Raw genomic sequence first — 57,671 nt, forward strand, 5'->3', positions numbered from 1 at the left:
CGCTGAAGACCGACGCCGGCCACCACTGGCCGCCGGCGATGTTTGACGTCGTCTCGGGCGGCAAGGCCTTGGCGTAAATGGTGACTCTCCCGCCGCGACGCTGGATCAGGCGGGCGGTGGCCAAGCCGACCGCGCCGCAACCAAGGACCGCGTAATCCCGCTCGGGACCCGCGAAGCCTTCGTCGAGCGCCAGGTGCGAAGTCCCCCAGGACATGGTGATCCCGCCGCCGCCGTGACCGTAGTTGTGCACCAGGGTCTTGTCGCCGAAGCGCTCGGCCCGGACCACAAAGCCACCAGGACGATAAGGCCGCAGACCGGCGACCACCCGGATCACTCGATCTTCCGAGACGTGGACGGGCGCCAGCCGCAGCCGCCCGCGCGGTTGCAGCGGATCGGAGAACGGCGCCGTGGTTCCGGTCGTAGTGCAACCGGCGAGGGCGCCGCCCGCCAGCATCAGCCCGAAGTTTCGCCGCGTCGTCATACGCCCCCCTGCTCTCGGCGCAAATAAGGATCAGCGCGGGCGCCGTGCGCAACCCCAGATCGCGCGGCCAGGCGCAATTGTTGGCGCCGCCTCAGGCGTAGGCGGGCTGGCCGTAGAGGCGATCGAAGACCGGCGGCAGGCTGTCGGGCAGGCCCAGCAATGGGCCTGACGACAGCAGCAGCACCACTTCATCGCCCTTCAGGTTCGAAAGGGCGGTGGTCGCCTGTTCGCGACTGGCCACCGCCTCGACCGGCACGCCGGCGGCGCGGGTCCGGGCCACGATCTCCTCGTGGCTGGACTGGTGGTGACTGTCCGCCCCGTGCACCGGCGGCGGGCAGATCAGCACCCGAGAGGCGCCCGAGAACACGGTGTCGTACCAGGAGAGCGCATCGCGGCTGCGCCAGCTGAAGGTATGGGGCTCGAAGACCACGACCAACGGACGGCTCGGATAGTGCAGCCGCATCGCGCCGATGGCCGAGTGGGCCTTTTCATAAGAGCTGCCAAAGCCCTCGATGACCGGGACCGCCGAGGTGGTGGTCAGGCGATCAAGCCGGCGGCGAATCCCTGCGAAACTGGCCAGGCCGGCGACCAGCGCCGCCTCACTCACCAGTTCCCGTTCCAGAAGGAAGGCGGCGACGCCGACGATGTTCTCGACGTTGTGTGCGCCCAAAAGCTGGGTGGTGAGGGGGATCTTGCGGCCGCCCGGCCCGATCAGGTCAAAGCGGGTGGTTTCGCCATAGACCACGTCGCGGCTGAACCAGCCGTCGCAGGGCGCGGTGTCGTACCAGACCACGCGGGCCCTGGTTTCATGCGCCACGGCGCGGATGGCCGGGTGATCGCGCATCACGGCCACGCCCTGCGCCGGCAAGCCGCGCAGCAGATCGAGGAACGGCGACTCGTACTCGGCGAAGGTCGGGAAGACGTTGACGTGATCGTGGACCAGCGAGGTCAGCAACAGGTGGTCGGGGTGATAGAGCGCGAACTTCGAGCGGCGGTCGGTCGCCGAGACGATGTACTCATCGCCCTCCAGCACCACGTCGCCGCCGCCCCAATGGCCGGTTGCGGGCAAGGACGGCGAAATCGCCCCGACCATCCAGCCTGGATCAGCTCCCGCCTGCAGCAGGATGTGGGCCATCAGGGCGGTGCAGGTCGACTTGCCGAACGATCCGGCGACCACGGTGGTCAGGCGGCCGCTGGTCACCTTGCCGAGCATCTCAGCGAAGGTGGTGACCCGCGCACCGCGCGCCCGGGCCTCGATCACCTCGGGATTCGATTCGGCTCCCAGCTTGGCGCTGGTGCCGAGAATCAGGATGTCGAGGTTCGCGGGGAGATTCGCCGCGTCGAATCGCCGATGGAACGGAAAGCCCAGCCCTTCGACATAGGTCGACATCGGCGGGAACACGTCTTCGTCGGAACCGGAGATTTCATGGCCTGCGTCGCGCAGCATCAAGGCGACAGCGCTCATGCCCGCCCCGGCTATTCCCGTGAAATGGATGCGCATTCCGCCCAGAACCTCTGTTTCCTTGCTGGTATCGAGCCGAGCGCCGCCCGTCGAGAGGCTAAGGCGTCGCGGCCTGCCCATTCAGCGCCAAGCCCATTAACCCCCGACCAACCAAGCGATCAGAGCGTCCAGGCCATCCTCAGGAAAGACAACCACGCCGCAAAACATTCTGAGTGCAGCTCCGGCAGAGCTCCTTTTCGCTCTCTGTGGGCGCTTTTCGATCGCTGCACTTCTGCGCTTGCGCGCCCGACGAACGCTGGGTATATCGCCGCCTCCAACGTGATCCCCGATAGCTCAGCTGGTAGAGCAGTCGGCTGTTAACCGACTTGTCGCAGGTTCGAGTCCTGCTCGGGGAGCCAATTCGGAACGAAACTGCGAACGCCGTGCGCCGCAGTTTCCACTCCATAGTTTCCTCCAGACGCCACAAGCGTCTGGAGGAGCCTTGGCTTCGATCCCCTGATCCGAATTTCGTCGGCTCCGACCTCCACCCGCTGAACTAGCGCCTGGAGATGATGGCGCCGGAAACCGCCCTCTCGATCCCTGATCTTCTTACGAGCCTCGATGCCGAACCGACGCAGCAGCTCCGGCGTCACTCGATTGTCGTCGCCCTCTCCCCTGTTTTCGGCCCGGTCCGCATCGGCCCGCGCCGAATCACGGATCCGCTTCAACTCGACAATCCGTCCCTTGAGGTTGGAATCGTCCATTTCAGCGAGACCATTCTCAATGGCCTCATACAGCCGAGTCAGCTTGGCTTCCGCGTCCGCAGCCTGCTTCCTCAGCTCAGCGATCCGCCCCTTTAGGCGTCCGGCGTGTTCCTCCCTGCGCTTAAGCAGGCCGGCGAGCAGCTCCTCAAGCCGCTCGGGCGCAAGAAGTCGCTCCTCCAGATGCGACACAACAATCGTATCCAGCTCGTCCATCGGGATCGTGCGGCCGCGGCACGCCGTCTTCCCCTGCCGTGCCGTCGTACAGCAGGTGTAGTAGCGGTATTGGTCGCCCTTGCCGGAGGTACGGAGCGTCATCGCTCCCCCGCAGTCGGTACAGAAGCACACGCCACCGAGGAGCGTCCCGGCCGTCACGAACCGTGGGGCCTTCAGTTGCGGGCTGCGAGAGCGCATCACCGCCTGCACCTCAGCGAACTCCTCCTCGTCGATGATCGGCTCGACCGTCACGTCGACGATTTCGTCTTCGGACTTCTGCTCTCCTTTACGCTTCCCCGAGACGTTGAAGCGATGGCGGCCGATGTAGGTCTCCCTGGTCAGGATTTGGTGCACCGCCCCGACGCCCCAGCGCCCGCCGGTCTGCGTCCGGATACCACGCATGTTCAGATAATCGGCGATCTGGCGCGACCCCATTGGACCGTCGTCAGTGCCGATCCGTGCGAGGCGGAACATAAGCTGGACCGTCTCAACCTGTGCCGGATCAGGCTCGATCTTCTTTTTGGTCCTCGCGCCTCGTTGCTCGGCCGCTACGATTTTGTAGCCGAAGGGCGGCCGCGAGCCGTTCCAATAGCCCTGACGGGCGTTCTCCCGCATGGCCCGGAGCGTGTGCTTGGCATTCTCTTTCGACTGGTATTCATCGAACAATGCCATGATCTGACGCATCATCACGCTCATCGGATCATCGCCGAGATCCTGCGTGATGGACGTGAGGCGGATACCGTTCTTCGCCAGTCGCCGGACATAGAATTCGAGCTGAAACTGATCGCGAAAGAAGCGCGAGAAGGAATGCACGATGATGAAGTCGAACGGCGCGGGCTTTTGTGCTCCGGCGTCCATCATCCGCTGAAACTCAGGTCGCCGGTCGTCTGTCGCCGATGCACCCGGCTCGACAAACTCGGCGACGACGGCGATGCCTTTCGCTTGGCAATAGGCTTGAAGTTGACGGCGCTGGTCTGGAATCGAAAGATCGTGTTCGGCCTGCCGGCCGGTCGAAACACGCAGATAGAGAGCGGCACGCCCCGGCGATGCCAAGGCGGGGGTCGCTTTGGCGTTCATGCGGGACCTCCCTTCACAAATTCAGTTTTTCGAGCCCAGCAGCTCGTCGAGGAGCGGACCGAAATGGACTTCGAAAAGGTCCAGCTCTGCCTCAGTGACCGGCACGTGATCGGGCCAGTCATCAGAGATTTTGAGGCTCGCCTGGTGCTCGCCCCCGTTCCGAGCGCGTGACCGCGGCTCCGGCAGCGCCGACCGGATTGGGCGGACGTAGTCGTAAAGGTCGGCGTCGCCCTGCGACGCTGACGCTGGGAATTGAACCACGTTGGCAGACATGCCGTCATTGTTGCATCTAACCACACAACATTGAACAGTTTCAGTTTGTTACGCGAGAAACATGCAGTGAAATATCGGCCACTCCCGGTCGCTATAGGCTCCGCTGGCGAACCCTGGCGCGTCGTGGCGAAGCGCAAATACCTACAATCGGCGGCTGGGTGATGCGGTCGCGTGCGGTGTTCGACGGCATCAGCCATCATCGCTTCCTTCCCGGAACGAGCCCTTGCTCCAGGCCATCTTGCCGTCCGGCCTGTGACTGGATATATTACTGGTAATATCGCGGAGGTCAATCATGAGCGACACGTCTCAGAGGCGCGCCATCAAGAACTACCGGAACCGCTTGGTTGAACGCGGCATGGCGCGCTTCGAGGTTCTCGGGCGCGATTCCGATCGGGAGCTAATTCGCTCGTTTGCGAAGCGCTTGGCCGAGAACGGCCCGGAGGCCGAGCGCTTGCGCGCTGCCGTCAGCCAAGGCATCGCCGGTCAGCCGCCGCGAAAGGGTGGCATCCTCGAAGCCCTCCGACGCTCGCCTCTGGTTGGCGCCGATGCCGTGCCAGCCCGCCCCTTTGAGCCAGGTCGCAAGGTTGACCTGTGAGCCGGTATCTTCTCGACACCAGCATTATCAGCAACGTCACCAAGACCGCCCCCTCGGAATCGCTGCTGGCGTGGATGGCCGAACAGGTCGACGAAGACCTTTTCATCGCCTCGCTCACCATCGCCGAGATTCGGCGCGGCGTGCTGGAGAAGCCTGCCGGCCGCAAGCGCGATCAGCTCGAAGCGTGGTTCGCAGGGCCGGAAGGCCCATCAGCTCTCTTCGCCGGGCGCGTTCTCCCCTTAGATGAGAAGGCAGGTCTCATTTGGGCGAGGCTCATGTCCGAAGGGACAGCCGCTGGCCGCCCGCGCAGCGCGCTCGATACGATTATCGCAGCCGTTGCGGAATCCAACGAGTGCACGATTGTCACCGACAATGAAAAGCATTTTGCGGGGATCGACACGATCAACCCGCTGCGGAGCGGCCCATAGCGACCAAATTCCGGCCACCGATGAACTCCCCGTCAGTTCCGATACTTCCACGCAAGATTCCAGGATTCAGGTGAGCCTATGACGCAGGACATGCCCTCCGAAGTTCTTGACGAGATTCGACGCGCCGCCAAAACAGACTGGCCCGGCGATCATGAAATGCAGCAGCACGTCATCGACAGCGAGAGCGAGGCTTACCACGCCTTGCAGGCGCTCGACTTCGGTGAAGCGCTCTCGTTCAAGCAAGCTATTCTCGACGAGGCCTCGCAATATAACGAGACTTGGGAAGACCGTTTCAACGCCGTCCATGCTGAGGTCGAGGCCTTTGCCGAACTGGCCGCCTTATCCCCCGACGATGTGCCTACCGACCTGGTCGCCGAGATGAAACAAAAGGCAGTCGCCGAGCACGACTGGTATTCCGCGCAGCTGGAGGAGGTGCAGCAGGGGATCGAAGGCTATCGGTATGTTCAACGGACCCGCGCCAAGGTCGGCCCGATCCGTGACATCCTGGTGCGCATGGAGAGCATCATCGGCTCGGAGTGCTATAACGCCAACATCCAGAACTACAGCGCCTGGGGCGTGTGGGAAGGCGAAGGCCGATCCTTCCGCTATCCCGTCACCTACATCCGCGAGGGCAAGGAAGAGAAGCGAAAGGCTCGGGTCGATGACCTGCAGCCGGAGGCGCTGATCACGGGTCATTACAAATTTGGGGCGAATGAACTGAGCATCTACCGTGCTCTGGTCCGCATCGTGGATATGCTGGAGTCCGACTATGGGCTGAAGGTCGCGCGCGCTGGAGACGAATGTTGAGGCTCATTCCCGGGCCGCTGGTCCTTTCGGTGGTCGCATTCGGCGTCGCAATCACGCTGTTGACCGCATCGCCGGCGCGCGCAGACCCATGCGAGGGACGCTTACCATCGCGCGCCGGACAACATTTCAGCGGCCCGGTGCGCTACGTCGGCGACGGCGACGGACTTTGCGTGGGTATCTCTGCGGACCCTAGCACCTGGATAGAGGTCCGGCTGGCGGATTTTGATGCACCAGAACTCCATTCCTCTGACGGCCGCCGCTCGAAGGCGTTTCTCGAACAGGTAGCGTTTGGGCAAACAGTGAACTGCGAAGCGCGACGCGGTCGAAGTGGCCGTGTCATCGTCTATGACCGGGTGATCGCCGTGTGCCGTGTAGGCGGTCGAAGCATCGGCGATCTTCTTCGTAGTCTCCATGCGCCTGAAGGCGGAAACTGAAAGGCACCGACAACGAGAAGGACTTCCCAGCATCGAGATCACCGATCCCCCTGCGACATGGCGGGTGATGGTCGAAACGAGAGTCAGACCCTGCTCTTAACGTCGACAACCTGATTGCTTATGCCGTCTGTGCGAAGTTCGACAGTGCAAGAACTCGACAATACGTAGGAAAGTGGTTCCTTCATTTGGAAAGGAAACACGCTCGGATAAGAATCGAGTGTCGTGATCGAAAGTGGACGCCCCGAATAGCGGACGCACGCCTCCACAAGCCAAGCGATAAGCTTGGGCTCGTTCACCTGTGTTTTCGGCTTTCGTACCAAGCGTTTGCCGTTCAAGGTGCGATCGATCGCTCCCCAGCTTGCCTGGGACTGGAGCACCATGTTCGTCATACGGCGGGTGCCCTCACGCTCCCCATAGATCTCGGCCATGCGCCTGTGGACTTCGGCAGACGCGCAATCTCCCTGCAGCGCCGTTAGGCGCCCGACAATCTCTGCAACCTTCCCAAAGAAGGGATAGGTGGTGATGGCCATGCCCCAGGTCAGCACGGAAATCGGGGTGCCCGGGGAATCTCGGTAGATGCGAACGCCACGATCGGCGAAGTCCGCGAGATCGGGTCTCGGCTCCACCCACAGACGATTCAGCACCGTGCGGGTCTTCTTCTTGGCGGCGGCGCCCGCATGGGTGGCGTCAATTAGCTCGGTCAGTTGCGCAATGTCGGAAACGCCAGCGCGAACCCGAAGCGCAGCGGCCGCCAAATCAAGTTGGATGAAGCGATCAAAGCCAATCTGTGGAGCCGCTGAACTCATTTACTCGTACTCGCGCGGGTTACCTTGATGAACGGAACGACAAGTTCCTCCACGGAGAGGCCGCCGTGCGCGACGATCGGCTCGCCCTTCTGGACAAAGGCGCCGCGGCCGCCGGCGAACAGTGGCAAGAAGTCAGCGGGCAATCCGGCGATATCAAGCCGGAACGCTTGGATATCCCCAGGCGTAGATGCGGCAAGTGCCTCGCTTCGATAGGTTCGGACACGCTCGCCCCGAAGTTCGGTCGCAACGCCCTGATTGAGACGGCCTATACCGACGGCCTCGACGTTGCCGTGGTCTGCCGTCAGATAGACATGAAATCCCTTCTCAAGGAGCATGCCGAACAGACGCTCGACGAATCCCGACTCGCACCAAGAGGCGATCTGACTTGCTATTCCGCGCTTTCCGAGAACGGCACCGTGGACGATCTCGTCTATCGTGTCGACAACGATTCCCGCCGCCTTGACCGTCGGATCGGCGATTGCGACTTCGACCTCAGCCAGCTGCTCCGTCCGTTTGACGCCCTTCCGGTAGAGAACCTCATTCGCGCGAAGTCCATGATCCTGCCAGAACCGAGACCAGAGCGTCGGCTCCTGTGACGTGGTTTCGATGGAGTTGGCGAATTCTCTTGGTTTCAGGCCCGAGAACAATGCCTGGCGGGAGACGGACGTGAGCGTCGGCAACCAAGCGAAACAGGCATTCTCCTCGAACGCGAGCTCGGGCGCCCTTTGTTCCACGTACTCCCGGATCTGGGCCCATTGGTCCATCGCCAAACCGTCGAATACGAGCAGGGCCACACGGATCTCGCCGGCGTCGCGACGCAGCGAGAGGAAGCGCGGCACGTGATGCACCATCACCGGTCCCTTGGCAGCCGGTAGCGATGGCAAATCGGCGTAGTGCACGGCCGCCCATTCACGAAGACGTTCGTCGGCCGCCTTCTGCACGTCGAGAATCTGATCGCCAATCGGTGCGGCTTGAGCGGGCGCCAGACTGTGAAAGCGGAAAATCACCTCTCCCAGACGGCGAGACACCTGCGCCCAATCCCGATGGGAAGCTTCTGTGCCGGGCAATGAGTCGGCAAGACGCGAAGCGCCCTCCGTCACAAGCTTCGCCAAGGCGTCCGGGTCCTCAACGAGACCAACCCTCGCCCACTCCGGTATGCCCGCAGGCCGTCCCTCGATCGTCAGTGGATGAAGCGTGCCGTCGAGGAACATCGAATCGACCAATACCCTGACGTCGGGATGTTCGAACGGGATGATTGGAGCGGCTTCGCGATCAGTCGCAGCGGGGTCGACTGGTCGCGAGCCGGTGACGCCATTCCGGGCGAGAAACTGGTCCCAAGCGTCTTGCACCACCCTCAGGAAATAACCTTTCGACGAGAACAGTTCGTTGAGCCGCAGGTCTTTGAACGGACCGTGCCCATCGAGAACGCTCGCGACGTGACTGGCGAAAACCGGCGGAAGCACCTTGTCGCTAAAATGTAGGCGCAACAGCTCGCGCCAAAGAGCTTCGGGCCGGGATATCAGGTACGGGCTCACGCCGAAGATGTGCGTGAGGATGAAATCCTTCGTCCCGGCTTCACCGAGCGTCTGGGCCGCATGTTTCGACTGAGCGTCGAACAGCGCCTCAAGATGCTCGGATCCGATCTGCCGCACGACGGCATAGCTGAGCTTCGGAAAGAGGTCCGCCAGGCTGAGGCTGACTCGCCGGCCGTCGCGCAGGTAGTCCCACGGCAGATCGTCGACGGCGCCGCTGCGGAGATGAAGCACCAACGCCTCAGCCGGACCGGGTTCGCCTCGATCCCAGGCCGCACGATACCGTTCCTCATAGTCTGTCCGGAACGCCACCGAGTCTTCGAACGGCAGCAGTTCGAAGCCTCGACTGCGCAGGCTCACGAGAATCTGCTCGTCGAGTAGGACATCGTCGGGGTCCGCTGCGATCCAGAACCGCGAAAGGTCCGACGGAAACTCCTTCAGTATGCGCTCGATCCACAGGCTCACGATGCGACCGCCTTGTTCTGGCCGATCCGGAGCATCAGCACCGCGTTCAGGTCGGGCGTGTAAGCCTCGGCGATATCGAGCATCGCCACGCGAGCTTCATGTTCGGCCAGGAGGCGCTTGCGACGATGATCGCGCACCGTGGCTAGGCCGATGCGGCCAATCGCCTGGCGGCGCGCATCATACGCGTAACGCTCCCTCTCCCGCTCTTCTCGTAAACGGGCATGGTGTTCTTCCACCAGTTCCGAAAACTGTCGCTCACCCTGAGTGCGCGCCGCACTGTGCGCCGCCTCGAACCAGCGCGACGCATCGTCCACCAGCGGCGCGGCCGAAAGATCGATGTGCTCGGTCAGTAGCAGGTCCCAGATCCGCTTGGCGGTCGGCATAAAGGTGCGGCCGTCATCGGCGACGAAGACGCTCAAGAATCTGCGGCGACTGAACCCCTCGGCCGACAGGCTGATCTCCCAGAGGGACCAGGCGCCGTTAACCGTATCGGGCAGTCCCCTGATCCGGACTAGCGGGAGCGGCTGCCCCGCCACGCATCTCGGCAATTCGCTGATCACGGCGCGGGCGCGTGGATCTTCCAGCGTTACCCATTCGAGTTCCGGATGCTCCTCGGCGGTGCGAGCATCGAAGCAGACCCCGGCAGACTCGCTTCCATCTACCCAGCGCACTCGCCAGGCATCGCCGTGCTTGACGGCGGTTCCGCCGCGCGCCGGCAGCCCTGTGGTTATCGCGCGTTCGAGCCAGAACTGCGCCGGATGATCGCGCCACTTCCGCGCGTCGTCGGCGTCGAGAACATGGCTGTCGGCAATCAGCTCGCTGCTGCCTTGGCTTTCCGCTAGCGTCGACCGAAGCTGCGAGACGACAGCGTCGCATTCCTTCTCGATGGCATCCGGGTTCTGGAGCCCCTGGACGAAAAGCTCGTCGAACAGCGGCTCCGTTTCGACCGAGTCCATCACGTCCGCCGCCTTGTCGACACCGAATTCCTCGGCGATCACAGCGAGCTTGATTTCCAGAACTTCTCGAACGCGGTGCTCGACCGTGTCCTCGAGCACGAAGTTGAACGCCCGCACGACATGAGGCTGACCGATGCGGTCGACGCGGCCAATGCGCTGTTCGACTCGCATCGGATTCCACGGCATATCGAAGTTGACGATTACGTGGCAGAATTGAAGGTTCAGACCCTCGCCACCGGCGTCCGTCGAGATCAATATGCGCACGTCGCGCGCGAATGCCTGCTGCGCCTTGGTGCGTGCGTCGAGATCCATGCCGCCGTTCAGAGTGGCGACGGAAAAGCCCCGGCTCTCAAAGAATTCCGCCATCATCGCCTGCGTCGGAACGAACTCAGTGAACACAAGCAGCTTCAGCGCCGGCTCGTTCTCCTCTTGCTGCAACTTGTAGATCAGCTCGAGCAGCGCTTCGGCCTTCGCATCCGTACCCTGGCTCTCGGTCGCACGCGCGAGCTCCAGCAGCGTGTCGACCTCGGCTTTTTCCATCTCCCAGCCCTTCGCCTGCACGGCGATATCCACTTGAGCCTGGCCGTCGAGTTCAGCCCATTCCTCGACGTCGACCGCATCAAACAACGAGGGCTGGACTTGCGGCTGATCGAGGAGAGCCTGCCGTTTCTCAAGCGTGGTCCGGATGGCCGCCGTGCTGGATGTCACCAAGCGCTGCATCAGGATCATCAGGAAGCCGATATGGCGCTGCTTCGCCGCCATAGCCTGGTTGTAGCCGTGGCGCACATAATCGGTGACGGCTTCATAGAGCCGTTGCTGAGCGGCATGGCGATCCTGCCATGCAACGGCGTGAAGCCGGGTCACCCGCGGCTTAAAGAGTGGTTGACCTTCCGCATCGATCGCGGCGCGCTTTTCGGTGCGAATTACGAAGGGGCGCACCCGGTCGCGGTTGACGCTGTTTTCATCGGGGAAGGAATCCCGATCAACCAGCTGCATCAGCCGCATGAACTGGTCGGTTTTGCCCTGATGTGGGGTGGCGGAAAGGAGCAGCAGATAGGGCGCGGCCTCTGCCAACGCCGCGCCCAGCTTGTAGCGAGCCACCTGTTCCGTGCTGCCGCCCATGCGGTGCGCCTCGTCGATAATAACGAGGTCCCAGGACGCCGAAACAAGATCCTCGAACCGCTCCCGGTTGTAGGTGCTGAGCTGCTCTATGCTCCAGCCGCGCCGGCCTTCAAGCGGTTTCACAGAATCCAGCGAGCAGATTACCTGGTCATGCAAACGCCAGAGGTTCTCCTCATCGTTCCGCCACTGCCGGAACGCCGACAGCTCCGCCGGCTCGACGAATTGCAGCGTTTCGCCGAAGTGTAGCCGCATTTCGGTCTGCCACTGGCGAACCAGTCCCTTCGGCGCCACGACCAGGACACGACGGGCCATGCCGCGCAGCTTAAGCTCGCGCAGGATCAGCCCGGCCTCGATCGTCTTACCTAGCCCGACCTCATCCGCCAGCAGGTAGCGGATCCGGTCGCGACTCATTGCGCGATTCAGAGCATAAAGCTGGTGCGGCAGCGGAACGACGCTGGACTGGATCGGCGCCAAAAGGAGGTTGTCCTCCAGCGCATCGAGAAGTTTGGCCGCCGCCGCCGTGTGGAGGATGTGCTCTACGGTCGGCTGAATCGAATCCAGCGCGATCAGGTCTCGGGCGCGGGCGCGAACAATGGCGTCCTTTGCTGGAAGCCAGACGCGATACGCGGTCTCGCCCCACACATCCTGTCGTTCGACGACCCGGCATGGCCCCGCATGACGCTCATGCCAGCACCAGTCGCCGACGTTGTGCCCGCCGTCCCCATGCGTCACGCATCAGCCTCCATGCGGGTGAGCGCCTGGTCGTACCAGAGGAGCAGCTTCTCGTCTTCCTGGAGCGCCTCTTCGGGGATCTTCTGGCCGATGCCGATGATGGTCTTGTAGTCCCTGGCCGCCCAAGCGTTCTTGAAGCCCGCGCGCAACACCTCGAGGCGGAACTCCCTGAGCCGCCGGCCTGGAGCGCTCCTGTAGACTTCGAACTCCTTCAGGAGCGATCTCTCGCGCTTCTGCTCCAGGTCCTTCGCTTTGCTCGGGTCTGGAACATACCAGCGGTCCTTACCTTTCGCCTTCAGCCGCGCGTCGTCCTTCTCCAGACCGCGGAGGTCCTTGAAGTTGGTGGACAGATAGCTGTGGATCTGGCTTGGCACATCGCCACTGGCGTCATAGCGAAGGAAGTTGTCCTCAAGGAGCGCAGAAAGCTCAGGCTTCGCCTCATGCTTCTTCCATCCAGCGCCAACCTGCGTGGTGAACTCCGGGTGAACCTCCTGGTAGGTGGAGGGGCGATTTCGCAGGAAGTCGGTCAGCCAATCAATGGCGCTACGCTCGTCAGCGACGAACAGCTCCATCTGTGGCGCTTGAGCCACCTGAGCGCGTTTGCGGTCGTATTCGGTGACCTGCTCCGCCAGAAAGATCATACCGTCACGTTCCGGGTAGCGGCTGCGCAGACCGTCCAGGAATTCCTGGGTTGAAAGTGGCACGGGAATGTCGTGGCGCACAAACCACGCCACCATCCGATCAAAGACGCGGCGCGGATCGCGCTCGACGACGAATTCCAGCCCACCGTCCTTTGATTTTGAGATAGGTAGCTGGCGCAGATGGGTCTGGACAAAATCCCAGGCCGACTCCGGGGCTGCGCCACGTTCAGCGAGCCGCTGCTCCAACCCTCCGTTCGGCTTATAGGCAGAGATTACCAAATCCTGCTTTACTGCGGTCGTTGACGTGACTTGTTTGAAGCTGCCTTGCTTCTTATCAAGCGCAGATACCTCGGCGACTACGAACCCCGCCTGTTGCAAAGCAAGTTGGATGGCATTCCACACGGCCGCGCGGCTATTCGAAAAGACAACCGTCATCCATCTTCCGGGTTTCAAAACACGAAAGTACTCCGAGAACGCCTGCCCTATTAGGCTTTGATATTCGTGTAATCCCTTTTCGCGAACACGATCGATGATCGCCTCGGAACCAACATTAGTGAACACGCCATGCCAAGACTCAATGACTTGGTTTTGACGTGACCCCCTGAAACTCGGCCAGGAATAACTAGAGTCCGCCCCAGGAAAGGGACGGACGAATGAAGCGATCAAGGTTCACGGAAGAGCAGATCATCGGGATCCTGCGTGAGCAGGAGGCGGGCGTGCCGGTGTTGGATCTGTGCAGGAAGCACGGGCTCAGCTCGCCCACCTTCTACAAGTGGAAGGCCAAGTACGGTGGGCTGGACGTGTCGGAGGCCCGGCGTCTCAAGGCGCTGGAGGACGAGAACGCCAAGCTGAAGCGGATGCTGGCGGACGCCATGCTCGACAATGTCGCGCTGAAGGATCTGCTGGGAAAAAAGTGGTGACGCCCGCCGCGCATCGGGAGGCTGCGGCGTATCTGCAGTCGACCTACGGGATGAGTGAGCGGCGGGCGTGCCGGGTGATCGGGACCGATCGGAGCAGCGTGCGCTACGAGGCCACGCGGCCCGACGACGGAGCGCTGCGGGAGCGGCTGAAGGCCCTGGCCCAGGAGCGCCGCCGGTTTGGCTACCGCCGCCTGCACGTTCTGCTGCGGCGCGAGGGCCAGGTGGTGAACAAGAAGCGGGTCCAGCGGATCTACCGCGAGGAGCGGCTGACCGTGCGCCGCCGCGGCGGTCGTAAGCGCGCCATGGGCACGCGTCGGCCGATCGAGACGCCGCTGGCGGCCAACCAGCGCTGGAGCCTGGACTTCGTCTCCGACCAGATGACCGACGGGCGGCGCTTCCGCATCCTGACGGTGATCGACAACTGCACGCGCGAGTGCCTGGCCCTGGTCGCCGACACCTCGCTGTCGGGACACAGGGTGGCGCGCGAGCTGGACGCCATCATCGCTCAGCGCGGGCGCCCGGACATGATCGTCAGCGACAACGGTACGGAACTGACCTCCAACGCCATCCTCGGATGGGCCGATGAAGCCGGCGTCGGCTGGCATTACATCGCGCCCGGCAAGCCGCAGCAGAACGGCTTCAACGAGAGCTTCAACGGCCGGCTGCGCGACGAGCTGCTGAACGAGACGCTCTTCCGCTCCCTGCCGCATGCCCGCGCCATGCTTGAGGCTTGGCGGCGGGATTACAACGAAGTCCGGCCGCACTCGAAGCTCGGCTGGATGACGCCCAGGGACTACGCCAGAGCTCTATCCGGAAAGTCCGGCCGGCACGCTGCGAACCCTGACCTCTCCGCGCGCCGGCCTCTTGCAACACCAGCCGACCAAGGCTCAGATCAACCCAGGACTCTCGTTGTCGCTGGATGAGAAATGGGGGTCACGTCAGTTTAGATCAGCGTAATAGATGTTTTCTCCGAAAGGAGGATCCGTAAAAATATAGTCAATACTTGAGTCTGGCAAATTCAGCTTAGCAGCAGTTCCGGTTGAGACGATACTACTTCCTGCAACTGCATGGTTCTGACTGAATGCCGAAATTAGCCGCTTTAGCTTGTTGTCGTAGGCTTTGAACGGATCAGCCTCCGCAATCTGTGACGGAACATAGAAGACGCCCGTTAGTGGATTGTAGGGAAATGATACTTCTGGCCGATACCGATTAAGAATCGACATGTTGGTGAAATGGCTATCAAGCCAAAACTTCAGCGCGTTGCGGATCCTTGCATCAGGCTCCTTCTGCGCCTCACCCCAGAGAGCCGACAAAACATGCGCCTCCCTTGGGAGGTACATGTGATGAATACTGGTTGTATTTGTTGTTTTCATTCGACCAACGCGCGTCATCTGGCAGTCCGGAAGCGTGTGAGTCGGAAGGTTCTCCGCGAGTCCGAGTTCTTCGACGCGTTTGATCACGTCAATATCATACGAGTCAGGCTTCTTCTCGAACGAGCGCCTGCCGACTGCATACTTAATTAATACGGGAACTCGCCTCGGTCGACGTTCTGTGGTTCCCTTTGGTGTATCAAGGAACGTCTCGAATACGAGATCCATATTCTCTTTTGTTGCACTGGCAGAGCAGTGAGGGCAGTCAATCTCCTTTGAAACCGTTTTCGAATCCGGATCAAATGCCTCATCAAAAAATATGATTTCGCCCGCACAGTTGCTGCACGTAAACACCTCGCTCCACACAGTGAAATCAATACGCCCAGTCGATTTCCCGTCAGTGTGTTTCGTTTCGAACATCCAGCCGAGCTTTTTCTGGACGCTAGTCAACATGCTCTTGGCCCGCGCCTCAAAGTACGAGACGTCAAATGGAAAATTTAAGCCTGCAGCAATCGAGGTTGCAGCAGGTGAGAGCTCATTGATGATGGCCTTTCGTGCTCCCCATTTGGGTGAGCCGAATCCCGCTTTTTTCCATTCGGATTCGATTTGGAGGCGATAGGTTTGTGAGGCTACGCCGCACCATTGCGCTGCGATGCCTGTCATTCCAGAGCCGGCAAACCCGTCAAGGACGATATCGCCAGGCTCCGTAAAATGTAGAATAGACGGCACAATCGCTAGGTGTGGTACTTTCGTGTGATACGAATGTGCTTTATATACGGGGTCTGATTTTCCTATCGAGACATCAATTGCCATAGGCTCGCGCCTATAGTCTTTAGCAGGATCGTACGGTGTACCCGTCTGTGCAACGAAATCAGGCAGCCAAGGATTTGGGCAAGCGGTGTAGTAGGGCGGATCCGACATCGCGAGGATCGCTTCGTCTGTTCCCTGCGGAAATCCGTCTTGCTTCCGGAACGTAGTGTCTTTCAGCTTCTCAGCTAACAGCGTCAGGAAGTGCTCCCTACGAGCTTCTTCGCTTGGGAAGGTCAGGCCGAGGCATTCCACAGAGCCACTGCTCCGTTTTGCATGAGATTGAAGGAGATCATTCATTGGTTTGGTCTCTTTTTGAGCAAGGATCGGTCGGGCGGCTCACTCCACGACGAAGCGAAGCTTGCTGGTGTCCTTGCCCTTGCAGCGGTCGTTCAGGAGTGTTTCGAAGCGTTTGCGCAGATCGTCGGGCGTCGCCGGTGAGCCGCCTTGCAGCAGCGCCTTCTTGATGTCGTCACCCGTTACGCTGATCTTCTCGAGACCCGACAGTGCTTCCTGGACGGCGGTGACGAACTCCGGCGTCACGATGTCCGGGAGCGCCTTCTTCTCTGCGAAGCCCGTCACGATCGTTCGAGACGATGCCTTGAGGAGTTCGAAGTTCGACTGGATGATCGGGTCTTCGAGATTTTCAACCAGCGTCTGAACCCAGTTTTCGAGCAGCTTGTCGAGCTCCTCGTCGAGCTGCTTGAGCACATTGGCGGCGGGCAACAGATCGCCCTGCTCGTTGGAAGGCCGGTACTGGCAGTGGGGACAGACCGGACCGGCGGAAAGCTCGGACTCCACCAGCGCGGCGCAGCTCTTCAGCTTGCCCAGCTTGTCGTCGAAGCTCGTCAGCTGACTGGTGGGCATTAGCGAGATCCCGGCCAGCGCGCGCATCGCCACAAGCCGCGGATCCTTCCTCAGCGACGCCTTCGTCTTGTCCTCCGCGACACCCAAGCGCGCCTTGCTGTGCTGGCCGATATACGCTGTGACGTAATCCTTCTTCAGCCGGGCAAGCGTCTGACGATATTCGCCCCCCTGCTGAGCGGTCCGGTCTTTCGACAGCTTATCGAAGACCTCTTTCCGGGCGGCTTCCGCCTGCTTCACCCACGGGTGATCAGGCGAGAGGACCATCTCGGCCTGCGACAGGTAGCTCGCCGTGCCGCCCAGTTCGGCGACAAGCTCCAGCATCCGCTCGACAGCGGTCAGGGTTTCGAGGTTCTTCTTCTGCGCCTCGATATCTTCCGAGCTGATGCGCAGGTTCTTGAGTTTCCCCACCGTGTTGTAGGGCGACAGGCTTTCGGTGAAGGCCTTCAAGGCGTCCAGCCGGCCGCGCCATTCGCGCACCTCGTCCTCGCGCAGCAGCGGCTGGCCCCAGAAGCTCAGCCTGCTTTGCGTATCGGTAGTGGCGTGGAGCACACGCCGCACGAGCCCGCCGACAGCTTCGATCAGCTGCTTCACGGGCTCCTCGGAACCCTGGGTCGCCAGTTGCGCCAGCCCCGGGGAGAGCCCCAGCAGCTCGAACAGGGAACGCAGGACGGCGACGTTGATCTCCTTGGGGGCCTCGACGTGCTTGAACTGCTTTAGCTCGTCCAGCGACCGCTCGGCCAGCAGCGCTATCTTGCCGGAGTCGACCTTGTCGCCGGTGATGGCCAGAACAACATCGCCGGAATAGACGAGCCCGCCCAACACAGTCACCAGCAGGTCCGGCTCAAGGCGGAACTTGACGGGCGCGAAATATTCGACGTCCGTCGGCCCGCTCAGCAGCTCGCTGCGGTTCAGGACCTGGCCGTGCCCCTTGGCTTTCAGGCGGGACAGAACCTCCTGGGCAAAGCGGGACCGAGTGGGATCGACGCGATCGCCGTCGAGCATCTCCAAAGCATCAAGGATTGCCACAGCGTCCTTGGTCCGCGTGCCGCCAGCCAGCGCCTTCAGCGCGTTGCCCAAGAGCTGCCCGCGGTTGGACTCCGTGACGAGCACCGAGAATGTCGGATATTCGGGCGAAACCTCGGCGAACTGATTGTTGAGCGCCAGGCCGGAGATTACGTTCACGACATCGCGGAAGTTGATCCGCTCCTCCGGTCCGAGACGAGCCTTATCGCGGAGCGAGATGCCCTTGGTCCACTCCTGCAGGGTCTTCGTCTTGCCCTGGTAGGTGACCTCATATGCGGTCATCTGCTTTTCCTGCAGCCACTTGCTCATGTCGCGCAAGGCGTCCTTGGCCTTGTCCAGATAAATGGACTTGGCACCGCCACTGGCGGTCGACGCGAGATCCTGAGCGGCCGCATAGAAGGACAGGTGACGCTTGATGGCGTCATCCAGACCCTTCAACCGGAAAAAGACCTCGTCCGGCTTGGTTTCGTCGCGGAACCGCGGCGGCTCGAACGGCTGGATGAAGTAGATATAGAAATCGCGCTCGGGTTGCGCCGTGGGCCGGTCGTTGGGTGCGCCGAAGAACAGATAGCCGTTGCGGTCGACGCGACGATCCTGCCACTCGATCTGATACTGCCAGATCTGGTGACCGGTGACGTAGGCGGTTTCGTCCGTGCGCTCCATCAGCTGGCGGATCGCGCCGTAATAAGCGCGATCGAGCGCATCGTCCGATAAGGCTTCGGCGCGCTTCTCGATCTGGGCGTCATAGTCGACGTCCTTCTTCAGATCGAGAAAGTACTGCTCGGTATCCTGCGCCTTCGATATGAACTGCCCATTTACTGTCTTGATCGTCTCGCGCAGCACGGTCTGCACGAGCGAGAGGAGATCGGCTGCCGGCTCGCCGCCCATGTCCTCGATCCCCGGTTGATAGAGGCACAGCGTGTCACGCAGCTCCTCGGCGGACGGGCCAATCGGAACGTAGATGTCACCGCCTGTCGTCAGCCGATGCACGGAGAGACCGTTGATGATGCGCAGCGCCATCGGCTTGTACGCGGGACGCGTGAAGGCCTTTTGCACCCGCTCGGCTAAAACCTCCGAGACCTTGAGAACAGGGCCGATGTTCGGATCAGCACGCAAGACCGAGTTCGACGTCACCGTGTCCCAGAACTTGTCATAGCCGATCAGGCCGGGCCGGTCGGTCGGCACCTGATCATTGAGGATGGCCTGGATCTGGTCCCGCAGCGTCACCAGCGCGCCGCGCTTTTCGGTGAAGATGAGGCGCTCGAAGGTGCCTATGTAGTCGGGATGCACAGGGAAGAGCCTGACATACTCGTCCATCCGCTCGTTCATCGAGTCGTAGAATTTGGCGAACGGCGTGAGATAGGTTCGGATCTTGTTTTGCTGGTCAGCCGACTTCTTGAGCAGCCTCTCGGCGACGACGAAGCTGACATCCTGCCGCGCCAGCAACACCTGAGTGAAGCGGTCCTTCACCCTACGCAGGCTGTCCGCCACGTGCTGAAAACGGCTGCTGTCGAAGATCGCTTCCTGAACGCCGGCGACGAAACGGAAGCGCAGATGCTTCGACACCTCGCCGATCTCCCGGAGGAACGAGAGGTCGAGAACCAGGTCGTGGTCCCTGCGGGAGCGGAGATACTCGAGGAACTCGTCAGCGACGAGCAGCACGCCGTGGTTCGGATGAACATCGGCGAAGGCCGCCATCATCTCCTCGAACGCGGCCTTGTTGTTGATCACCTTGTCGGCCGGCGGGAAGCTGTAAGTGACGCCGTGTTTCTCCAGAAAGAGTTCGAGTTGCTGCGTGACAATGTCCCGCAACGACATCTGGCTTGAGATCTCGATACGGTGGACCTTGAACTTGCCGGCGATCACGCTCGCAGCTTTGGCGACCTTGGGATGGTGGAGCATCGATGCATAGGCCGCATCCTCGGCCACCAGCGACAGCACCGACATTAGATGCGATTTACCGGTGCCGTAGTTGCCGACGATCAGAATGCCCTTGTGATCGACCGACTCATCGAAAGATAATTGGGGAATGATCTGTTTGCTGATCCGTTCGGCCATGTCATCGGAGATGACGTAGGTCGTGACGAGCTTCTTGGCCTCATCCGGACGATTGGCGTCCAGAAGCTGGATTACCGACTCGATCGGCTCAAACTGAATAAGATCGCTGTAACGCATCGAAAACTCGCTTTCCCCCATCAATCGGTTCTAAACGGGACCAGGCCCTCGATGCCGTAGTCCTGATACTCTGAATGTCCGGTCGTCGCATAGGTGAGCCGACCGCCGCTGAACTCCCCAGGCCAGGCTGCTACGACCCGGCGCACGTGTGCTTGGCGCTTCAACAGATCGAGCGGATTGAGTTGAAGGGAGCGATCGAACAGCAGTTCGATATTGTCGAGGAGGACGAGTCCATCAGCGGCGTTAGCAGCCGCCAAGTCCTTGAAGAAGCCGCTCGCCTCGGCATGACGTCGAGGGCCCGGAAGTGCCAGCAGCAGGCGTCCGAAAGCCGCGCCAACGTTCACCATACCCACCTGCCGTCCCTTCGCCAGGGCATTCAACAATCGGGTCTTTCCCGATCGGGGCGGCCCGACCAGAAGGATCAGTTTGCTGTTGAGGTTGCCGACTTCGTCAACCAACCGATTCAGTCTCTCAAACATGCGTCGCCCCCGGCCGCTCGATATGTTGCACCAAAGCTACCCCTCCATGACCATTAAGGGGCTCTCGGGCGCACGCGATCCTTGGAGCTCATTGGCGTTCAGAAGGACAATTTGCTGGTCCTGGGGGCGCCTCGCTGCGGGATCAGTGTCGAGACCCAGCCGCTTAAGCGCGTAGTACAGAAGGGCCTTCCGCACGGGGATCTTCGCCTTGCCTCCGTGCATTCCGTAATCGAGAGCGATTACCTTTTTCTGGGTACCCGAAAGTTCGGGATGCGGACCGATCTCGAGAATAATCTGTTCGTGCCAGTCGGCATCGGCATCCGCCGTGGCGCCGCTTGGGCGCGTTCCGCGCGTCTCAAGAATCCGCGAAAGCAGGAAATCCTTGAACGTCTGATCAGTCATACAAAAGGCGCGGACATGCCAACGAAAGCCATCGAATCCGATGGCATGAGGGGCCACCCAGCGCCACCGCGGCTCAGGCCGAGAAAGGGACTGATATTTGACCTCTATCGCTTCTGACCGCCGAACAGCGGCGATCACCGCACGCAGCGTTTCGGCACTCATACCACGGCCGGGGGTGGGCGCAGTGTCATAGGGTGGGAACTGGCCGATCCAGGCATGGGACCTATCAAGTATCCCTTCAGAAACTGATCGTAGTTGGTTGAGATACTCGGCCGGATCCGGCTTGAGAAAACACGGTTGAAACTGATCGCTCGCAATGTAGCGCTTGGCACTCTTGTCATAAATCGCGTTATGGGGCGCCCGCTCCTGATAGAGAGTGAGATCCTTGGATGCCTGCGGCACCGACACATCGAACATGTCGATAATGTCGGCGCGATTGACGCCGCCATCCCAGAACAGCCGGAACTCGATGAATTCGAGCCGCCGCTCCACGCCCCATTTCAGTCCCGCGCCGGCTTGCGCCATAAAGCTCGCTCCCAACACGATACAGATAGAAACTATCTGGACATATCTAATCGACCCATCTATTTACTATTCGCGAAGAGCGCTTGGGTCAAGGCGGAATACATGCCGTCAGAGGGCGCACTGCCTTCTTCCACGGAAGGCGGCGATTCGACGGGATCTAAGGCGGGGCACGATCATGGAAGCAACACGACGGCATACGATCATCGCCCACGGGCGGCTAGCGATGCGCGAACTGCGACTCGCCGCCGCTCGCGAACGCCAGCATGGCCTTCAGATCATGTCGTTCGAACAATTGGCGGTTCGCCTCGCTGGCGGCTTCGCCAGGCCGATCGACGATGAGAGTTTGCGCGCCGCGATCCAAGCGGTCTTGCCGTCCACCCCGCTCGGCGAATTGGAAAACATCAAACTGCTTCCTGGGATGGTCGATGCGTCGGCCGACACCATTCACAAAGCCTGGCGCGCGGGGATCGACCTGGCGGCGCGCGCAGGGGACCATCCCCGCCTCGATTCCATCGCGCGGCTTGAAACCGCGGTGCTGGCGCAACTGCCGCCAGGGATGATGCGCCCGGCCGATCTCGTCGCTGCGGCCAGTCTGCGCCTTGGTCATGCCAAGGCCGTGCTCGGTCCGGTCGAGATCGTCGGGATCACCGAGCTTTCGCCCTGCTGGCGACCGCTTCTTCAGGCGCTGACCACCCATATCCCCGTGATCTGGACGGCGGGTCCGCGTCCCACGCCCGCGTGGCTGGAAGGAACGCGTGTGACCGTCAACCGGACGGGTCCCCAAACGCCCGCCATCAACGCCATCAGCGCGGCCACGGCCTATCATGAGGCCATTGAAGCCGTGCGCTGGGCGCGTAGCCTGTTGGCGTCCGGCGAGGCCGACCCGGCAGACATCGCCATCGCAGGCGCCTCGACGGCCGAATATGACGACCATTTCCTCTCACTTCGCGCCGACGCCAATCTCGATCTGCACTTCGTTCATGGGATCAAAATCACGACAACGCGTGAGGGCCAAGCGGCCGCCGCGCTCGCCGACATCCTCATCCGGGGTCTGTCGCAGACCCGTATGCGCCGTCTGGCTGCGCTTTGCGGATCGGACGCAGGCCCGTTCCAGACCTTGCCTGCGGGTTGGATGCGCGTCCTTCCGTCGGACGCACCGCTGGCCTCTGCCGCGGCCTGGACGCGCTTGCTCGATCGCCTGACACCGGCTGACTGGCCCGACGCGCAGGATCACACCGCGACACTGCGCGGCATCGTCGCCCTCCTCGCCAGGGGCCACACCGCCGCCGAGGAAATCGGCGCTGCGCTTCTCAACGGCCGAGCGCTGGCGATCTGGCGCAAGGCGCTGTTGGCCGGCCCCTCCGGATCGCTCGAAGCGACCCTCGAAACCTTGAAACAGGATGACGGCCTTGAGGCCTGCGTCTCTGTCGCCTGGATGCCGGCCAGCGCATTGGCTGCGTCGCCGCGCCGGTTCGTTCGCCTCGTCGGCCTCAACTCGGCGCGTTGGCCGCGCGGCATTTCGGAAGATCGCCTGATCTCCGACCACATCATTCCGACCGTCAAACTCGATCCGCTCCCGGTCGGCGCGGCCGACCGACGGGATTTCGAGACCATTCTCGCGACCACAGAGCGTCAGATCATTCTGTCGCGGTCCCGCCGCGATAGCGAAGGCAGGCTCCTCGGGCGCAGTTCCCTGCTCGGAGATCACGCCGGCGAAACCTACATCCGTCGCAACGCCGTTCCGACCCATGCTTTCAGCGAGACCGACCGGCTGATGGCGCGTCCGCAAGAGTTTGCGCATGAACCGCAGGCGATCAGCGCGACGACCTGCTGGCGCGACTGGCACCGCAAGGAGATCACGCCGCACGATGGGCTGGTTCGGGCGGACCATCCTCTCCTGCTGGCCATCCTGGCCCGAACTCAGTCGGCCAGTTCGCTCAAGCTCCTTCTGCGAAGCCCGCTCGGCTTCCTCTGGAAATACGGGATGCGCTTGCGGATGCCCGAGAGCGGGACCGACCCCCTGGTTCTCGATGCGCTCGCCATGGGCGACCTCGTCCACATGACGCTCGACCTCGCGCTTCAAAAGCTGGAAGCCGCGGGCGGCCTCGCCAAGGCCGACGAAAACCAGATCGCAGCGGCGGTGCAGAACGCCGCCGTCGAGGTTGCGGGTGTCTGGGAAAGTGAACGCGCCGTCCCGCCCGCTGTCATCTGGCGCCGGACGCTCGATGATGCGCGCCTGCTCACGAGCCGCGCGCTCACCTATGGTGATGAGCATCTGCCGGACGCCCGGTCCTATGGCGAAGTGGCGTTTGGCGGGCTTAGCGTCAAATCGGATGCCGACAGCCCGTGGGATTCGGCCACCGTCGTCGAAATCCCCGACGCCGGGTTTCGCATCGCCGGCTTCATCGATCGTCTCGACATTTCAGGCGATGGCAAGCGCGTCCTGGTCCGCGACTACAAGACCGGCAGGCCACCCAAGGACAACATCCGCCTGGACGGTGGCCGGGAATTGCAACGCTGCCTCTACGCCTTCGCCGTGAAGGCGTTGCTGGGCGCGGATGTTTCGATCAGCGCGTCCCTGCTCTACCCGCGCGACCAGATCGATCTGCAACTCGACGATCCCGAAGCCACACTGGTCGAGATCACCGGATATCTGCAGGCGGCGCGAACCAATCTGACAGCCGGCAACGCGCTCATCGGACCGGATACCGGCGGAACCTACGACGACCTGGCTTTTGCGCTGCCGGCGAACGCGGGCGCCACCTATTGCAAACGCAAGCTTTCGGCCGCGACCGAATTGTTTGGCGACGCCGCGCAAGTCTGGGAGGCGCAGTAATGACCGTTGTAACGAAAGACCTTCGCGATGACGCCGCCCGCTGCAACGCGATCCGCGTGCACGATCGCTCGATCTTGGTCGAGGCTGGCGCCGGGTCCGGCAAGACGGCTGTCATGGCCGGTCGCATCGCGGTCATGCTGGCCGAAGGCATCGCGCCCAAATCCATCGCGGCGGTGACGTTCACAGAACTGGCGGCCAGCGAGCTTCTGATCCGGGTGCGCGACTTCGTCAGCGACCTCTCCGCCGGACAAATTCCGCCCGAACTGCGGATCGCCTTGCTTGGCGGTCTGTCGGACGCCCAGAAAGCCCACCTTGCAACGGCGAGCGCCGCGATCGACGAGATCACCTGTTCGACCATCCACGGCTTCTGCCAGCGCCTGATCAAGCCCTATCCGGTCGAGGCTGATATCGATCCGGGCGCCAGTGTGATGGATCGCAACCAGGCCGACCTCGCCTTCATCGAGATCGTCGAGACCTGGCTGCGGGAGCAACTCTCAGGTGGCGAAGGCGGTATCATCGCCGAAATGGTGCTTCAGAATCCCGGTGAGACCGTCGGGCTGATCCACAAGATCGTCGCGAACCTGCGCCGGCGTCGAACGGTGTCCGCCGCGGCGGTCACCCCGCTGGCGCCGCACCTTCAAGCCTTCCTCGCCGCGGCGGACTCCTTCGCCGAGTTCATCCGCACCGCGCCTGCGGTCGAGGAAGAAACGGCGACGATCGCCGAGCGGTTCGCCGAAATGGCGCAGGCCCTTGATGAGGCTCCCGTTGCCGAAACGCCGGCCGGGCTGGTCCGCCTGCTGGTATCGCAGCCGCACCTCGATCTTTGCACCAAGAGCGGAGCCTTCTCCGCATTCAAGAAGAAGGGCAAATGGGTCGATGCGGCCAAGCGCGAGGGCTTGGCGAAGGCTGATGGCGAGCACCTCAACACGGCGGCCGAAGGCCACTATGTGGCGTGCTGCGAGGCATGGCAGACCATGCTCCAGAATGTCGCCAGCCGCGTGCTCGCGGATCTGATCGCCCAGGTGCAGCCGGTTCTGCACCGCTTCCGCGACCACAAGCGTTCAGCGGCTCTGCTCGATTTCGACGACTTGATCTTCGCGGCGCGCGGCTTGCTGCGCGATCATGATGATGTTCGCCGGGCGCTGGCGGCGCGTTTCGCCCACGTCCTTGTCGATGAATTCCAGGACACCGACCCGCTACAGACCGAGATCTTCTGGCGTCTCTGCGGCGAACCGCCCGCAGACGGTTCGACCGCCGACTGGTCGGCTTTTCAAATCCGTCCCGGCGCATTGTTCCTGGTCGGCGATCCCAAGCAGGCGATCTATCGTTTCCGCGGCGCTGACGTCAGCGCCTATGTGCGGGCGCGTGATGCGTTTCTCGCGCAGAATCCGGACAGTGTCCTGTCGATCTCGACCAACTTTCGCTCCTGCGCGCCCATTCTCACTTATGTGAACGAGCGCTTCGAAACGTTGCTGTCGAGCGAAGGGCAGCCGGGGTTCACCGCGCTCGACCCATTCCACGCTGATCGCGGAGAGGCGCTGTGTGTCGCAGCCCTGGATATCGCGGTCGCCGATGAGAACGGCAAGGCCACCGCCGAACAGCAGCGTGACGCCGAAGCCGAAGCGGTCGCCGAAATGTGCGCCCACTTGATCGGCAGCGAAATGATCCTCGATCGCCGGAGCGGCGCCAGCCGGGTCTGCCGGCCGGGCGACATCGCCTTGCTCGCCCCTACCGGCAGCGATCTGTGGCGCTATGAAGAGGCGCTCGAACGGCACGGCATTCCGGTCGCGACCCAGGCGGGCAAGGGACTGTTTCGCCGCCAGGAAATTCAGGACCTCATCGCCCTGACGCGCGTCCTTGCCGATCGGCGCGACACCCTCGCTTTGGGTGCGCTGCTGCGCGGCCCGCTCGTCGGCCTGACCGAGGAAGAGCTTCTCGACATCATCTGGGCGCTGCCGCGCTCCGAGGACTACCCGGACGCGCTGCCCCGGCTCGATCTCGGTGTCGATGCCAGCAGCATCGAACACGCGCTTGCCCGGGCGACCATCGAGAAGCTGCAGGCGCTTTACCGTCGGACCAACAGCACCACGCCGCACGACCTCCTGTCGCAAGCAGTCGATGTGATGCGGGTACGCCCGATCCTGCTCGAACGGCACCGGGGACAGGCGGAACGCGCACTGGCCAACGTCGATCTCTATCTGAGCCTGACCTCCGCCTTTGCGGTTCGGGGCCTTCGCGCCTTTGCCGAGACCATGACGGCGGCCTGGACTGACGAATCGCGTGCCGTTGAAGGACGACCCGACGCTCAGGAAGAAGCCATCGCCCTCTACACCATGCACGCCGCCAAGGGCCTGGAATGGCCGATCGTCGTGCCCGTCAATACGATGACGGGGATCATGGCGCCGGAAAGCGCCGTGACCGATCGCGACAGCGACATCTTCTATTGCCCGGTCTTTGGCGTCCGGCCGGTCGGGTATGACGACGCCCGCGACGCGGAAAAGGCCGAGCTCGATCGCGAACGTATCCGGCTCTGGTATGTCGCGGCCACTCGGGCGCGCGAGTTGCTTGTCCTGCCTCGGCTTGACGCTGCGCCGTCAAAATCAGCCTGGATCTCCCTTCTCGATCTGTCGCTCGGCGAGCTTCCGGCGCTCGATCTGTCACATCTCCCGCCGGACATGGGGGCAGCACCGACCGGCCAGAGCAATCTGCAGACACGGGAGGCTTTTGCGGCGGAAGCCGCCGCCATCGCAGACCATCATAGTCGCCTGACCTGGCTAGCGCCGAGCCGCGACGAAACCAGCAGCGGGCCTGTTGTGACCCCCGAAGCGGCAGAAATCTGGGCAGCAAGCGACCAAGGTCAGCCTTATGGCGAAGCCGCCCCCGCCAGCATCCAGGGCGGACGCGAACGTGGTCTCATCCTGCACAAGCTTCTCGAGGAGGTTCTGACCGGCGAAACGCCCGACGATCTGGCGTCTCTGACCGAACGCGCGCAGGTGCTCATTGCCGCGATCGACAAGCCGATGGTTGATGATCCCGCCCAAGGGCTTTCGCCGGCCGAGCTCGCGGGCTGTGTGGCGCGCACCCTCGCCTTGCCCGAAATCGCCGAGCTTCGGCCGACCCTTGCGCCGGAGTTTCCGGTCTACGCCGCGGCGTTTGTCGATGATCTTGAACAGGCGACCGCAGGCATCGCCGACGCCCTCAGTTTTGGGCCTGATGGAACTCCGCGGGTCGTCATCGACTGGAAGAGCGATGTTCACCCAAGCCCAGAGATCATCGAGCACTACCGCGCCCAGGTCCGGAATTATCTGGATATGACCGGGACCGAACGGGGGCTGATCGTCCTCGTGACGTCGGGCGAAATCCTCACCGTTATGCCTTCGCCAGTCGCCGCGGTTGCGGCGTAGGCGGGCAACCGCGCCGGTGTCTATTGCATAGCGCCGATCGCAGGCAACGTCGTTCCCATTGCGGTAGCAATTCGGATCTCAGAGCGTCCTGCGCCGCACTTTTCTACGCGGACCTGTACGGCGATCCGTTCGATCATCGGTGCACAAGACAGTCTATGCGCTTGAAATTGCTTCTTTTTTTCCATATAACTTAAGGTGTTAGGACAGCCGATGGACCCGCGGTTCTACGCCATTTTACGACGGATTTCGCCACCTTTCGCCAACTCACTGCACCGGATTCGCACCCCAAAATGGCCTCCATCCGCAAACAGAAATCCGGCGCCTGGCGCGCGCAGGTTCGACGCAAGGGCCAGTCCCTGAGCGAGACGTTTGTCCGCCACGCGGATGCGAAAGGCTGGGCGTTGGACGCCGAGCGGCAGATCGATCGCGGCGAGACGCCTCTCGATGCTCGCATCGCCCGCATCCGCACCTTCGGCGAGCTCATCGACCTCCATATTGACGATATGTCGGAGGTGGGACGCGCGCCTGGGCGCACCAAGCACGCGACGCTCAGGATGCTGAAACGCAGTCTCGGCAAACTAAAGCTCGTGGAGGTTGGGCGCGAACGGCTCATCCAGTTCGGCCGGACGAGGGCCGCAGCAGGCGCCGGCCCAGTGACGGTGGGCATGGACATCGGGGTCGTTCGCCTGGTCCTGACCCACGCCGCCGCGGTTCATGGCCTGCCGGTGGCGGTGGAGCCCGTCGATCTGGCGAGGGTCGCGCTCACGCGCCTCGGGCTGGTGGGCAAGAGCAACGAACGCGATCGGCGGCCCACGGAGGAAGAGCTTGCGGCTCTGATCGCCTACTTCGACGCCAATGACCGCATCACCATGCCGATGAGCCGGATCGTCAAGTTCGCGATCGCCACGGCGATGCGTCAGGAGGAAATCTGCCGCGTCACCTGGAGCGATCTCAATACGCGCACCAAGATGCTGATGATCCGCGACCGCAAGGATCCGCGCCAGAAGAAGGGGAACGACCAGCGCATCCCCCTACTCTCCATCTCGGGCTATGACGCGATGGGCCTGATCGAGGAGCAACGCTCCCTCCGCACGAACGATGATGACCGGATCTTCCCGTTCAATCACCGCTCGATCAGCAGCAGGTTCACGCGCAGTTGCCAGGAACTGGACATCCAGGATCTGCACTTCCACGACCTTCGACACGAAGGCACCAGCCGGCTCTTCGAGGCGGGATTTCAGATTCAACAGGTCGCGCTCGTCACCGGGCACAAGGATTGGAAGATGTTGCGGCGCTACACCCACATCCGTCCCGAAGCGCTGCACGACCTCGTGCCGAGATACGCAGCCCAGGGCTAGGCTCTTCCCGAAATGGGAAATTTGTCTTGCTTCCCAAATTGGGAAGCGCTAGAGGTGATTTGAACATGAATGTGGTCGCCTTGCGGACGCTGCAGGCGTTTTGGAATCGCCACCCCAACGCCAGGGGACCTTTGACGACATGGTACAGGCTCACACGAGCTGCGCAGTGGTCGACGCCCCAGGATGTGAGGGAGAGCTTCGGCTCCGCTGATTTCTTGGCTGATAATCGCGTCGTGTTCGACGTCGGCGGGAATAACTATCGGGTCGTTGTCCGCGTGTCTTACCGCTTCAAGCAAGTGCTCGTGAAGTTTGTGGGCACCCACGCCGAGTACGATCGTATCGACGCCGCGTCGATCTAGTGAACGCATGGCTTAAGGAGGCCAGCATGAGTTTGGACACTACCCTGCGCCCGCTTCGCAGCGAGGCCGATTACGATGCGGCCCTCCGCGAGTTCGAGAGCTATTTCGACCAGGAGCCCGAGCCCGACACGGAAGCTGCCTATCGGTTTGAAGTCCTCGGCCTGCTGTTGGCGAAGTACGAGGAGGATCACTATCCGGTCGAGCCGCAGGATCCTGCGAAGGCCTTGGTCCAGATCATGGAAACCAAGGGGAAGACCCAGTCCGATCTAGCCGCCATCGTCGGCGCGCCGAGAGCCTCAGAAATCCTGAGAGGCAAGCGGTCGCTTTCGCTCGACCATATCCGCCAACTTCGTGCGCATTGGGGCGTCCCGGCGGATGCCCTGATCTAAGCCATCGGGCCTCCTCCCTCCGCCGCGCCTGGGGCGTAAACCGCAACCGGATTTCGACCGTTTTGGCGCTCACCCGTTAGAACGGCGGAGCATCCTTCGGTAGGCGCTAGTCGATGAAGAAGCCTTGCAGAGCCGGACGCAAATAGTCATCGCCAAGCTCGGACGTCTTGATTGACCGGGATGCGTGCCTGGCGAGCGCGGCTACGCTTAGCAGGTAGTGACCGGCCAGATTGGGGTCCACTTGGCGGATTGATCCATCGCGCATTCCCTCCAGGAGGACATCCGACATCGACCGAACCGCCCGCAGCAAGTGCACACGGCGCGAACGGTGTGCAGAAGCGCCCTCCTCTCCCCAGATCGTTCCAGGCGCCAGGAGTGCTTCACCCCCAGTCTTGGCTTGGCGGCTAGCCAAAGTCGTCATGGCCATGGCGACGCGCTCGATGCCGTCGATCAAGTTTGAGGCCTTCAGATTTGCATCCTTCACCTGGTCCAAGGTCCGCTCGGCGCAGGCCGCCATGATTTCGTCCTTGCTGTCCAGGTGATGATAGAGGGACCCCTTGGTCAGGCCGACCCGGGCGGGGATCTTATCGACCGATGCGCCGCGCAGGCCTACTTGGTTGATCAATCCCGTCGCGGCCGCCAGCAGTTGATCGCGCGTATCGCCGGGCGGGTGGTCCGCAAATTGGCCTTCGGGAAACGAGAAGGGTTCGGTCGACAGGCCATTCAGCATCAGATCGGCGAGTCCGGCCGCGGCCCTTGGGTAGTCTTCCGGGTCATATTGCCAAAGCCAAGCATCGCTCCAGGCGAGCAGTCCAATCGTAAGCTCGGACAGCAACGCTCGCCGCGGCGCGGACATCCAAGGCCACTCGGCATCTCCCAGGAGCGCCGCGAGATGGTCGGCCGCGCGCTGTCGCGAAGACTGCGCGACATCAGCCTGCCCCTCTGCGCGCTCAGGAAATTCTGTGAGGTCTAGAAGGGGTGGCAGACCGCGCTCAGCGATCCGCCTGCGCGCAATGAAGAAGGCCTCGATGAACTTGCGCAGACGCTCTGGTGGCGTTGGCGCCCCCTGCGCAATCGACAGGAGTTCCTCGTAGCGCTCCACGGCGTCCAGCAACACCGCCGTCAGCAGGTCCTCCTTCTTGTTGAAGTAATAGGTCAGGCTGACAGGATGCAGCTTCATCTCCCGAGCGACGGCTGCGAGGCTGAAGTCGTCCTGTCCCTTGCGCGCGAACACCTTGCTGGCGGCGGCGAGGATGCTGCCGTACCGCATCTGGTACCGCGCCGTACGGTCTATGCCGGAAGGTTGCCTCATTCTGGCGCGTGGAGCGAGCGGCGAGCGGTCGGTCTCACGCCATCCCGTCGGCCCGCGCGGGCTCAGGTGACTGCTGAGGTTCCAGCAGGTCCTGGAACGGCGAGCGGACGTCGGGATCCCAGCTGTGGCGAGCGCCGATGGTGATGCCGCCATCGACGACAAGGTGAACGCCCGTCACGAACGCCGCAGCGTCAGACGCCAGGTAAAGCGCGGCCTCCGCTATGTCGCTTGGAAGGCCTGGTCGCCCGATCGGCTGCACAGCGCCACCGCTGTGGGCGAGCATGTCGGCCATCTGATCTGCGACCGCCCGTGAAAGGCCGCGAGATGTCCCGAAAATCGAGGTCGCCGTCAGGCCCGGGCAAATGGCGTTCACACGGATGCCTTGCGGAGAAAGCTGAGCAGCGGCGAGCCGGCTCATGTGAATTACGCTGGCCTTCGCACTCGAATAGGCGATCGGACCGAACCCTGCCTGGAGACCGGCAACGGACGCCGTATTGATGATCGAGCCTCCCCCTCGCGCGCGCATGAAGGGGATCGCATGCTTCATGCCGAGAGCAGGCCCCCTCACCAAAAGATCGAAAATCCAACTCCACTGCTCGGCGTCTATCGTCGCCAGCGACCGCATGCCATCGGAAACCCCAGCGTTGTTGAAAAGGATGTCGAGGCCGCCGAAGGCGTCCCGCGCGAGGGTCATGACCCGGGCGAGATCGGCCTCGCTCGTTACATCGCAGTGGGTGTAGAGGAGCTTGTCGCGAAAGCGCTCCTCAAGCTTGGCCGCCTTGTCGTCCTGAATGTCGGCCACGATGACATCTGCGCCCTCCGCCACAAAGAGTTCGACGGCGCCGAGCCCGATCCCGGAGGCTCCGCCCGTGATGACAGCGACCTTACCCGCCAGCCTGTTGCCCATATCCCGCTCCCATTGGGTTTCGGATGAGGGTTAGGGTTGGAACACCGTTCGAATAGGGCGAGCTTTCAAATATGCCGCGATAATCTAGCCACAGGCCTAAGCAGAGACTTTCCGATATCAGGTTCGAACGGAACATCCCCACAGAATGGTGACATTTCCGTTTTCGAACTACGTTCGAACCGCTTGAATTCTACTCGCGCGACCGTTTCCACGCGCTTCTTTCATTGAACAGCGGACAGCACCCATCTGTTCGCGCATTTTATTACTTCTATTTTTCACGGCTAGGGCGCGCTCGTCCTGTTCGCAGGCGAGCGCGTCCACTTTCGGGCTGATCAAGCCAAGGCGGCTCGCAAGCGAGCCGCAGTCTCCTGAGCCGCCGCCTCCACCGCAGGAGAGACGTCGCCAAGCAGATAGAAGTCGTGAATGAGCTCGGGAAAGGCGAGATGCTCTGCAACAACCCCGTCCGCGACCAGGCGCTCGACGTAAGCCTCCCCCTCATCCTTCAGGGGATCATATCCCGCCGTCACGACCAGGGCCTGCGGCGCGCCAATGAGGCGATCCTGAAGATGGAGGTAGGTGCGCGCAGCGTCTGGATGGCTTTTGGCGGCAAGCACCTCCTCGAACCAGGCCAAACCTGCCTTGGTGAGCACCGGGCCGTCCAGGTCTCGCCGCGAGGCCGTCTCCGAGGCCGGCCAGGTCACCGGATAGAGTAGGAGCTGGAAGGCGAGACGCCGATCAGCGTCATCTCTCAGATCTAGGGCGACAGAGGCCGCGAGATTACCGCCTGCCGAACACCCGCCGATCGCGATTTTCGTCGGATCCACGCCGATCTCGTCGGCATGATCAAACGCCCAGACCGTCGCGGCGAGGGCATCGTCATGGGCAGCGGGGAACGGGTGCTCAGGCGCCAGGCGATAGTCCACCGCAAGAACACGAAGCCCCGCATAGCTCGCCAGCCGGCGGCAATGCCCGTCATGGCTTTCGAGATCGCCGACGACGAAACCTCCACCGTGGAAATAGATCAGCGCTGCAGACGGGTCGGCGCATCCTTCGGGGACATAGAGACGCGCCGGGATCAGATCCGCCCCCCCGGCGACCTGCAGGTCGAAAGCTCGCACATCCTTTGGGGCGGAGAGGTTCACGCCCTGGCGCTGGGCGCGATAGCCCGCGCGCATTTGCTCGGGCGGGATTGTCCCGGCCACCGGGCGCGGCTGCGACGCGGCGGCGACGGCCTGACGATCCAACATGTCACGAATGGCGACGTCCATGCAGTTCCTCCGTCGGCTCGACAGGATTGGCGGGTGGTCGAAACCACCCGCCCCAGCCGTCTTCTTATTCCGCGGCGACCTTCGGCGCGTAGCCGAGCACAGCCTTGGTCTCCAGGAACTCGTGGAACGCGTAGTCGCCCCACTCGCGCCCGTTGCCGCTCATCTTGTAGCCGCCAAACGGAGCCATCATGTCGCCGCCGCCGCCGTTGATGGACACCTGGCCCGCGCGCAGCTTGGACGCGATCTTGCGGGCCTCGTTCAGATCCGCGGCCTGCACGTAGGCGGCCAGGCCGTACTCGGTGTCGTTACCGATATCGATGGCCTGCTCGACGCTCTCATAACCGAGGATCGACAGCACTGGGCCGAAGATCTCTTCCTTGGCGATGGTCATCTCGCTGGTGACGTTGGCGAAGACGGTGGGCTTCACATAGTAGCCCTTGTCCAGGCCGTCCGGACGACCCACGCCGCCGATGACCAGGGTGGCGCCTTCGTCGATGCCGGCCTGGATCAGCTTCTGGATCTTGTTGAACTGCACCTCGGAGACCACCGGGCCGAGCTGGCTGTTGCCGTTCGGGTCACCGACCGTGATCTGGCTGGCGGTTTCCTTGGCCACCGCGATCGCCTCGTCCATGCGCTTGGTCGGGACCAGCATGCGGGTGGGGGCGTTACAGGACTGGCCGGAGTTGGTCATCATGCTGGCCACGCCGCGGCCCACGCCCTTGGCGAAGGCCTCGTCGTCGACAACGATGTTCGGGCTCTTGCCGCCCAGTTCCTGGGCCACGCGCTTGACGGTCGCGGCGGCGTTCTTGGCCACCTCGATGCCGGCGCGGGTGGAGCCGGTGAACGACACCATGTCCACGTCCGGGTGGCTGGAGAGCGGCACGCCCACGCCGACGCCGTCGCCGTGCACCAGGTTGAACACGCCCGCCGGCACGCCGGCCGCATGCATGATCTCAGCGAAGATGTGGCCCGAGAACGGCGCCACTTCCGACGGCTTCAGCACCATGGTGCAACCGGTCGCGATGGCCGGCGCCACCTTGCAGACGATCTGGTTCAGCGGCCAGTTCCAGGGGGTGATGAACCCGCAGACGCCGATCGGCTCCTTCACGATCATGGTCGGGCCACGATCTTCCTCGAACTTGAAGTTCTTCAGCACTTCCACGGCGGTGGCCAGGTGGCCCATGCCCACCGGCACCTGAGCCCGCTGGGCCAGGGAAGCCGGAGCGCCCATTTCCTCGGTCACCGCGGTGGCCAGGTCTCCGAAGCGCTTCTGGTACTCGGCGAGGATGCGGTTCAGCACGTCCAGGCGCTCTTCGCGGCTGGTCTGCGACCAGGTGGCGAAGGCCTTGCGAGCGGCCTTCACGGCCTTGTCCACGTCGGTGGCGTTGCCCAGCGAGATCTTGCCGGCGACTTCCTCGGTGGCGGGGTTGATGACGTCGAGCGTCTTGGCTTCGGTGGGGTCGACCCACTTCCCGTCGATATAGAACTGCAGGTACTCGCGCATCTCAGGCGCCTTTCGAGATTGGTTGTCGTTGAGGGCGGAAGGCGGACCGGGATCAGTCGAAGACGATCACCGAGCGGGCAAGTTCGCCCTTTTTCATGTCGGCGAAACCTTCGTTGACCTGGTCTAGCTTGATACGCTGGGAGATCATCTCGTCCAGCTTCAGCCTGCCCGACATGTAGAAGTCGACCAGCCGCGGCATGTCCACCGGGAAGCGGTTGGAGCCCATCATCGAACCCTGAATCCGCTTCTCGCCAAGGAACGCAGCCCCCATCAATGACACCATCTGCCCAGGGGCGATCATGCCGATGATGTTGGCCGTGCCGCCGCGCCGAAGCATGTTGAACGCTTGCTCGGCGGTCTTCGACAAGCCGATGGCCTCGAAGGAGTGATGGACACCGCCCTTGGTCATCTCAAGAACTTCCTTCACGGCGTCGGTCTGCGACGCATCGATGAAGTCGGTCGCTCCGAAAGCCTTCGCCAGATTGCTTTTCGACGCCACCATGTCGATGGCGATGACTCTCCCCGCACCGGCGATGGCCGCGCCGTTCACGGCGGCAAGGCCGACACCGCCGAGCCCGATCACGGCGACTGTCTCGCCTGGCCGAACCTTCGAGGTGTGCATCGCCGCTCCGACACCGGTCATTACCGAGCAACCGATCAGGGCGGCGCGGTCGAGCGGCATATCTTTGCGGATTGCGACGCAGGCATGCTCGTGGATCAGCATCTGCTCGGCGAAGGACGAGAGGTTGAGATACTGCGCCATCGGTCCAGTGGCCGACGACAGCCGCGGCTCTTCATCGGGCCGGCGCTTGGTGTCCGGCGACACGCAAAGCGACAGGTGGCCGGTAAGGCAGGATTCACAGTGACCGCAGTAGGCTGACAGGCATGTGATCACGTGGTCGCCCACCTGGACGGTACGCACTTCCGAGCCGACGGCCTCAACGACGCCGGCGCTCTCATGGCCGAGCACCGCCGGCAAGATGGTGGGATAGGACCCTTCGATGAAGTGCAGGTCGGAGTGGCAAAGGCCCGCCGCGGCGGTTCGGATCAGCACCTCGTGCGGGCCCGGCTTGTTGATCTGAACGTCTTCGACCTGGAGCGGCTTACCCACTTCACGAAATACAGCAGCTTTCATCGCGTATCCTCCGGACGCCCGGCCAACCGGGCTTCGTTTCTAACTGTTTGTGTGAGCTGACCTGGAGCGGGCGGCCGGAACTGCGCGAGGCGAATGGCGGCCCAAGCGCCGAGCTTCAACATGATCCGCCACTCGTCTCTCCCCACCCCGAGCCTTGTCGGCTCCGTCTGACCACTCCACAAAACTCGGCAAGCCGAGTTCGAAGGGCCTATGGCGAAGCGACGCCTTCCCGCCCCCAGATGCGAGGGTCGCGGGACGTCTAGTTTTCGCCTCATCGGCAAGTTCAGGCGTTCGAACGCCATTCTACAATTGGAAAAACACCGGCCGCTTTTCGGCTGCGATTCCACTTCTCAAATCGTGTTCGAAGGATCGGGATTGCTGCGCGCGCCATGGTTGGCGCGGCCTTCCCAAACCGAACTCGGCGGGCAGCTTCTGATCGGGGCTGCCCGCCTTTTTGCCGCTGAGGGCGGGGCGTCCGACAGGGCCTAAAACAACCGCCCTGGGCCAGGATGTCCCTGGATCGGGAAAGAACCACCGACGCGCCTAGCCCTTAAGCGCTCCTCGATCCTCATCTCTCTCGATTAGGAACGCCGCGCCCCTGTTCAAACGCTCTGCGAGCACTGGCGGCAGTCGTCCGCCCGGATAGGAGGCGGACATCGCCGCCATGCCCCGGCCAAGGGCCCAGATGGCATAGGCGGCGTCTTCGTGATGATCTTGCGGTATGCGTACATCCGCGCGAACTGCGGTCTCATAGGCCTGGAAGGCGCGATACTCCGCGTCGCGCAGTTCCTCGTGTCGCGACAGCATCCGATCGCTGAACATGAGCGAGATCAGTTGGGGGTGTCGTTCCACAAACGCCAGGAACGCGCGTCCACCGCCGCGCATGGGGGACTCCAGGTTGGGGGCGCCCTGGCCACGCAACAGCTCGCGGCGCAGGTCTTCGAAGCCGATCAACGACAACGCCAGCAGGATCGCCTCCTTCCCATCGAAGTAATGATAGATGGAGGCGATCCCAATGCCGCCGTGTTCGGCGATCGCCCGGAGGTTCATCTCCTCCACGCCATCGGTCGCGAGAATGTAGGCCGCCGCCGAGAGCGCCCGTGCCTTCACGCCGTGCACCTCGTGGGCGGCGTGCTTGAACCTCGACTTGATGTCGCAGCTTAGGACTGCTGACGCTGCTCTCATTGAATTGTCCTCGGAATGCGCCGGGAGCCGACGGCTTGGAGGTCCGTGAGATTTGGTGAGGCGTTCATCAGGCGCGGCCCGGCTCAGTGCGGACTGCAGCCTCCTGGGTCACGGCCTCGATGATCGGGTGTTCGTCGTAGAGCGCATCGCGCTCGTCCAGTTGGCGGCGGATCTCGGCGTGCCGCTCCGCGCCCAGCTTGTAACCGACCATGCAGAGACCACCGATCATTACGCAGGCCACAGGGCCGATGATGTAGACCAGTTCGAGGTTTCGGATGGCCGCCGGCGTGTTCACGGCTCCTTCTTCGGCTTGGTAACCAACGAGGGCCAAGACCCAGAAGGTGGCCCCGATTGACACCGCCCCGGCGATCTTCGTCGTCATGGTGGTCATCGCATAGAGCAGGCCCGCCCGTTCTCTGCCCTGCTCCAGCCGCACCTCGTCCGCGATGTCGGCGGTCATGGCCCGGGTCAGAAGGTTGAAGCCGGAAGCGAAGACCCCGGCGACGAACAGCGCGGCCATGCCAAACGGCAGGCTGCCGTGTGGAATGAAGGTGAAGGTCACGAGGGTCAGCGAGTAGCCGGTCGTCGTCATCATGACGGTTCGATGTTTCGACAGCCGGATGGCGATGCGTGCGATCGCAGGCGCGCCGATGATCCCGGCAAGGATGTAGGTCGCCAGGAGTATGCTGGCCTGGCCGGTGGTGAAACCGCGGCAGTCGGTGAAGTAGAATAGGTAGATCGCTGACATCCAGCCTGGCCCGAAGGAAAGGAACAGGTCGGCAAGGATCAACCGCAGGAACGTCGGCCGCATGATGAGCGCCCCATAGTCTCGCAGTTTGAATTCATGTCCGGGAACAGAAGGCGCGATGCGTTCAGGCGTCGTCAGCACCACCAGCGTGATCGCGACGGGAGTGAGAGCGAGAATGAACCAGCCCATCATGGAGACGTTGCCCGCGTCGGCGACGCCACGTGCTTCATTGATGATCGGGATCGCGATCACGCTGGCCGAACCGAGCACGCCGACCGCGATCAACACGCCGAACAGGCGCGATCGATCATCGTATCGCGGAGCCAGGGTGGAGGCCCAGGCGCGATGCGAGAGATCGAGCATGGAGTTGCCGCAGTAGAGGACGAGCAGCCACGCGACCAGGTAGACGAGCCCGACGCCGTCGGGTGCGAAGAACAAGGCGTAGGTGCCGGCCATGAGCACGGGGGCGCCCAGGATCGTCCAAAGCCGATAGCGCCCGAGCCGTGTGCGGGTCTTGTCCATCGCCCAGCCGAAGATCCCGTCGACGGGGATATCGATCGTACGGACGATGAAGAAGGCGGTCCCAACGAGGGCGAGACTGATTCCCAGGTGACTCGCGAAATGTCGCGGGAGATAGACCGCCATGGCGATGGTCAACGCCGAGATCGGAAGACTCGTCGCTGAGAAGGTCAGCGCGCGAAGCATCGATAGGGAGGGCTTGGACGGCGTCGACGACATTAGCGCGCGCCTCGGCAGCTGAAGGTCCGCACGGCACAGAGTTCGAACATTTTTACCTCCCACACACAGGCCTCAGCCTGAGGCCGCTCTTTGGCGGCCGGTTTTCTCTATTATTGTCGGCGCCTTACGGCGCTTTCACGGATTTGAGGGCTACAGCTAAGGCCAGCACGCGCCCGCACAGGCTGGGTCATCGAATGCCCATCTTGCATTGATCGTTCGGGCAACCGGTCGTCCGCGCGGTCAGGCTCAAAGGCCCGCACAAAGCGGAATGCGACCTCCTCCGCGATCCCATCGATGTCGGTGGCCGGTGTCTCGGACCCGGCGACTTTCCGCGGGTCGGCAGCCAGGCAGCCCGAGATCATTCCGATGAACAGCCCTGCGGCGAGTTCCGGATCGGAACAATTCAGGCGTCCCGCGTGGGTCTCGCAGGCCAGAAATCTGGAAACGGTCTGGCGCAAATTGCACGGGTCGAGGTCGCTCCCCCTCGACGCTTGGCTTCGCCCATCGGCGCACAAGGCGGTCGCCGCCGGAGTTGATCGATCCCAGACGAAGTGGAGCGGAAACTGCAATAGGCGCTTCGCCAGCGCGGTGAGCGCTAGTGTCGCGGCGGCATCGCCGCACGACCTCGCCAGCAGCACGCCCGCATCGTTTACGTCGTGGCGCAGCAGCGTCTTCAGGAGCTCTGACCGAGAGCCAAACTGGTTATAGATCGTCTGCTTCGACACCCCTGCTTGCCTGGCGATCTCATCGATCGAGCCCATCGCGCCGCACACCCTGATCTGGCGTGCCGCCGCGTCGAGTATGGCCTCGGTCTTCAATGGATCGCATTGCCCCTTAGCACGCGGCATCGCGGTCTCCTGGCGCACGAAAGGCCCGATCCCATGGAGCGGACGGCCCCCTCTCCGGAGAGCCGCCATCGACCACCGAGTTCGTCCGGAGCGTGATGAAGAGCGCCTGAAGCACGACAGCCAGCTCTAGATCTGGCGCGTCCGGCCTTCCCAGTAGGGGGCTCGGACCTTGTTGCGTTGGATTTTTCCCGCCGCGCTTCGTGGGAGTTCGGTGACGAAGTCCAGGCTGCGGGGCACCTTGTAGGCGGCGAGAGTCTTCCGCCCGAAATCGAGGATTTCCTGCGCCAGGGCGTCGGACGGCGTATGGCCGGGCTTCAGCAGGATCACCGCCTTCACCTGTTCGCCCCACTCGTCGTGCGGCACACCGACCGTCGAGGAATCAGCCACGGCCTTATGCTTAATGAGCTCGTTGTCCACTTCCTGTGGATAGATATTCACCCCGCCGGAGATGATCGTCTCGGCGTTGCGGCCAGTGAGGAACAGATAGCCGTCCTCGTCGAAGTAGCCGACATCGCCCATGGTGAAGTAATCGCCGAAGCGGTTGGCGTTGGTCTTGGCCTCGTCCTTGAAGTAGGTGAAGCCGCCGCCGGGGGGAAGTTGGTGGTAGATGCCGCCAGACTGACCGGTCGGAAGCTCGACGCCCTGCTCATCGAGAATTTTCGACCCCAGAAGAGCGGGCCGCTTACCGACGCTTCCCGGCTTCTGCAGCCATTCCTCGGAGGTAATGAAGAAGCCCGCGCCGCCTTCCGAGCCCGCGTAGTACTCGACGAGGACTGGGCCGAACCAGTCGATCATCGCCTGCTTGACTTCGGGAGGGCACGGCGCAGCGCCGTGGATGATGAACTTCACATGGCTGACATCGTACTTGGCCTTGATCTCATCGGGGAGCGCCAGCAAACGCTGGAACATGATCGGGACCAGGTGGAGGTGGGTGACCTTCTGCTCGGCGATGGTGCGCAGCACCAGTTCGGAATCCCACTTGTCGATGAAATGCAGCGGGACGCCCGCGGTCATCGCGGCCCGGACGTCGAAGGACAGCGGCGCGGCGTGATAGGCGGGGCCAGCGCCCAACTGGACATCGGTGCGATAGTCATAGTCGCCCCGCGCGGGTTGGACCTGGGGAGCTGGCGGGTTGGCGCGGTAGACGCCCTTTGGGCGGCCCGTCGTCCCCGACGTGTACATCATCTGCGTGCCCAGGACGGGGTCGTCGATGTCCGTTCCGTCGAGCTTCGCGATCGCCGTCTCATAGTCCTGGAAGCCCGCGACCGATCCACCGACCACGAGCTTCAAGGCCAGGTCTGGACATGCGTCGGCTACGGCCGCCAACCCGCCGACCCGCGCGTCGCCGATCAGGACCTTCGCTTCGCAATCGCGCACGATGTAGGCGATCTCGTCGGTCGTCAGGTGCCAGTTGACCGGGGTGATGCGGGCGCCCGTCCGGTGCGCAGCGGCCAGAACCTCGACGAACTCGTGGCGGTTTGAGCACACCAGCGCGACGGCCTCGCCCGCCTTCAGGCCATGCTGTCGGAAGAGACGCGCCAGCCGGTTCGCATTGGCGTTGATCTGCGCAAAGGTGTGCGAGCGTCCATTGGGGTCGTAAACGGAAACCTTGTCCGGCTGGATCGACGCCCAGACCGCGGGCGTCATCCCGGTGGCGGCGGCGGCTGTCAGACGCTCCAAAAGACCGTCGCGTTCCAGCACAGTAACCATGAGTTCCCTCTTCTCTAGATGCCGGACTCTCGCCGCCGGCTTATGATGTTTTACTAAGGACTGAAGTCCTTCTGGTCGCGACGCTGCGCAGCTACTTTGAAGTCGGATCCGGCAACCCGAGCACTCGCTTGGAGATGATGTTGTTTTGAACTTCAGTCGACCCGCCCGCGATCGTTGACGACTTGATCCGCAGGTACTGCCGCCCTGCGGCGATCTCCTCCGCCGAGAAGCTCTCCCCTTCCCAGCCAAGCCCCTGCGTCCCCATCGCTTCGACGATGAGTTCGGCGGTGTCGGTATGCAGCTTCGAGGCTGCGAGCTTCATGATCGAAACTGCCGCGCTCGGCCCGCGGTCAGATCGCTCCGCCGCCGCCGACCGCTGGAGCGTCAGCGCATAGGCGTGGGCGTCCATTTGGTTTTGCACCATGCGAGTGCGGAAGTCGGAGTTCACCAGACGGCCATCGGCGCCGACGCCGATATAGGCCTTGGCGGCGCGCGTTAGATCGGCAGGATCAACGCGCGGCGGCCCGTCGGTGCCGCCTGACAGGCTGTTGCGTTCGTGCTCAAGCAGGCGCTTGCCCACGGTCCAACCGCCATTCAACGGACCGACGAGGTTCTCCTTGGGGACCTTCACATCGGTGAAGAACGTCTCGCAGAAGGGCGAGGACCCGGCGATTAGCTTGATGGGGCGGGTCTCGACGCCGGGCGTGCGCATGTCGATCAGCACGAAGCTGATGCCCTCGTGCTTCTTCGTCGCGTCGGTGCGCACCAGGCAGAAACACCAGTCCGACCACTGCGCGCCGGAGGTCCAGATCTTCTGTCCATTGATCAGGAAGTGGTCGCCCTTGTCTTCGGCGCGCGTTTGCAGGCTGGCCAGATCGGACCCGGCGCCCGGCTCGGAATAGCCCTGACACCAACGCAGCTCGCCACGGGCGATCGGCGGGATGTGCTGCTGCTTCTGAGCGTCGGTGCCGTACTCAAGCAGGGTCGGTCCGAACATCATGATGCCCATGCCCACGATCGGATTCCATGCGCCGATCGCCGCCATCTCTTCACGAAGAATCTTGAGCTGCGCTGCGCTCAGCCCCCCTCCGCCATAGGCGACAGGCCAGGTCGGCACGCCCCAACCCTTGTCGGCCATGCGGTCCTTCCAGAGCTTGAAGTCACCTTCCACCGGCGCCGAGTTTTCAAGAGCCGCAAGGTCCGACCGCCCCACCAGAGAGGTCGGAAAGTTCTGTTGGAGCCAGCCGCGAGTTTCCAGGCGGAAGCCATCCAGTTCAGTCGAGCCGAAATCGGCCATATTCATTGTCCTCCACGCATGTCCGCTCTGGCGGCGGATTGGGGATAAGTTTCGATGTCCGGCCGCGCCCTCCGACGCGCCGCAGTCAGCTCATGTGATTGGCGATGCGACCGCGTCCTCGCTTGAAGCCGCGTAGGACGGGTAGTCGATGTAACCGGCCGCCCGGCCGCCGTAGTAGGTGGCCGTATCCGGAACCGCCCACTTGGCGCCGATAGCAATGCGCTCGACGAGGTCTGGATTGGCGATGAAGGGCTGACCAAAGGCCGCGAGATCGATCAGGCCGGCCGCCAACAGCCGATCGGCCTTTTCCGCATCGAGGCTGCCCGCCAGCACGACGGCGCCTGAGAAGACCTCGCGGACTCGGCGCAGCAGCGCGTCAGTCATCACTGGCGATCCCGCGCGGGCGCCGGTGTCGCTGAGGTGGAGATAGCCGATCCTCCGCTTCGAGAGTTCCGCAAACAGCTCGAAGTAGGTCGCTTCGTTGTCCGCATAGGCAGGCGCGCCGAGCAGTTGCGCCAAGGGCGAGAGCCGGATGCCGACTCGCTCAGGCCCTACTTCACCGGCGACGGCGTCCACGACCTCCAAGGCAAAGCGTCGGCGCGCTTCGAGCGAGCCCCCGTACTGGTCAGTCCGATCATTGATCGTCGGATTGAGAAACTGTTCGATCAGGTACCCGTGAGCGCCGTGTATCTCAACGCCGTCGAACCCGGCGCGGATCGCTTGTTTGGCAGCGTGCGCGTAGTCGGCGACGACCCGAGCAATCTCCTCGGTGGTGAGGGCCCTCGGCACGCTGGGAGCCACGAAGCCGACGCTGCCGTCGTCCCGCCACGCATAAGCGAACGTGCGCGGCCCCTCTGCAGGCCGATCAGTGGAACTGACAGGAGGCTGCTGGCCATCCTGCAGGGAGACGTGGGAGACGCGACCGACATGCCAGATCTGGGCGTAAATGCGCCCCCCCGCATCGTGGACGGCGGACGTCACCCCTCGCCAGCCTTCGATCTGCCGCTCGGTGTAGAGTCCGGGCAAGAACGCGTATCCGACAGCTTCGCGCGAGATCGGCGCCCCCTCGCTGATGATCAACCCAGCCGTCGCTCGCTGTTGGTAGTAGATCGCCGTCAGATCGTCAGCGACCTCAGTCGGCGCTCGCGACCGGGTCATCGGCGCCATGACGATGCGGTTCGGCAGCTGCAGACCGGCAAGGTCGAAGGTCTCGAACAGGCTCATCATCACCTCAGCGGGTCAGGCGTCGGCACGCTGCTTTGCGAAGCGCGAACCGGGACGCCGACACAGATCCTCGAATCGAGATGCAACCACACGCCACGCAGTTACGATGCCGTGATGCTATCAAACCGAGACGTAAAATCAAGCCGGTGTCGCTGCGATGGCCGATTTGCGCTCGGCGTCGACTATTGAGGTTTGGATCGGTTAGGTCCCCGCCAAGACATAGGCGTGCTTGGCGCTTCCAGGAGGGCCTTGCGGAACCAAGTTTCGCCTAGATGGCGCGAAGTCCCAGCCGGAGGACGTCGGTTGTTTCGGCTGCGACGAGCGCGAAGTCGTCATGGGTTTGCTTTGCGAAGTCCTTCCAGAGCCATGCCGCCGCGCCGGGCGTAATCTGCTTGAAGAGTTCCAAATCGATGTCCCTCATGGAACGCTCGTGCTTCGCCGCACGGTAGAGGGCGGTGTATTCTTGATTGCGCCGCCGAAGGCGCTCCGCCGCGCGCACCTGCTCGCTCGCCGGGAGGGCTCCTACGGCGCTGCCGTAGCGAAGTGGTTGCAATTCCTTGTGCTGCTGCGCCATGGCGTTGCTTCGTAGGAGCCCGACGATCTGTTCCTGTGCGGTCGCCCCCTGCTCCAGGGCGCACGTCATGATGTACCCGTAGATGCGGTCGGCTCGAGCAAAGCATTCGGCGACGAGCGTCTGCTTATCTCCGACATACTTGTAGAGCCGCGCCTTGGTCGTGCCGAGCGTTGTCGCGATCTCATCCAGGGACGTCGAATCGACGCCGCGGCAGGTGAACATCCGAGACGCCATATTGAGGATCGTCTCGCGCTTGACCTTGGCGATGGCGTCCTGATCGAACCCATCGCTTGCACGCACCAGCAGCGGCGACAGGTCCACGGGGGCCGGATCGCAGGCTTGGTCCCGGTCGGCCGCCCAGCCATTGGCGATCAGATCCAGGAGCGCCTTCACCACCCGCGGGCGGTCCTCCGCTGATGTCGCCGTCCAGGCGCTTGGCAACGGAATCCAGTGAACGAGGCTGATGATTGTTCTCGCAACAGTCTGCGCATGGCAGGGGCGCAGCTCACCTGATCGCGCCCTCTCCTCAAGCAATCCTGCAAGCTTGGCGACGGTGTCGTCGTATCGCCTCAGCACCACAGCGTGATGAGCGTCGCTGAGCAGCCCGTACTCGTTCAACGCCGCGAGTTGCGGCTGAGCGGGGTCCAAACATCGTGAAATGAAGCTCTTCACCACGTCCAACCTCCCGCCCCCTTCATCAAAGGCCGCGGCCAACCGAGCCGCCAAAAGCTCGCAGGAGCGCTCATAGGTCTGGAAGATCAGATCTTCGAGATCGACAAAGTAGTAGTAGAGCGCGTTGCGCGTGACCCCCAGCTCACCGGCAAGATCCTGCAAGGTGGATTGAGAAACGCCGTGCGCGTTCAGCAGGCGAGAGGCTTCATCAAGCACCTCTTCGCGTCGCGCTCTGGCTTTAGGGGCCCGTCGAAGAGCTTGCGTATTTTCAGTCATATCTGCGTGGCTAGGCCTCGGTTCGAACCCAGAATTGGCGTCGAACAGGCGTTGCTCTCAATCTAACCGTCATTGCAGCTTGGTGGCTACCCCGCCCGAGGCGAGATCGGCTCGCGCGCGCACGCGCTGCGCAAAATTCACGAACAGGGCGATGACGGCATGCCGATTGATTTTACGAATACGTTGGATATCAGTACCCATTCGTAATTTGAGTCCCACGGCTTGAGTTGAGCCATGCAGGCGTCGTGATCGTGGTTCGAGGCGCAATCCTGCCCCCGAACTGAACGGCGCCTCGATTTGGGTCCGTCTTGGGGGAGTCCTTCATGTCTTTCAGTCCGTCGGCTCGCATCGTCATCCTTGGCGCTGGCCATGCGGGGGGCGCCTGCGCGGCGCTGCTCCGCCAGTACGGACACGAAGGCACGATTTCCCTCGTCGGCGATGAGCCCATCCCGCCCTACCAACGTCCTCCTCTGTCCAAGGCCTGGCTGAAGGGCGAAGCCGATGCAGAGAGCCTGGCCCTCCGGCCCCTGTCTTTCTACGCCGACAACGACATCCAGTTTCATCCGAACACGCGCGCTGTGCGGATCCACCGCGCCGACCAATTGGTCGACTGTGCGGATGGTTGGGTGATCCCCTACGACGTCTTGATCCTGGCGACCGGCGCGCGGGCGTTGCCGCTACCGATCGCGGGGTCGAATCTCGCGGGCGTATTGTCCCTGCGCACCGCGGCTGACGCCGAGGCGCTGAAGGCGGCGCTCGGCCCCGGCAAGACGCTGGCGGTGATCGGCGGCGGTTACATCGGACTGGAAGTCGCCGCCTCCGGCCGCGCCCTGGGGGCAGAGGTCGTCATCATCGAACGCGAGACGCGCGTCTTGGCGCGTGTCGCCTGCCCCGCCCTCTCCGAGTTCTTCTCCGACTATCATGAGGCGAAGGGGGTGCGGTTCGAACTTGGCTGTGGCGTCACCGCATTTCAGGGCGAGCATGGGCACGTTACCGACGTGGTTTTGTCCAACGGCCAAGTCTTGGCTTGCGACGCGGTCGTGGTTGGAATTGGGGCTGCGCCGAATGACGAACTCGCCGTCGAGGCGGGTTTGAACTGCACGCGCGGAATTGTGGTCGACCTCGCCGCTCGGACGTCCGATCCGAATATCTACGCCATCGGCGACGTCACGCATCGGCCGCTGCCGATCTATGACCGCATGTTTCGACTCGAGAGCGTCCCGAATGCGTTGGAGCAAGCCAAGCAAGCGGCCGCGGACATCATCGGACGCCCTACGCCCCAGATGGAAGTCCCGTGGCAGTGGTCGGATCAATACGACCTCAAGCTACAGATCGCTGGCTATCCGTTCGACGTCGACGAGATCCTGATCCGAGGAGATCCGAAGACCGCAAAGTTCGCCGTGTTCCACCTTCACGGAGGACAGGTCCAAGCGGTCGAGGCGATCAACGCGCCGGCGGAGTTCATGATGGGCAAGACCCTGATCGGGAACCGCCGCGCGGTCGACAAGGCGAAACTTGTCGACCTCTCCGTATCGATGAAGGAGGTGGCGATCTAAGGTTGCGGGTCGCCACCGGATTTGCAACGCAATTGATTTTACGACTTGGTATTGCCCTGCCACGTTCTCGTAATTTACATCCTCAAGGCAGCGAACCTGAGGCGGCCACCGGGGCCAAGCTGACCAGGGACTTGCCAGAAACATTAGGGAGCTAAACGGACATGGGTCTTCTTGACGGGAAGGTCGCCATCATCACTGGCGCGGGCAATGGTCTTGGCGAAGCTTATGCGAAGCTGTTCGCGAAAGAAGGCGCAGCGGTCGTCGTCAACGACCTTGGCGGGCCGCGCGACGGCTCGGGCTCTGACACCTCGGCGGCCCAGAAGGTGGTGGATGCAATCACAGCCGCCGGCGGCAAGGCCGTCGCCAACGGGGACGACGTCTCCACTATGGCCGGCGGCGAGAACATCCTGAAGACCGCCCTGGATAATTTCGGCCAGGTGGACATCCTGGTCTGCAACGCCGGCATCCTGCGGGACAAGAGCTTCGCCAACACCAGCGAGCAGGACTGGGACCTGGTGGTGAAGGTCCACCTGAAGGGCACCTATTGCTGCACCATGCCGGTGTGGAAGTGGCTGAAGGACAACGGCAAGCCGGGGACGATCATCATGACGTCCTCGACCTCGGGCCTCTACGGCAACTTCGGCCAGTCGAACTACGGGGCGGCCAAGGCCGGCATCTACGGCTTCATGCGCGTGCTCTCGATCGAAGGGCGCAAGTACGGCATCCGCGTCATGGGCCTGGCGCCCGGCGCCTATACCCGGATGACGTCCGATCTCCCGAGCCAGCGGGATCGCGAGCCCGATCCCATGGCCCTGCCGGAGAACGTCGCGCCCGGCGTGCTCTACATGGCCTCCGACCTCGCGGCCGATCACACCGGCAAGGTGCTGGGCGTCTCGTCCCGCGGCGTGCGCGAGATCCGCATGATGCAGACGGACGGCTTCAACCCTAATCGGCCGTACACCGCGCAGGACGTGGCCGACCACGCTGGCGAAGTCTTCTTCCAAGACCTCGAGGAGCGAACCTCCAAGTCCGCTTAGCCTGACGCTGTCCCGCCACGGAGGCTGCGTGGACCTCCATGGCGGGACTAACTGAACCTCGACGTCGCCCCAACGCGTGTTGGATGCGGCGTCCGCGCCCTTGGTGGACGCGATCCTGATGGACCGCATTTGCAGACTGAGCGCCGCGGCGCTGCAGCCCTTCTCCGGAGATAGCGATGAGCAACCTTTCGACAGCAGACCTAGACGCCTTCCGCGCGGAAGCGCGAAGCTGGCTCGCCGAAAACTTTCCGCCGTCGCTCAAGGGGCGCAACGATGCGGGCAGCGAGGCCCCGGTGGTCTGGGAAGGCGATGCGGCGCTTTGGAAGCAACGCGTCGCCGATCGTGGTTGGGGAGTCCCGACCTGGCCCGTCGCCTATGGCGGCGGCGGACTCTCGTTCAAGCAGTCCCAGGTCCTGCGAGAGGAAATGTCGGCGATCGGCGCTTGGAATCCGATCGGCGGCATGGGCGTGATGATGTTCGGCCCGACCCTGCTTGAGTACGGCACCGAAGCCCAGAAGCTCCAACACATCCCGCCGATCGCCCGCGGTGAGCTGCGTTGGTGTCAGGGCTATTCCGAGCCTGGCGCAGGATCCGATCTGGCCAGCTTGCAGACACGCGCCGAAGACAAGGGTGACCACTTCCTAGTCAATGGACAGAAGATTTGGACTTCGGGCGCCCATTGGTCGGACTGGTGCTTCTGCCTGGTGCGCACCGACGCAACGAAGAAGCACGAGGGCATCAGCTTCGTGTTGATCGATATGCGCACACCTGGCGTCGAGACCCGTCCCATCAAGTTGATTTCGGGTGTGTCACCCTTCTGCGAGACGTTCTTCACAGACGTGCAGGTGCCGAAGGAAAATCTCGTCGGACCCGTCAATGGAGGATGGACCGTCGGCAAGCGGCTCCTCCAGCACGAGCGCAACGGTCTCTCCGGCGGTTCGGGTGGTCCCTCCCGCGTCGATCCAGCCAAGCTTGTCGAAGTCGCCAAGGCGTATTTCGGGCTCGATGCAGACGGACGTCTGGCTGACGCCGATTTCCGAACTCGCTTGATCCACAACAACGTCGACGCTCACGCCTACGCCCTGACCCTTCGGCGGATCGCCGACGAAGGGAAGACCGCGAACGGCCCGAGCACCACCACGTCGATCCTGAAGAATGTCTCTGCGAAGCTCGTGACGGAGTCTGCGGAGATGATGGTCGAAGCCATGGGTCAAGGTGGCGTCGGCTGGGAGGGCGACGCTTTCAGCGAGGCCGAGCTTGCGGCCGGCCGCAACTATCTGGGCGTGAAGGCGCACGCCATCGCGGGCGGCTCCACCGAGGTCCAAAACAACATCATCTCCAAGCGGATTCTCGGTCTCCCCGATAGCAACCGCCACACGTACTGATCACCTGATCGCCGGGTGTCTCGCTTCGGCGGGACGCCCTGGCGCCAGGTTCCTCGGTCGTGCCCGCGGGCGCGTCGAGCCGCAAACGTCGGCCGCAAGGCGCCACATCCTGGCCAGGACATGACACGTTCTCCACCAGTCACCGACGCCTCTACATCGACACGGCATGACCAACTGCTCGATGTCGCGGCCCGTCAGTTGAACGCTCGCGGCATGTCTCAAAGGACGCTGGCGGACCTCGCCGGCAGTCTCGGCTTCACCCGGAACGCCCTCTATCACTATGTGAAGGACTTCGAAGACCTGCTGAGCCAGGTCTATCGCCGCTCCTGCATTCTGCTCGGCGAACGCCTCGACGAAGCGATGTCGCAACGTGACCCGTCAGACATCTTGCGCGCTTTCGTCAGCACCGCGCTCGATGGCAAGCGCGCCGAGATCGCGGCGCTGAACGAGTACGGGCTCTTGCGTCCAGACGCCCGCGCCGAGGTGACGACACTCTATCGAGGGATCGAAGGGCGCCTTGCCGCTGTCATCGCCGACGGTGTCGACGCCCGGACGTTTCGCCCCTGTGACCCCGCGCTTGTCGCCCGCACCATTCTCAGCATCGTCTACTGGGTGCCGCTGGGCACGCGGCGTGGGCTCAGCATGGGCCCCGACGAACGCGCCGACGCGGCTGATCTGCTGAACACCTTGCTCAACACAGGTTGGGCGGCCGACCGCCACGCCGCGATCGATCCCCCCACCATCGATCTCTCGCCCCTGGTCGTCAGCACGACCGATGGATTCGATCAAGCTGCGCTCTACGAAATGAAGCGCGAGTCGATCCTCTCGTGCGCCAGCCGGATGTTCAACGCCCGCGGAGTCGACACCACCTCACTCGACGAACTGGCGCGCGTGCTCGGCACCACCAAACCCAGGCTGTACAGATACGTCGGCGACAAGGCGACCTTGGTTGAAGAGTGCTTCGCACGCGCAGACCGGATCAACCGGTTCCTGCGGCAAGCCGCCCGGGAGTTGCCGTGTACGCCGATGGAGCGTGTGGTCGCCTTGCTTCGCACGTCGACGACCATCCGCCTGGGCGGCATCTTGGAGCCTATGCGCTACGCGTTCACGGACGATGTCCGCGAGCGTATCGCCCCCGACCTCGTCAGGCGGCGGATGAAGCAGATGGTGGAATCGACCAGCCAGCTCTTCGCCGAAGGCCAGGCCGAGCACATCATCCGGCCGTTCGATGTCGAGAGGCTGAGGTTCCTCAACCTGACCGCTGTGGGCGGCATCGCCCGCCCCGACCCCGACGACGCCGCCCAGATCGCGTCGGACGCGGCGGGAATGGTCGAGGTCATGCGGATTGGCCTGGCCGCGCTCTAGGGGGAAGCCCCGGAGATCAGCGCGCGTCGAGGGCGGGCCCGGAGTATCGCGCTCGCGGCCTGATCACCGAATCTCCCTGCGCCTGCTCGATCGCGTGTGCGATCCAGCCGGCGCAGCGGGCGGCCGTGAAGATCTGGAAGGGCGCGTCAGTCGGCAGGTTCATCGATCTGCAGGCGGCGACCAGAGCAAAATCGATGGTTGGTCTCAGGCCCGCGATATCTTCCACCATCTCCGCCAGGTCGAGAAATGACTGGGCGTCTGGGATCCTGTGAAGCACTGCTGCGGCGCGAGGGTCGCCTTCAGGGTAGAGCTTGTGCCCGAAGCCTGGCAGCGAAAGGTCGTCGCGCAAGCGCCGCGAAATCGCCTCAGGTCCGCCGAGCCGCGCCGCCTCCTCGACAAACGCGTCTACCGCGACGAACGCCCCGCCATGACGCGGCCCTGACAGGGTGGTGAGCCCAGCTGTTGCGCAGGCTGCAAGGGACGCCCCCGTGGAGGCGGTGACGCGCGCTGCAAAGGCTGAGGGATTGAGTTCGTGGTCGGCGGTGAGCACGAGCAGACGGCGAGTCAGATCCGCCGCAGGGCCGTCTGGATCCTGCCCCCAGCCGCGGGCGAGGCGCCGATGAATGAGGTCGGTCCCGGGGGCGCCTGCAATGGCGTCCGCAACGCTATGCAGCAGTTGCGCCGCTTCGGTGTCCAGCGCGCGCGATGCGCGCCCTTGAAGCGGGAGATCCATCGCCGCGCGAAGGGCGAGGGTTCTGAGGACCCTCACCCGAGCGTTATCGTCAGCACCCCAAGAAGCCGACAGCACCGGCGGATCGCCTGGGATGTGGTCGTCCGGCTCGCCACGAAGCAACCTCGCCACCGACTCGAGGGTCTCGGTTTCGGCCAATAGAACTGCGTCGCGCCCGCGATAGAAGAGCCGTCCATGCGCCACTGTGGTGATAGCGCTTTCGAGCACCGGTTCGCCCCAAGCGATCGCCAGAGCTGCGACGTCGGCGACCCGCCGGCTGCGGGTCTTGCGCTTCGCTAGCACCGCGATGTCGGCGACATGGTACAGGCTGCGTCGCGGGTCGGACGGGTCGGCGCGGACCTGCACAGGGTTGCGGCTGACATAGGCATAGAGCGTCTGGGGTCTTACCCCCAGACGCTGGCAGGCCGCTTCGGCGCTGATCCACTCGTCATCCGCCATCACCCCAGCCTCCGAGGGTCCCGCGAATGACACCTTGCAGTTTGCATTGGCGCGCCTTGCAGAGGCGCTCAAGCGAGCTTGAACGCCGGGAAGTACTGGCCGTCCTTCGCTGCCTGCAGCGAGACACGGACCGCGCCCCCGATTTGGATGCTGGCTGGATCAGCATCCAGCAGATGGGTCAGCAGAATTGGCCCCTCCTTCACCCGCACATAGGCGATCACGTTCGTGCCAGGCGCTGGCGCCGGGTTGCAGAAGGAATAGATCTCTCCATCGCCGGAGGCCTCGACCCATTCGACGTCGAAGGAGAAGCAGAACGGACAGAAGGCGCGGGGATACCAGTGGGCCCGCGCACAGGCGCGACAGGTTGGCATCGTGAACCGTCCCTCCGCCGCCGCGGCGGAAAACGGAACGATCTCCGGATGGTTTTGGCTCAGCGCCGCATCAATCGACATCGATCTACTCCCGTTCGAGGATCAAGGTTGCACTGCCGTGCCGGCTGCCGAGCCAGCCGCCAGTTCCATGCGCAAGGGCCAGGGCGCAGTCCTTCACCTGAACAGCGGGGTGGGCCTCTCCGCGCAGTTGCCGGACGGCCTCGATCACCTTGGTCATGCCGCCGCGGTTGGCAGGATGGTTGTTGCAGAGGCCACCGCCGTCGGTGTTGACCGGAAGCTTGCCCACACCGGAAATCAGATTCCCGTCCGCGACGAAGCGACCGCCCTGCCCCTTTTCGCAGAAGCCCAGGTCTTCCAATTGCATCAAGACGGTGATCGTGAAGCTGTCGTAGATCGAGGCGTATTGGATGTCGGACGGACGGACCCCTGCCTGGTCGAACGCGATCGGGCCCGACGCGACGCCGCCGGAATAGGTCAGGTCGACATCGCCGCCGTTCTGGCCTTTCATCGCCTCGCCGGCGCCCTTCACCCGCACGAGGGGCCGGCCAAGTTTCTTGGCGATCTCAGGTCGCGTGACGATCACGGCGCCGCCGCCATCGGACACCACGCAGCAGTCGAGCCGGTGTAGTGGGTCGGAGACCATCGGGGATTGGAGCACATCCTCGACGGTGACCAACTGGCGGAGCATGGCGTTGGGGTTGTGCTGCGCGTGGTGGGACGCCGCCACCTTCACCCAAGCCAGCTGTTCGCTGGTCGTGCCGAACTCGTACATGTGCCGCTGCGCGCACATGGCGTAGAGATCCACCAGTCTGGTGTTCACCGGCGGTTCCCACGGCCGCGGCGGCGCCGATGGCGCGCCAAACGGCATGGGTCCCGCCTCGGTGCGCGGTCGCCCGGCAAGGGTGATCAGCGCGATGTCGCATTTGCCCGCCGCGATCGCCTGAGCCGCATGGCTGACAAGCGCGATGTAGCTCGATCCGCCGAAGTCCGTGGAGTCGAGGTGACGGGGTTTCAGTCCAAGATAGTCGACCATCGTCAGCAGGCCGCCCGGCGCGTCGCCGGCGCAGAAGAAGCCGTCGATGTCCTTGTGTTCCAAACCCGCGTCGGCCAACGCCCCGGCGATGCATTCCGCGTAAAGGCGCCCGACCGCAAGGTCGGTCGCCTTGCGCGTCGGGTGCTCGAAAGCGCCCGCGATATAGGCTGATGTGGTCATTGAGATCCTGCTTGCTGGCATTGGTTCGGGCCCATCCGTCCTGGAGGGCCGGCCGACTGAAGACGCGGGCCTTCCGCCCCCAGTGGGCTTCGGCGTTGCAAAGCCCGCCGGATGGGTCCGGAGAGGCGCACGCGTCGCCTAGTGCTGGCTTTCCGGCATGCTCACCACCAGCCCGTCGAGATCGGCGCGCATCTTGATCTGACAGCCGAGGCGCGAGTTCGGATGCACGTTCTCGGCAAACTCCAGCATGCTGCGTTCCATGTCGGACTGCGGCTCGAGCCGGCTCAACCAGGGCTCGTCGACATAGACGTGGCAGGTGGCGCACGCGCAGGCGCCGCCACAGTCGCCGTCGATCCCGGGCACGCTGTTGCGAACAGCGCCTTCCATGACGGTCACGCCCAGATCGGTGTCGACCTGAAACTCGGCGCCATCATGGGCGCGGTAGGTAATCTTCGGCATTGCGCACTCCCCAATTTCTCTACGCTTTCCCTCGTTGAAGGGAGTGAAACGGCGTTCGAAAAGGGCCAATCGCAGAAATTATTCCACTCGCTCGATCCGGCGCCGAGGCGCCGATTCCTCACCTCTGCAATGCATCGTGCGGCCCTAGGCCAGCGGCGCCAACACGCCCACAGCGGTCGGTGTCGGCGTGCTCGCCGCACGCCGACGCCCCGCAGACTCGCTATGTCAACCGCGGTTGACATAGCTCCGATTTGGGCAGAGCGTGGCGGGAAGAAGATCGCCAAGCTAACGCGTCAGCAGCAGTGCTGCGCTGATCGCCGGGCGGCAAAACAAGGGAGCAGACCATGAATATCGCCGTGAAAGTCGATCCTGCGTTGGGATCTGAAGTCGAAGCCGACGCCAATACAGTCCCGCTCGACGAGATCAATCCGGCCCGCGCTGATCGTTTCCAGACCAACAGCTTCTGGCCCTATTTCGAGCGTTTGCGGCGGGAGGATCCCGTTCACTTCACGCCGCGAAGCGAGTTCGGTCCCTACTGGTCGATCACCCGTTGGAACGACATTCTGCAGGTCGACAGCGACAACGAGACCTTCTCGTCGGCGGAAGGTATCTCGTTGCAGAACCTGGAAGCGGTGGCCGAACAGGAGCGTGTGGTCGGCAAGCGCCAGCGCCGCGGCGCTGGATTCATCACCATGGACGAGCCCGAGCACAGCATGCGTCGGAAGGCGGTGAGTCCGACGGTGGCGCCTTCGAACCTGCACAACATGGCGCCGCTCGTCAGAGAGCGCGCTGGACAGATCCTCGACTCCCTACCGATCGGCGAAGAGTTCGACTGGGTGGATCTGGTTTCCAAGGAACTGACCGCCATGACCCTGGCGACCCTGTTCGGCTACCCGTTCGAGCGTCGTCGCGAACTGACCCATTGGTCGGACATGTTCACCAACCTGCCGGGTCACGGTCCCGTTGAGAGTTGGCAGCACAAGGCTGAGGCGGCTGAGGCCTGCTTTGGCGCCTTCACCGAACTCTGGAACGAGCGGGTGAACGGCGAACCGGGGATCGACCTCATCTCCATGCTCGCGCACAACGACTCGACGCGAGGCATCTCCATGGACGAGTATCATGGCACGGTCGTCCTCCTGATTATCGGCGGCAACGACACCACGCGGAACACCATCTCCGGCAGCATTTACGCGCTGAACAAGAATCCGGACCAGTACGCGAAACTTCGCGCCAATCCGGGTCTAGTCACCTCGATGGTCTCGGAGACGATCCGCTGGCAGACCCCGCTTGCGCACATGAGCCGCGTCGCCCTGCGCGACGCCGAAGTCGGCGGAAAACTCATCAAGAAGGGTGAGAAGGTTGTGATGTGGTACGTCTCGGGCAACCGTGACGAGACCGTGGTCGACAATCCCAACGACTATATCATCGATCGCGAGCGTCCCCGCCAACACATGAGCTTCGGCTTCGGCGTTCACCGCTGTGTCGGCAACCGAGTCGCCGAACTGCAATTGACCATCATCTGGGAGGAGATCTTGAAGCGCTTCCCCGAGATTCGAATGGTTGGAGAACCCACTCGGACCTACTCGTCCTTCGTGAAGGGCTATGAAACGATGCACGTCGTCATTCCGCGGCGAGTTTAGGGCCACAACTCCTGATGGGTGAATCGGCGACACTTCGCACTGCTCCCTCGGCGCCGCGCAAACGCGACGCCGAGGCCACGCGTTTGGCGATCCTCGGCGCCGCCAAGATCCATTTCGCCAGGCTTGGCTACGAGTGTGCGGCGTTGCGGGATATCGCCACCGAGGCCGGCGCGGACGTTTCGCTGATCAAACGCTATTTCGGCGGCAAGGAGGCGCTGTTTGCAGCAGCGCTGAACGACTCGTTCAGTGGAAACGCCGCGCGCGACTGGAACAGGGAGACGTTCTCCCGAGACATCGCCACGATGATGGCGGACGACACACACGTCGATGAGGATCGAACACTCCGTTTTAAGTTCCTGCTGCGCGCGGCGACGTCGCCGACGACGGCGCCGCTGCTGAATCTGGCGATGCAGGAGCGCTTTCTGGCTCCGATCCGTGATTGGCTTGGCGGCGAGTGCGCACCGGTCCGCGCCCGCGTCCTGGCCGCCGTTTACATCGGCTTCCTCGTCGAACGACTCATCCGCGACCGTCCGCTGATTGGGGAGGAACGGGAGGTGTTTATCGCCTCGGCCGCGGCCGCCTTGGACGCAGTCTTGCAGCCTGCGCCCTAGACGGGGTGGACAAAGGCGTGCGCCGCCGCCCGCACGCGCGACGCCAGGGGTTTCGTCCGCTCTTCGCCGCACTGCAACAAGTACAATCCTAGGCGCCTACACAGATGTTGAAGCAATCAATCAACCTGTACCCTTTGCTCTTCTGACGATTTTCACGCTGCGGAAAGTGCTTTTCGAACGTCGTTCGAGGTCCCTCCTTCGCTCTCAACGGTCCCACTAAGGGACGAGCGAACTGCTCCTGAGATCCAAGGAGCCAGGGAGGGGACTACGATGAAGATCTACTTGTTCGCCGGCGCCGCGATGTCGCTGGTTTTGACCTCACCGGTCTGGGCGCAGGAGCCCACGCCGCAGGCTCAGGAAAGCTCGATCGTCGACGAGCTGATCGTCACCGCGCAAAAGCGCGAAGAGTCCATGCAGGACGTCCCGATCGCGGTGTCGGCGTTTTCGCAGAACGCCATGAAGGCCCAGGGCATTGATGGCGCGCGCGACTTGGTGCAGTCGGTTCCGAACGTCTCGTTCCAGCGCCGCAATACGCGCACCAACTTCCAGATCCGCGGCATTGGCTCGCAGCTGAGTGCGGTCGGTGGTGACGACGGGGTCGGGATCCACCTGAACAACGCCCCCCTCACCTTCAACTTCATCGCCGAAGCCGACTTCTTCGACGTCGAGCGCGTGGAAGTGCTGCGCGGCCCTCAGGGCACGCTCTACGGCCGCAACGCCACCGGCGGCGTCGTCAACGTCATCACCAACAAGCCGAACGACCAGTTCAGCGCCCAGGTGGGTGTCGATGTCGGGAACTACAGCAGCCGCCGCTACACCGCCTTTGTGAACCTGCCGTTGGGCGACATGTTCAACCTCCGCGTCGCCGGCCTTGGCCTGCAGCGGGACGGCTACACGAAGAACACCCTCACCGGGAACGATATCGACGGGCGGAAGATCTTCGCATCGCGGATCACCTTGGGGTTCGAGCCGAGCGAGAATTTCAACGCCTTCCTGATGTATGACAGCTTCTCGGAAGACGACACCCGCGGCGGGCGCAAGCAGCTTTGCGACAAGGACGTCGGCCTGACCTCGGTGGGCGGCGTGGCCACCGGCGTGGCTCAAGCCTCCTTGACCCAAGGCTGCCTGGGCACCTCGGTCTACGCAAACTCCTCCTATGGCACCACCAACCAACTGTCGGCCTTCTCCGGCATCATTGCGCGGCAAGTCGGCCTCCAGCCTGTGGACTCCTTCCGCGGCAAGACGGTGTCGCGCGACCTGCGCGAGATCGAAGCCGTTGGGTCGCCGATCTATCGGCCGAGATCCGAAACGTGGGAGCTCAACGCCGACTGGAGCTTCGCTGAAGGCCTGAAGGTGACCTCGCTGACCAGCTACACGGAAGTCGAGCTCTTCGCGCGCGGCGACTCGACGGGCGGCTACTCGTCGGTTCCGTTCCCGATTTCGCCGCTTGCCCCGGCCGGCACCGTCAATGACCCGCAGTTCGGGACCGTGGATCGCCTGATCAGCGAGCAAGGTCGGAACGGGCACAACACGCAGTTTAGCCAGGAACTTCGCATCCAGTCGAGCTTCGACGGGCCGTTTAACTTCAACGCCGGCGGCATCTATGTGAAGTACAAGCAGCACGACATCACCTACGTGAACACGACGGCGCTCTCGGCTGCCGCAAGAGTCGTCAACCCCGGCATCTATGTCGATCCGCTGCGCGACCCCGACTACACCGGCCACCAGTACTATATCGCTCTGAC

General features: G+C 63.0%; 45 protein-coding genes, 1 tRNA gene and 1 pseudogene (1 of these 47 running past the window's edge). 19 read left to right on the plus strand and 28 right to left on the minus strand.

Translation table 11 applies throughout. The annotated features are described in order from the left end of the window. Positions 1–481 (minus strand): FAD-dependent oxidoreductase (locus Q8M13_RS13435; protein WP_305300479.1); only part of this gene is annotated, 481 nt, incomplete at its 3' end. Between the two features lie 91 nt (positions 482–572). Beyond that, positions 573–2,063, minus strand: coding sequence for a UDP-N-acetylmuramate--L-alanine ligase (gene murC, locus Q8M13_RS13440; RefSeq protein ID WP_370870054.1), 1,491 nt, complete (start codon positions 2,061–2,063; stop codon positions 573–575). Between the two features lie 202 nt (positions 2,064–2,265). Between murC and Q8M13_RS13445 the strand changes: the two genes are divergently transcribed. Together Q8M13_RS13445 and Q8M13_RS13450 are read left to right on the plus strand one after the other, a co-directional pair. Next, positions 2,266–2,341 (plus strand) — tRNA-Asn (locus tag Q8M13_RS13445). Positions 2,342–2,494: 153 nt separating this feature from the next. Beyond that, positions 2,495–2,782, plus strand: coding sequence for a hypothetical protein (locus tag Q8M13_RS13450; RefSeq protein WP_305300481.1), 288 nt, complete (start codon positions 2,495–2,497; stop codon positions 2,780–2,782). A gap of 141 nt (positions 2,783–2,923) precedes the next feature. Here Q8M13_RS13450 and Q8M13_RS21055 read toward each other — a convergent pair. Then, positions 2,924–3,976 (minus strand): annotated as a pseudogene (locus tag Q8M13_RS21055) (recombinase family protein); the annotation flags it as partial. 565 nt (positions 3,977–4,541) lie between these two features. On the opposite strand from Q8M13_RS21055, the gene Q8M13_RS13460 reads away from it, so the two are divergent. The 4 genes from Q8M13_RS13460 (at position 4,542) to Q8M13_RS13475 (ending at position 6,513) form a co-directional block, all read left to right on the plus strand. Next, positions 4,542–4,844 carry a hypothetical protein gene (locus tag Q8M13_RS13460; protein ID WP_305300483.1) on the plus strand — a complete coding sequence of 101 codons (303 nt, stop codon included), beginning with the start codon at positions 4,542–4,544 and terminating at the stop codon, positions 4,842–4,844. Continuing rightward, a complete protein-coding gene (locus tag Q8M13_RS13465) occupies positions 4,841–5,272 on the plus strand; it encodes a type II toxin-antitoxin system VapC family toxin (RefSeq protein WP_305300484.1) in 432 nt (143 codons plus the stop codon). The genes Q8M13_RS13460 and Q8M13_RS13465 overlap by 4 nt, the downstream gene beginning before the upstream one ends. Before the next feature lie 78 nt (positions 5,273–5,350). Then, positions 5,351–6,079, plus strand: a complete 729-nt coding sequence (locus Q8M13_RS13470; protein ID WP_305300486.1) for a hypothetical protein — start codon at positions 5,351–5,353, stop codon at positions 6,077–6,079. After that, positions 6,073–6,513 carry a thermonuclease family protein gene (locus tag Q8M13_RS13475; protein WP_305300487.1) on the plus strand — a complete coding sequence of 147 codons (441 nt, stop codon included), beginning with the start codon at positions 6,073–6,075 and terminating at the stop codon, positions 6,511–6,513. Before Q8M13_RS13470 ends, Q8M13_RS13475 begins: the two co-directional genes overlap by 7 nt. Before the next feature lie 83 nt (positions 6,514–6,596). Here the strand turns inward: Q8M13_RS13475 and Q8M13_RS13480 are convergent, their stop codons facing one another. From Q8M13_RS13480 to Q8M13_RS13495, 4 genes are read right to left on the minus strand one after another with little or no spacing between them, the layout of a single operon-like run. Continuing rightward, positions 6,597–7,319, minus strand: coding sequence for a hypothetical protein (locus tag Q8M13_RS13480; protein ID WP_305300489.1), 723 nt, complete (start codon positions 7,317–7,319; stop codon positions 6,597–6,599). Continuing rightward, positions 7,316–9,316, minus strand: coding sequence for a BREX-3 system phosphatase PglZ (gene pglZ / locus Q8M13_RS13485; protein WP_305300490.1), 2,001 nt, complete (start codon positions 9,314–9,316; stop codon positions 7,316–7,318). Before pglZ ends, Q8M13_RS13480 begins: the two co-directional genes overlap by 4 nt. Continuing rightward, the gene (locus Q8M13_RS13490; RefSeq protein ID WP_305300491.1) at positions 9,313–12,126 is read right to left on the minus strand and encodes a DEAD/DEAH box helicase; all 2,814 of its coding nucleotides are present in this window, start codon (positions 12,124–12,126) and stop codon (positions 9,313–9,315) included. The genes pglZ and Q8M13_RS13490 overlap by 4 nt, the downstream gene beginning before the upstream one ends. Next, positions 12,123–13,202, minus strand: coding sequence for a hypothetical protein (locus Q8M13_RS13495; protein WP_305300492.1), 1,080 nt, complete (start codon positions 13,200–13,202; stop codon positions 12,123–12,125). The genes Q8M13_RS13490 and Q8M13_RS13495 overlap by 4 nt, the downstream gene beginning before the upstream one ends. A 218-nt stretch (positions 13,203–13,420) precedes the next feature. Between Q8M13_RS13495 and Q8M13_RS13500 the strand changes: the two genes are divergently transcribed. Further along, positions 13,421–14,610 (plus strand): IS3 family transposase gene (locus Q8M13_RS13500; protein ID WP_305300493.1). Its coding sequence is split into 2 segments (ribosomal slippage): positions 13,421–13,673 and positions 13,673–14,610, totalling 1,191 coding nucleotides; the frame shifts between segments, so codons are not numbered across the junction. A gap of 15 nt (positions 14,611–14,625) precedes the next feature. On the opposite strand, the gene Q8M13_RS13505 is transcribed toward Q8M13_RS13500, so the two are convergent. From Q8M13_RS13505 to Q8M13_RS13520, 4 genes are read right to left on the minus strand one after another with little or no spacing between them, the layout of a single operon-like run. Then, entirely contained in the window at positions 14,626–16,164 is a 1,539-nt protein-coding gene (locus tag Q8M13_RS13505) for a DNA methyltransferase (RefSeq protein ID WP_305300494.1), read from the minus strand. A gap of 39 nt (positions 16,165–16,203) precedes the next feature. After that, positions 16,204–19,929, minus strand: coding sequence for a DUF6079 family protein (locus Q8M13_RS13510; RefSeq protein ID WP_305300495.1), 3,726 nt, complete (start codon positions 19,927–19,929; stop codon positions 16,204–16,206). A 20-nt stretch (positions 19,930–19,949) separates the two neighbouring features. Continuing rightward, positions 19,950–20,408: a BREX-3 system P-loop-containing protein BrxF gene (gene brxF, locus Q8M13_RS13515; protein WP_305300497.1), complete on the minus strand. Its 459-nt coding sequence runs from the start codon at positions 20,406–20,408 to the stop codon at positions 19,950–19,952. Positions 20,409–20,444: 36 nt separating this feature from the next. After that, positions 20,445–21,335 carry a WYL domain-containing protein gene (locus Q8M13_RS13520; protein ID WP_305300498.1) on the minus strand — a complete coding sequence of 297 codons (891 nt, stop codon included), beginning with the start codon at positions 21,333–21,335 and terminating at the stop codon, positions 20,445–20,447. Between the two features lie 223 nt (positions 21,336–21,558). On the opposite strand from Q8M13_RS13520, the gene Q8M13_RS13525 reads away from it, so the two are divergent. From Q8M13_RS13525 to Q8M13_RS13545, 5 genes are all read left to right on the plus strand, one after another. Continuing rightward, the gene (locus Q8M13_RS13525) at positions 21,559–24,171 is read left to right on the plus strand and encodes a PD-(D/E)XK nuclease family protein (RefSeq protein ID WP_305300499.1); all 2,613 of its coding nucleotides are present in this window, start codon (positions 21,559–21,561) and stop codon (positions 24,169–24,171) included. Then, a complete protein-coding gene (locus Q8M13_RS13530) occupies positions 24,171–27,575 on the plus strand; it encodes an exodeoxyribonuclease V subunit beta (protein ID WP_305300500.1) in 3,405 nt (1,134 codons plus the stop codon). The genes Q8M13_RS13525 and Q8M13_RS13530 overlap by 1 nt, the downstream gene beginning before the upstream one ends. Before the next feature lie 290 nt (positions 27,576–27,865). Next, complete coding sequence (locus Q8M13_RS13535; RefSeq protein WP_293492710.1) at positions 27,866–28,933, plus strand: site-specific integrase; 1,068 nt, start codon at positions 27,866–27,868, stop codon at positions 28,931–28,933. Positions 28,934–28,998: 65 nt separating this feature from the next. Beyond that, positions 28,999–29,292 carry a type II toxin-antitoxin system HigB family toxin gene (locus Q8M13_RS13540; protein WP_293492711.1) on the plus strand — a complete coding sequence of 98 codons (294 nt, stop codon included), beginning with the start codon at positions 28,999–29,001 and terminating at the stop codon, positions 29,290–29,292. A 26-nt stretch (positions 29,293–29,318) separates the two neighbouring features. Then, positions 29,319–29,681 carry a type II toxin-antitoxin system HigA family antitoxin gene (locus Q8M13_RS13545; protein WP_293492712.1) on the plus strand — a complete coding sequence of 121 codons (363 nt, stop codon included), beginning with the start codon at positions 29,319–29,321 and terminating at the stop codon, positions 29,679–29,681. 106 nt (positions 29,682–29,787) lie between these two features. Here the strand turns inward: Q8M13_RS13545 and Q8M13_RS13550 are convergent, their stop codons facing one another. The 13 genes from Q8M13_RS13550 to Q8M13_RS13610 form a co-directional block, all read right to left on the minus strand. Further along, positions 29,788–31,146 (minus strand): TetR/AcrR family transcriptional regulator, encoded by a 1,359-nt coding sequence (locus tag Q8M13_RS13550; protein WP_305300590.1) that lies wholly within the window; start codon positions 31,144–31,146, stop codon positions 29,788–29,790. Continuing rightward, positions 31,028–31,900 (minus strand): SDR family NAD(P)-dependent oxidoreductase, encoded by an 873-nt coding sequence (locus tag Q8M13_RS13555; RefSeq protein WP_293492714.1) that lies wholly within the window; start codon positions 31,898–31,900, stop codon positions 31,028–31,030. Before Q8M13_RS13555 ends, Q8M13_RS13550 begins: the two co-directional genes overlap by 119 nt. 332 nt (positions 31,901–32,232) lie before the next feature. Beyond that, on the minus strand, positions 32,233–33,168 hold the full coding sequence (locus Q8M13_RS13560) for an alpha/beta hydrolase (protein ID WP_293492715.1): 936 nt from the start codon (positions 33,166–33,168) through the stop codon (positions 32,233–32,235). A gap of 64 nt (positions 33,169–33,232) precedes the next feature. After that, positions 33,233–34,672 carry an aldehyde dehydrogenase family protein gene (locus Q8M13_RS13565; protein ID WP_293492716.1) on the minus strand — a complete coding sequence of 480 codons (1,440 nt, stop codon included), beginning with the start codon at positions 34,670–34,672 and terminating at the stop codon, positions 33,233–33,235. Positions 34,673–34,724: 52 nt separating this feature from the next. Continuing rightward, the gene (locus tag Q8M13_RS13570; protein ID WP_293492717.1) at positions 34,725–35,807 is read right to left on the minus strand and encodes a Zn-dependent alcohol dehydrogenase; all 1,083 of its coding nucleotides are present in this window, start codon (positions 35,805–35,807) and stop codon (positions 34,725–34,727) included. A gap of 543 nt (positions 35,808–36,350) precedes the next feature. Then, entirely contained in the window at positions 36,351–36,992 is a 642-nt protein-coding gene (locus Q8M13_RS13575; protein WP_293492718.1) for a TetR/AcrR family transcriptional regulator, read from the minus strand. 67 nt (positions 36,993–37,059) lie between these two features. Continuing rightward, a complete protein-coding gene (locus Q8M13_RS13580; protein ID WP_293492719.1) occupies positions 37,060–38,478 on the minus strand; it encodes an MFS transporter in 1,419 nt (472 codons plus the stop codon). 110 nt (positions 38,479–38,588) lie between these two features. Then, positions 38,589–39,326: a TetR/AcrR family transcriptional regulator gene (locus tag Q8M13_RS13585; protein ID WP_293492720.1), complete on the minus strand. Its 738-nt coding sequence runs from the start codon at positions 39,324–39,326 to the stop codon at positions 38,589–38,591. Positions 39,327–39,452: 126 nt separating this feature from the next. Further along, positions 39,453–41,036: an AMP-binding protein gene (locus tag Q8M13_RS13590; RefSeq protein WP_293492721.1), complete on the minus strand. Its 1,584-nt coding sequence runs from the start codon at positions 41,034–41,036 to the stop codon at positions 39,453–39,455. A gap of 91 nt (positions 41,037–41,127) precedes the next feature. Next, complete coding sequence (locus Q8M13_RS13595) at positions 41,128–42,333, minus strand: acyl-CoA dehydrogenase family protein (protein WP_293492722.1); 1,206 nt, start codon at positions 42,331–42,333, stop codon at positions 41,128–41,130. Positions 42,334–42,423: 90 nt separating this feature from the next. Then, a complete protein-coding gene (locus tag Q8M13_RS13600; RefSeq protein ID WP_293492723.1) occupies positions 42,424–43,557 on the minus strand; it encodes an alkene reductase in 1,134 nt (377 codons plus the stop codon). Positions 43,558–43,825: 268 nt separating this feature from the next. Further along, positions 43,826–45,019 (minus strand): TetR/AcrR family transcriptional regulator, encoded by a 1,194-nt coding sequence (locus Q8M13_RS13605; protein ID WP_305300502.1) that lies wholly within the window; start codon positions 45,017–45,019, stop codon positions 43,826–43,828. A gap of 129 nt (positions 45,020–45,148) precedes the next feature. Then, positions 45,149–45,280: a hypothetical protein gene (locus Q8M13_RS13610; protein WP_293492725.1), complete on the minus strand. Its 132-nt coding sequence runs from the start codon at positions 45,278–45,280 to the stop codon at positions 45,149–45,151. Positions 45,281–45,402: 122 nt separating this feature from the next. Between Q8M13_RS13610 and Q8M13_RS13615 the strand changes: the two genes are divergently transcribed. From Q8M13_RS13615 to Q8M13_RS13630, 4 genes are all read left to right on the plus strand, one after another. Next, positions 45,403–46,635, plus strand: a complete 1,233-nt coding sequence (locus Q8M13_RS13615; protein ID WP_293492726.1) for an NAD(P)/FAD-dependent oxidoreductase — start codon at positions 45,403–45,405, stop codon at positions 46,633–46,635. A 161-nt stretch (positions 46,636–46,796) separates the two neighbouring features. Beyond that, on the plus strand, positions 46,797–47,672 hold the full coding sequence (locus tag Q8M13_RS13620) for an SDR family oxidoreductase (RefSeq protein ID WP_293492727.1): 876 nt from the start codon (positions 46,797–46,799) through the stop codon (positions 47,670–47,672). Between the two features lie 176 nt (positions 47,673–47,848). Then, positions 47,849–49,057, plus strand: a complete 1,209-nt coding sequence (locus Q8M13_RS13625; protein WP_293492728.1) for an acyl-CoA dehydrogenase family protein — start codon at positions 47,849–47,851, stop codon at positions 49,055–49,057. A 120-nt stretch (positions 49,058–49,177) separates the two neighbouring features. Beyond that, positions 49,178–50,422, plus strand: a complete 1,245-nt coding sequence (locus Q8M13_RS13630) for a TetR/AcrR family transcriptional regulator (RefSeq protein ID WP_305300505.1) — start codon at positions 49,178–49,180, stop codon at positions 50,420–50,422. 16 nt (positions 50,423–50,438) lie between these two features. Here Q8M13_RS13630 and Q8M13_RS13635 read toward each other — a convergent pair whose 3' ends face one another. From Q8M13_RS13635 to Q8M13_RS13650, 4 genes are all read right to left on the minus strand, one after another. After that, entirely contained in the window at positions 50,439–51,611 is a 1,173-nt protein-coding gene (locus tag Q8M13_RS13635; protein ID WP_293492731.1) for a citrate synthase, read from the minus strand. Positions 51,612–51,679: 68 nt separating this feature from the next. Then, positions 51,680–52,063, minus strand: coding sequence for a Zn-ribbon domain-containing OB-fold protein (locus Q8M13_RS13640; RefSeq protein WP_293492733.1), 384 nt, complete (start codon positions 52,061–52,063; stop codon positions 51,680–51,682). 4 nt (positions 52,064–52,067) lie between these two features. Further along, positions 52,068–53,216 carry a thiolase domain-containing protein gene (locus tag Q8M13_RS13645; protein ID WP_293492735.1) on the minus strand — a complete coding sequence of 383 codons (1,149 nt, stop codon included), beginning with the start codon at positions 53,214–53,216 and terminating at the stop codon, positions 52,068–52,070. 138 nt (positions 53,217–53,354) lie between these two features. Further along, on the minus strand, positions 53,355–53,675 hold the full coding sequence (locus Q8M13_RS13650; protein WP_293492737.1) for a 2Fe-2S iron-sulfur cluster-binding protein: 321 nt from the start codon (positions 53,673–53,675) through the stop codon (positions 53,355–53,357). Between the two features lie 344 nt (positions 53,676–54,019). On the opposite strand from Q8M13_RS13650, the gene Q8M13_RS13655 reads away from it, so the two are divergent. The 3 genes from Q8M13_RS13655 to Q8M13_RS13665 form a co-directional block, all read left to right on the plus strand. Beyond that, positions 54,020–55,315, plus strand: a complete 1,296-nt coding sequence (locus Q8M13_RS13655) for a cytochrome P450 (RefSeq protein WP_293492739.1) — start codon at positions 54,020–54,022, stop codon at positions 55,313–55,315. Positions 55,316–55,398: 83 nt separating this feature from the next. Then, positions 55,399–55,926 (plus strand): TetR/AcrR family transcriptional regulator, encoded by a 528-nt coding sequence (locus tag Q8M13_RS13660; protein ID WP_305300507.1) that lies wholly within the window; start codon positions 55,399–55,401, stop codon positions 55,924–55,926. Positions 55,927–56,196: 270 nt separating this feature from the next. Continuing rightward, a protein-coding gene (locus tag Q8M13_RS13665) for a TonB-dependent receptor (RefSeq protein ID WP_293492741.1) crosses the window boundary here: on the plus strand, positions 56,197–57,671 show its 5' portion. It continues 1,243 nt past the right edge of the window; 1,475 of the gene's 2,718 nt are visible here — the first part of the coding sequence; its start codon is at positions 56,197–56,199; the stop codon falls past the right edge of the window.

It is taken from the genome of Phenylobacterium sp., from assembly GCF_030681155.1.
Classification (GTDB): Bacteria; Pseudomonadota; Alphaproteobacteria; order Caulobacterales; family Caulobacteraceae; genus Phenylobacterium.

Excerpts from the sequence above, each read along its gene's own strand:
- murC (WP_370870054.1), bottom strand. The coding sequence starts at position 2,063 with ATGGGCAGGCCGCGACGCCTTAGCCTCTCGACGGGCGGCGCTCGGCTC.
- Q8M13_RS13450 (WP_305300481.1), top strand. The coding sequence starts at position 2,495 with ATGGCGCCGGAAACCGCCCTCTCGATCCCTGATCTTCTTACGAGCCTC.
- Q8M13_RS13460 (WP_305300483.1), top strand. The coding sequence starts at position 4,542 with ATGAGCGACACGTCTCAGAGGCGCGCCATCAAGAACTACCGGAACCGC.
- Q8M13_RS13470 (WP_305300486.1), top strand. The coding sequence starts at position 5,351 with ATGACGCAGGACATGCCCTCCGAAGTTCTTGACGAGATTCGACGCGCC.
- Q8M13_RS13475 (WP_305300487.1), top strand. The coding sequence starts at position 6,073 with ATGTTGAGGCTCATTCCCGGGCCGCTGGTCCTTTCGGTGGTCGCATTC.
- Q8M13_RS13480 (WP_305300489.1), bottom strand. The coding sequence starts at position 7,319 with ATGAGTTCAGCGGCTCCACAGATTGGCTTTGATCGCTTCATCCAACTT.
- Q8M13_RS13495 (WP_305300492.1), bottom strand. The coding sequence starts at position 13,202 with ATGACGGTTGTCTTTTCGAATAGCCGCGCGGCCGTGTGGAATGCCATC.
- Q8M13_RS13505 (WP_305300494.1), bottom strand. The coding sequence starts at position 16,164 with ATGAATGATCTCCTTCAATCTCATGCAAAACGGAGCAGTGGCTCTGTG.
- Q8M13_RS13510 (WP_305300495.1), bottom strand. The coding sequence starts at position 19,929 with ATGCGTTACAGCGATCTTATTCAGTTTGAGCCGATCGAGTCGGTAATC.
- brxF (WP_305300497.1), bottom strand. The coding sequence starts at position 20,408 with ATGTTTGAGAGACTGAATCGGTTGGTTGACGAAGTCGGCAACCTCAAC.
- Q8M13_RS13520 (WP_305300498.1), bottom strand. The coding sequence starts at position 21,335 with ATGGCGCAAGCCGGCGCGGGACTGAAATGGGGCGTGGAGCGGCGGCTC.
- Q8M13_RS13525 (WP_305300499.1), top strand. The coding sequence starts at position 21,559 with ATGCGCGAACTGCGACTCGCCGCCGCTCGCGAACGCCAGCATGGCCTT.
- Q8M13_RS13530 (WP_305300500.1), top strand. The coding sequence starts at position 24,171 with ATGACCGTTGTAACGAAAGACCTTCGCGATGACGCCGCCCGCTGCAAC.
- Q8M13_RS13535 (WP_293492710.1), top strand. The coding sequence starts at position 27,866 with ATGGCCTCCATCCGCAAACAGAAATCCGGCGCCTGGCGCGCGCAGGTT.
- Q8M13_RS13540 (WP_293492711.1), top strand. The coding sequence starts at position 28,999 with ATGAATGTGGTCGCCTTGCGGACGCTGCAGGCGTTTTGGAATCGCCAC.
- Q8M13_RS13545 (WP_293492712.1), top strand. The coding sequence starts at position 29,319 with ATGAGTTTGGACACTACCCTGCGCCCGCTTCGCAGCGAGGCCGATTAC.
- Q8M13_RS13550 (WP_305300590.1), bottom strand. The coding sequence starts at position 31,146 with ATGGCGGCATCACCATCGGCGCTCGCCACAGCTGGGATCCCGACGTCC.
- Q8M13_RS13555 (WP_293492714.1), bottom strand. The coding sequence starts at position 31,900 with ATGGGCAACAGGCTGGCGGGTAAGGTCGCTGTCATCACGGGCGGAGCC.
- Q8M13_RS13560 (WP_293492715.1), bottom strand. The coding sequence starts at position 33,168 with ATGGACGTCGCCATTCGTGACATGTTGGATCGTCAGGCCGTCGCCGCC.
- Q8M13_RS13565 (WP_293492716.1), bottom strand. The coding sequence starts at position 34,672 with ATGCGCGAGTACCTGCAGTTCTATATCGACGGGAAGTGGGTCGACCCC.
- Q8M13_RS13570 (WP_293492717.1), bottom strand. The coding sequence starts at position 35,807 with ATGAAAGCTGCTGTATTTCGTGAAGTGGGTAAGCCGCTCCAGGTCGAA.
- Q8M13_RS13575 (WP_293492718.1), bottom strand. The coding sequence starts at position 36,992 with ATGAGAGCAGCGTCAGCAGTCCTAAGCTGCGACATCAAGTCGAGGTTC.
- Q8M13_RS13580 (WP_293492719.1), bottom strand. The coding sequence starts at position 38,478 with ATGTCGTCGACGCCGTCCAAGCCCTCCCTATCGATGCTTCGCGCGCTG.
- Q8M13_RS13585 (WP_293492720.1), bottom strand. The coding sequence starts at position 39,326 with ATGCCGCGTGCTAAGGGGCAATGCGATCCATTGAAGACCGAGGCCATA.
- Q8M13_RS13590 (WP_293492721.1), bottom strand. The coding sequence starts at position 41,036 with ATGGTTACTGTGCTGGAACGCGACGGTCTTTTGGAGCGTCTGACAGCC.
- Q8M13_RS13595 (WP_293492722.1), bottom strand. The coding sequence starts at position 42,333 with ATGGCCGATTTCGGCTCGACTGAACTGGATGGCTTCCGCCTGGAAACT.
- Q8M13_RS13600 (WP_293492723.1), bottom strand. The coding sequence starts at position 43,557 with ATGAGCCTGTTCGAGACCTTCGACCTTGCCGGTCTGCAGCTGCCGAAC.
- Q8M13_RS13610 (WP_293492725.1), bottom strand. The coding sequence starts at position 45,280 with ATGGGTACTGATATCCAACGTATTCGTAAAATCAATCGGCATGCCGTC.
- Q8M13_RS13615 (WP_293492726.1), top strand. The coding sequence starts at position 45,403 with ATGTCTTTCAGTCCGTCGGCTCGCATCGTCATCCTTGGCGCTGGCCAT.
- Q8M13_RS13620 (WP_293492727.1), top strand. The coding sequence starts at position 46,797 with ATGGGTCTTCTTGACGGGAAGGTCGCCATCATCACTGGCGCGGGCAAT.
- Q8M13_RS13625 (WP_293492728.1), top strand. The coding sequence starts at position 47,849 with ATGAGCAACCTTTCGACAGCAGACCTAGACGCCTTCCGCGCGGAAGCG.
- Q8M13_RS13630 (WP_305300505.1), top strand. The coding sequence starts at position 49,178 with ATGACACGTTCTCCACCAGTCACCGACGCCTCTACATCGACACGGCAT.
- Q8M13_RS13635 (WP_293492731.1), bottom strand. The coding sequence starts at position 51,611 with ATGGCGGATGACGAGTGGATCAGCGCCGAAGCGGCCTGCCAGCGTCTG.
- Q8M13_RS13640 (WP_293492733.1), bottom strand. The coding sequence starts at position 52,063 with ATGTCGATTGATGCGGCGCTGAGCCAAAACCATCCGGAGATCGTTCCG.
- Q8M13_RS13645 (WP_293492735.1), bottom strand. The coding sequence starts at position 53,216 with ATGACCACATCAGCCTATATCGCGGGCGCTTTCGAGCACCCGACGCGC.
- Q8M13_RS13650 (WP_293492737.1), bottom strand. The coding sequence starts at position 53,675 with ATGCCGAAGATTACCTACCGCGCCCATGATGGCGCCGAGTTTCAGGTC.
- Q8M13_RS13655 (WP_293492739.1), top strand. The coding sequence starts at position 54,020 with ATGAATATCGCCGTGAAAGTCGATCCTGCGTTGGGATCTGAAGTCGAA.